The sequence below is a fragment of the Cellvibrio sp. 25HG11W-0 genome (assembly GCF_057815475.1).
This window is the reverse complement of the sequence record NZ_CM174230.1, coordinates 1,787,816-1,845,486: the sequence shown is the minus strand read 5'-3', so window position 1 is coordinate 1,845,486 and position 57,671 is coordinate 1,787,816. Positions and strand designations below refer to the sequence as shown.

Below are 57,671 nucleotides of genomic sequence, written 5' to 3'. Positions count from 1 at the left end.
AATATTGCGCATAACCAACCTGTAAGCCCATGCTTCCGGAAGGCTGCTCTTCAACCGTATACTCAACATCAATTTGATCAGAAGTACCAGGTACTTCTTTGTTTTCAACTTTCACCTCTTTAAAGAACCCAAGACGCTCCAAGCGTACTTTAGAGTTTTCAATTTGCGCAGAGTTGGCCGAGCCACCCTCCATTTGGCGCATTTCACGGCGCAGCACTTCATCAATAGTTTTGGTATTGCCGCGGAAATTAATGCGATTAACATAAGCACGTTTTCCGGGTTCGATGAAAAAGGTGATTTTTACTGTTTTATCTTCATCGTTGCGCTCTGGCATACCTTCAACCTTCGCAAAGGTGTAGCCCTCGTTACCTAAGCGTTTAGTCATGTACTCTTCAGAGGTGGTCATCAGTATTTGCGAGAAAATTTGACCTTCGCGCATCAATATCATGGCGCGAATAATATTTTCATCAATCGCAGGATCGCCCGCCAGCTCAACACCACTTACACGATAAATTTCACCCTCAGTGACATTTACGGTAACGAAAATTTGCGATTTATCAGGGCTGAGCGAAATTTGCGAAGAGTCGAGTTTGAAGTTCAAATAACCGCGATCCATATAATAGGATTCGACACGCTCCAAATCACCTTTCAGTTTTTCTTTAGAGTACTTGTCATTGCCTGAAATCCACGACCAAAAACCTGTGGTTTTTAGTTCAAATAAATCAACCAGCTCTTCATCGGTGAAAACACTATTGCCAACAATATTGATTTGCTTAATACGTGCGACGCTGCCTTCATCAATCTTCACCAACACTTTAATTTGGTTGCGCGGCATATCTTCGGTTTCAATTTTAACGCTGGCGCCATAGCGCCCCTGATTCACATATTCACGCTGTAGTGCTTGAGTAATTCCTTCAAGTGTCGCGCGCTGAAAGATTTGCCCTTCGGATAAATTATTATCCTTAAGACTATCCATCAGATTCTCTGTTTTGATGGCCTTATTGCCTTTCAGCTCAATTTTATTGATGGCGGGACGCTCTTTAATCACGAGCACAAGCACATCGCCATCACGCTTCATGGCAACATCGGCAAAATAACCCGATTTAAACAGCTCGCGCGTCGCATTTTGAATGTCAGATTGGGTGAGCACATCGCCCACGCGAATCGGTAAGGTACTGAATACGGTACCTGCCGAAACGCGCTGTAAGCCTTCAACACGAATATCGCTTACACGGAAGGTCTGTGCGTTAGCAGCAACAGAAAGAAGCAGTACAAACAGGCAACAAAAGAGGCGCATCGAAACTCGTATCATAAAATTGTCTAATCATTAGTGGATTGGTTAGGACTTGAACACCAAGGCCAAGCTCATCAAAGCCGGGTAAGATCGTTATAAAGTGCTAGCAGACTCAAACTGATGACCAAAAACAGCCCCAGCTGATAGCCCAGCATCTGCACTTTGTCGGACACCGGTTTCCCCTTAATTACTTCAAGTAGATAATAAAATAAATGTCCACCATCCAATACCGGTATAGGTAAAAGGTTAAAAACCGCTAAAAAAACACTCAGCAATGCCACAAAACCAATAAAGCTGATCAACCCACTCTCAGCGGAAGAGCCCGCCACCTTAGCAATGCTGATGGGTCCACTCAAGTTTTTCGTGGATATTTCGCCAAGTATCAATTTTTTGACTGATAAAAGTACAAAAGCAGAGGTTTCCCAGGTTTTATTGACCCCTGCTACGAAGGCGCCAAGAAACGAATAGCTGTATTTACTGAGCACTTCATCAGGCTGTGTGTATTCTTTAACCTGCACACCCACTCGCCCAATAACTTTTCCGCCCTCCTCTAGGGATTCAGGCGTTAACTCAAGCATCAAGGGTTGACCTTCACGCTCAATGCTCAGCTGAAGGAGCTCATTCGGACGCTCACGCACATAGGTTACCCACTCGCGCCAACCCTCAATCCGCTGCTCATTTACACCAAGAAGTACATCATTGACTTTAAGGCCCGCGCGTTCTGCAGGGCTGCCAACAACAACATCACCAACTACGGCAGGGATTTTTGGAAACTGTAGGCTTAGCCCTAAGCCCGCAATGGGATCAGGTGCCTCTGCCTCTCGCAGCCACTTGTCTAAGCGGGCCTCAGAGTGATATTGGAAATGTGACTCAGCATAGGCAACCGTGAAGGTGATAGTACCCGATTCACCTAAGCGACTAATAAGCGCTTTATTTAAGGCTTGCACACTAGGCGTGGGCTTATCATCTACTGCAATAATTTGCTGCCCCGCCTCTAAGCCCGCATACGCAGCAATAGAACCCGGCTCTACTTTACCCACTATGGGCGCTATATTGACCTGCTCTAGGAGCATTAGCCCCCAGAATAAAAACACAGCGAGAATAAAATTTGCCAAGGGACCTGCCGCAACAATTGCCATCCGCTGCCACACGGTTTTGTTATTAAACGCACTACCACGCTCTTCGGGTGCGACGTCACCTTCGCGTTCATCAAGCATTTTGACGTAACCACCCAAAGGCAGCGCCGCTAAGGCGAACTCTGTACCCTGCTTATCCTGCCAGCGCCAAAGCACCTTGCCAAAACCAATGGAAAAACGCAGCACCTTTACACCGCAGCGACGCGCCACATAGAAGTGCCCGAACTCGTGAATTGAAACAAGAATAAGTAACGCCACTAGGAAAGACGCCAAGGTGTGTACTAACTGCATTCAAACGACCTCATGATCAATGTTACGAACCCGCAATAAGCTGGCGAGCCAAGGCTCTCGCCTCAAGATCGGCCTCTTGGACTTGCGCAAGCGACTTAGGTTCGCACACGGGTAGTTTTTCCAACACCTCGGCGATAACGCGGGAAATTTGATCAAAGCGTAATTGGGATGCGAGAAATGCAGCCACCGCGACCTCATTGGCAGCATTTAATAATGCTGGCGCTGTTCCGCCTATTTTAGCTGCCGTTTGCGCAAGAGCCAGACAGGGGAAGCGCTCATAGTCTGGCGCACTAAAATCAAGACGCGCCGTGGCGATTAAATCGAGACTAGACACACCAGAGTAGATACGCTCCGGCCAAGCTAAGGCATGGGCTATAGGTGTACGCATATCAGGATTGCCTAGCTGCGCCAATACGGAGCCATCAACGTACTCAACCATCGAGTGAATGACGCTTTGCGGGTGGATTACCACCTCAACTTGCTCAACACGCGCATTAAATAGCCAGCAGGCCTCAATCAGCTCCAAGCCTTTATTGAGCATAGTGGCAGAATCCACCGAAATCTTTTGCCCCATACTCCAATTGGGATGGGCACATGCCTGCTCTGGCGTAACTTTTTGCAGGTCAGCCAAGGGGGTCGTTCGAAATGGGCCGCCAGAAGCGGTTAATAGAATTTTGCGCACGCCGCTTGAAACCAAACCCTGTGCGAGAAAGTCCGCGCGATGATTAGGTAAGCATTGAAAGATCGCATTGTGTTCGCTATCGATGGGCAGCAAAATCGCATTAGACTCTGTCACTGCCTGAGTAAACAAGCCACCCGCCATCACCAAGGCTTCTTTATTGGCCAAGAGCACTTTTTTACCCGCCTTTACCGCGGCAAGTGTAGGCAACAATCCTGCCGCCCCTACAATCGCTGCCATAACAGTATCGACATCATCGTGGCTTGCTACTGATGCGAGAGCTTCATCGCCCAATAATACCTCAGTCACACAACCCCGTTGGCGCAACTCCTGTGCAAGAGAATGAGCCGCATCAGCATCTTTCAACACAGCGTAGCGCGGCTGATGCTCTAAACACTGCAGTGCCAGCAACTGCCATTTACGCTCTGCGGTGAGCGCAAAGACTTTGTAACGATCTGGGTGACGCCCCAAAACATCAAGCGTACTCACGCCTATAGAGCCGGTTGCGCCGAGCACAGTAATCTGCTGAAGGGTTTGTTGCATAGCCTTAACCTACAACCCCATTCAATGCAAACGCATTGCTTAACAAAAGTGCTAATGCAAAAACAGGTGCAGCAGCCGTTATGCCATCTACACGATCCAGAATGCCGCCATGTCCAGGCAAAATACTGCCACTATCTTTTACACCGGCATGACGTTTAACCATACTTTCTAATAAATCACCCAAAACTGAAATCAAACTGGTAGGAACTATTACTAAAAGCACCAACAACCAATTCAATTCAAGAACTAAAGTCAGGATCGACGCAAGCAGCACATTAGCCATGAGACCACCGGCGAAGCCCTCCCAGGTTTTGCCTGGGCTGACAGCGGCTGCCAACTTGTGCTTTCCAAAGCGACGCCCAACAAAATAGCCACCGCTATCTGCCACCGCGACAACCAAGATTAATAGCAGCACCAAATAAGCGCCATTAAGTTGCTGACGCACATAAACCAAGGCAATCCACGTGGGAAGCAATACCATCACACCCATAAGTAAGCGCAAGAGTCTATTACCCCAAAGAATGGCACTGCTCGGATAGCCTTGTACAAGCAACAAACCTAGAGCCCACCAACTGCAACCAATAACCAGTAGATCCTGAATTGCAGCCTGATTCAAACTGGGCGAAGCTTCGCCTTTAAAGCCCAAATAGTAGGCGGCGCCAAACAACAACAATAAAACAAGTCCAGCGTAGGCAATGCGCTGCCAAATCGCCGTAAACCCAGCTAAATTAGCCCACTCCCAAGCACCAATGAGTACCACGGCACCGATAAAGAAGGAGAAATAACCGGAAGGTAAACCAAAGAGTGCAGCCAAAAACACAATAATGAGCACAATGGCGGTATAAACACGCTGTTTAAGCATTAAGAGCACCCGCCTCAACTTGATCACCGGTCAGACCAAAACGGCGCTGACGCTCATAAAAACTGTTAGTGGCGATTTTAAGCTCTGCCCCATCGAAATCTGGCCAGAGCTTATCGCTAAAATAAAGCTCAGCATAAGCGGCCTGCCACAACAAAAAATTGCTGATACGCACTTCGCCGCCGGTACGAATTAATAGATCCAAGGGCGGCAAATCGGCCAAACTGGTGTAATTATGCAGACTATCCTCATTGACATCTTCAGGGCTAAGGCTGCCATCTGCGACTGCCTGTGCCATCTGCTGTGCGGCTTGTGCTATATCCCAGCGGCCGCCGTAATCTGCTGCGATCACAAGGGTAGTTTTACCGCCCAGAGTTGTCGCTTCAGCAGCGGCTATCGCTTTTTGAATAGAAGGAGTGAACCGAGAGCGATTACCAATAACTCGTAAACTTACATCTTTCTTCTTTAGAGCCTTGGCTTCATTGTTGAGGTAGAGATTAAATAGCGACATCAGCGCCTCCACCTCTCTCGGTGGACGCTTCCAGTTTTCGCTGCTAAAGGCAAAAACAGTCAGCACTTCAACACCCAACTCCTGACAGGCCGACATGACATCGCGAATGCGCTCTACGCCTACCTTGTGGCCGGCAACTCCTGCCATTCCCCGCTGTTTGGCCCAGCGATTATTACCATCCATAATAATTGCAACATGGCGAAGGCTGTTGTCAGTCACGCATTGCTCCTACAGGGTCTTAATATAAAAAGAGGATCAGTAAAGGCGCAATCACTTATTATCAGCCTAAACATTGAACACAGGGCTCGTGTTGACACCGAGCCCTGAACTGAACGGATGTAAATTACACCGTCTTAAATCGCCATCAAATCAACTTCTTTAGCGGCTAGCGCCTTATCAATTTCAGCGATGTATTTATCGGTGATTTTTTGGATATCGTCTTGTGCGCGACGATCTTCATCTTCCCCAATGGCCTTATCTTTAAGCAGCGCTTTAACATCGTTAATGACATCGCGGCGTACGTTGCGCACGGCCACACGACCATTCTCTGCCTCAGCGCGCGCCTGCTTGGTGAAGTGTTTACGCGTCTCTTCAGTCAGCATGGGCAAAGGAATACGAATCAAGCCTCCATTGGTAGACGGATTCAGTCCCAAATCAGACTTCATGATGGCCTTTTCGATTTCCGGCACCAAGTTACGCTCCCAAGGGCTAACGGCTAGGGTGCGGGCATCATCAATATTGATATTGGCCACTTGGCTTAAAGGGGTATCAGTGCCGTAATAGTTGACCATAATGCCATCAAGCAAGCTTGGATGTGCACGGCCAGTACGGATCTTATTGAAATTGTTTTCCAGCGCTTCAACCGCTTTTTTCATGCGGTGATCAGCATCACTTTTAATATCACTAATCATTCTTTTTCCTCTTCAATCAATGTACCTTCGTTGCTACCCACAACGATATTTAACAAAGCACCCGCTTTATTCATACGGAAAACACGCACGGGCATAAAGTGTTCACGACACAAACAAATAGCCGTCAAATCCATCACACCCAATTTCTTATTCAGCACTTCATCATAAGAAAGGCGATCGTATTTAGTGGCAGTTGGATCTTTCTTAGGGTCGGCAGTGTAAACACCATCAACCTTGGTTGCTTTCAACACTATATCCGCATTGACTTCTATGCCGCGCAAACAAGCGGCAGAGTCAGTGGTAAAGAAGGGATTGCCCGTGCCTGCAGCAAAAATCACCACCTCACCTGAATTCAAAAAACGGACTGCACGGCGGCGATCATAATGCTCGACCACACCACTCATGGGAATAGCCGACATAACCCGGCAAGAAATATTAGAGCGCTCCAGCGCATCGCGCATCGCCAGCGCATTCATAACGGTGGCCAGCATACCCATGTGATCACCGGTAACGCGATCTAAACCCGCCGCACTCAACGCCGCGCCGCGGAACAAATTCCCACCTCCGATCACCAAGCCAACCTGTACACCTATGCCGACTAACTGACCTATCTCCAAGGCCATTTTGTCGAGCACTTTGGGATCTATGCCGAAGCCCTCGGTCCCCATCAGCTCTTCGCCACTGAGTTTTAACAGTATGCGCTTGTACTTTTTATCTCTCGGACTGGCCATAAATACGCTCCAAAACAATGAGTTAGCCGATAATCTAGGGGGCGAAAAAAATCGCTGCAGTGTAACAGAAAAAAAGCGACTGAGTGTCGCCACTCTTGCCCTTTTTACTCAGAGGAAGCCCACGGAAAACATAACCCAACACTCAAATTGCTCACAAATCACACCCGCAAATGGCGATTATTGCCACGAAAGAACACTGATAGGTTGAAATTCCACTCAACTGTTCGATACTTATAGCGCCCCCATCGCAGAGACTCCAGCCCTCAATGAACGAAAAAAAACTTAGCTCGATCCTGCTAATCGCCATATTCCTTACGCTAGTCGCGATTCTAGGCGCCCAATTACTGCCCCCAAAACACCTTGGACTGGAAAACAACCTACACAAAAATCTTTTTTTACACTCTGAAATCCTGCCCGATGGCACACCTAGCGCCGAATATGACGATACTGGACACACAAAATGGCATTGCAACGTACCCCAAAACTTTACTGGCGATTATTTTGCCTGCAGTTTCGGCATGAACCTTTCGAACTCACCCACTCAAGGCGTAGACCTTTCAAGTTTTTCAAAGCTGAACTTAAAGCTTAACTATCGCGGCCCCGCCAATAAAATCAGAATTGCTATACGCAACTACAATACCAGCTACTCCACCCCCGAAGACGGCAACAGTACAAAATTCAATTCAGTTCAAATCCATGCTCATGAACTCAAGCAAGAAACATATTTTAATCTCACGGCCTTCTCCGTCGGAGAATGGTGGCTAAATCAATACAACATCCCATTAAAAAACGCCCAACCCGACATCAGCAATGCCATGGTCGTCACCATCGATTTTGCTGAAAAATTAAGTCCCGGACGCCACGAGTTTGAGTTAGAAAAATTGGAGTTTGAAGGCGAGTGGGTCAGCACCGAACATTGGTATCTAGTCATACTCATAATTTGGATGCTAGGCATATTTATTTTTGCAATTTACCAATTAATTCAACTGCATCAGCAAACGCAACACGACACACGAATAATCAACGAACTCAACACCAGTAACGAACAACTAAAACTCGAAACCAACAAGTTTCGCAAACTCTCCACCGTTGACCCTCTAACCCAAATATACAATCGTTTCGGCATTGACCAAATTGTCGCCAGCCTAAGCGGTAGAGGCCATATAACAGCAACCACACAGACGGGCTACAGCCTAATGGTGATAGATATTGATCACTTTAAGCGCGTCAATGATCAGCGCGGCCATGACACCGGCGACCAAGTTCTTCAACAAATCGCCAAAGTCATTCAAGAGCACTTACGTGCAGGGGATTATGCGGGGCGGTGGGGCGGCGAAGAGTTTATAGTCATTTTACCTGACACATCTCAAGCAACTGCCATGAAGCTCGCCGAAGTCATGCGCAACGCCATTTTCAATGCCAAATACCAAACAGAAAAACCTTTAACCGTTAGCGCCAGTTTTGGCATAAGCTTACAATTACCGCAAGAAGATTTTGCTAGCTGTTTTAAACGCGCTGACAATGCACTCTACAAAGCAAAACACCAAGGCCGCAATTGCTGTATTTATGCTGAAGCACATATCTAAATGCAGAAAAATAAAACAAAAAAACCACGCAAACTTTCACTTGCGCGGTTTTTTAATTGCATTGGGACCCGGAAATTTAACCAACCCTCAATAATTTATGTGCACACTTAAAAACAACTTCATACCCAATCTAATTTGAGTACAAAAACTGTATTGCTGCACCTTTATTTTAGCCATACAACATACTGGCCAGCATTTCAGAAAGCGGTTTAAATCTCACAAATGACTGCACCGCAGCAAGAATGCATCTCACTTATTCCTGCACAGGACTTTCAGCTAAGGCAATTTTTTCACGCTCAGCCTTTGAAATATACTTAGGCTTATTGCTCACACGCAATTTAGCATTGTGCTTCTTAAGCTTTTTTTCAAATGTATCATTCATTTTTTTCTTACGATTCATGGTGCCTATTTCCACATATTGGACTAAATACTTTAAACATATAATAGCGATAAAAAGTGACCCAGCACCCTTAATCACAGAGCTTAAGCCATAATGGCGCAACTTACCGACAACTTGAATTTAAGAGCCCCTCATAGGGAGGCTGCGACTAAAGTAAACACGCACATAGAATGCCAATAACAATAAGCATCCACATTCTTAATACGTAGTTTTGTGGCCTCATCGATTGCCACACTTTTAAGACGCATTTTCTACACTACAAATAAAAAACCAGCGGGAAAAAACGCAAAACTCAGCAAATAACAACAAAAGAAACATCAAACAATCAATTAAACGTAAACCATAAAAAACCCCGCACAAGCCAGCCCGTGCGGGGTTTTGCCAAGCCAATTAGCTTGAGCTAATTACGCCTTAGTAGCGGCCACCTGTGCAGCAACTTCTGCGGCGAAGTCTACAACTTCTTTCACAATGCCTTGACCCACTTCCAAACGTACGAAGTTGGTTACAACAGCGCCGCCCGCTTTCGCGTATTGAGCAACAGTTTGCTCTGGATTTTTAACAAAAGGTTGATCAACCAAGCTGCTTTCTTTTAAGAACTTGCTGATACGGCCGCCAATCATTTTCTCAACGATTTCAGCAGGCTTGCCAGCCATGTCTGGCTGTGCACGAATGATTTCTTTTTCTTTCTCAATCACTTCTGCTGGCATTTGATCAGAGCTAACCACGGTTGGATTAACGGCTGCAACATGCATTGCGATGTCTTTAGCCACTTCGTCGCTACCGCCATCCAACTGTACCAATACGGCGATACGGCTGTTCAAGTGCAAGTAACCACCTACAACACCACCCTCAACCAAGCTTACACGACGCACGCTGATTTTCTCGCCGATTTTTTGTACCAATGCTTCACGTGCATTTTCCAAATCACCTGCCATCAGTACGGCAACATCAGTTTGCTTAGTGGTGAATGCCGCATCCAATACCAAATTTACAAATGCCAAGAAGCCAGCATCACGTGCTACGAAGTCAGTTTCAGAGTTAACTTCGATCGCTACTGCGTAGCTGTTGTCGTCGGCAACTTTAACAGCAACAACGCCATCAGCAGCAGTACGGCCTTCTTTTTTAGCGGCTTTCAAGCCAGATACTTTGCGCAGATTTTCAATCGCCAATTCAACGTCGCCATCGGCTTCGCCCAAAGCTTTTTTACATTCCATCATGCCCAGACCAGTGCGGTCGCGCAATTCTTTAACCAGCGTAGGAGTAACAGCTGCCATAGTGATGTCCTCTATTTAATATGTTCGAATTCGTGTTTGAAAAAAGGGGGCCTAGCCCCCTCTCTCGACAACTCACTTAAGGCGATAAGCCTACAGGAGCTTTATTGTCATTTGATTACGTCTAACAGAGATTATTCAGCAGCGCCTTCGGCAGCTACGTATTCATCTTTGTTAGGCACTGCTGAAGAAGACTTGTTGCCTTCTAAGCAAGCATCAGCAATTGCACCTACGTACAATTTAATAGCGCGGATCGCATCGTCATTACCCGGAATAACGTAGTCAACACCATCTGGGTTGCTGTTGGTATCTACTACACCGATAACAGGAATGCCAAGCTTGTTAGCTTCTTGAATTGCGATACGCTCGTGATCAACGTCGATAACGAACAATGCATCAGGCAAGCCTGCGATGTTTTTGATACCACCAATTGAGCGCTCAAGTTTCTCCATGTCACGGGTGCGCATAAGAGCTTCTTTCTTGGTCAATTTGGTGAAGGTACCGTCTTGGCTTTGTGCAGTCAGTTCAGCCAAACGGCGGATAGACGCGCGAATGGTTTTGTAGTTAGTGAGCATGCCGCCCAACCAACGATGACTTACGAACGGCTGGCCAGCGCGCTCAGCTTGTTCTTTGATGGTCTTTTGCGCAGCGCGCTTAGTACCAACAAACAGAATTTTTTTCTTTTGAGAAGCCATTTGCTGCACCAAAGCCAAAGCTTCGTTAAATGCAGGAACAGTGTGCTCAAGGTTAATAATGTGAATCTTGTTACGCGCACCGAAGATGTACTTACCCATCTTTGGGTTCCAGTAACGGGTTTGGTGACCAAAGTGGACACCGGCAGACAACATATCGCGCATGCTAACTTGCATAGTAAATTTCCTGTAGATCGGGTTAGGCCTCCATACACCCCGCTAACCAACCAGCATGATTACGCAGTAATCATTAGGCACCCAGGTTTTGCGTGTCGGTATATGTGTGACGTTTGTGGTTTAGTTGTGCCATTTTGGCAATTTTGTTATTAAATCAATAACTTAATAACAGTTCTCTCCTTTACGATTCACCCTTAGGTAAGATCACAGTCAGAAAGAGGCGCGCTTTATACCATATTTTGGCTTTGAGGTGCACCTAAAATTTCATGCTCACCCACCTAGGTAGTCCGCCTCATCCACATTTCCCCTTCATTTTCATCCAAAATCATTCACTCAAAGAACACCTTCGCAAGCAGCAGGTCAAAGCTAAGTACAGCTCAGGCTTTTATTCTGCTCCAAGACTATAAATTAACCTTGCACACTAGTAGTATATATAACCATAAGCACCCCATTTTAATTGCCAAAGAGAATATCCCATGAAAGAAACGTGGCGCTGGTTTGGTCCCAAAGACACCGTAAGCCTGCAAAATATCGCCCAAGCAGGCGCAACAGGCATAGTGACCTCGCTGCACCATATTCCCACTGGCGCTGTTTGGCCGATGGAAGATATTCTGGAGCGCAAAGCCCTTATTGAGGCTCACGGCCTGGAATGGGCGGTGATTGAAAGCATCCCCCTGCACAACGACATCAAAACCCGCACTGGCGATTACGAGCAGCTGATCGCCAATTACCAACAATCTATTCGCAACGTGGCCGCCGCCGGTGTTTTCGACATTTGCTACAACTTTATGCCAGTGGTGGATTGGACGCGCACCAACCTCAGCTATAGCCTGCCCAACAAATCCCAAGCCCTGCGCTTTGAAATGAGCGACTTTGCCGCTTACGACGTTTACATGCTGCAACGCCCAGGTGCCGAGCAATGCTATCAACCGGACGTGCTCACCAAAGCGAAGACCCGCTTGGATGCCATGAGCGAGCAAGAAAAGGCATTACTGGAAAAAAACATTATTGCTGGGCTGCCAGGTGGCGAAGGCTCCTATAACCGCGAAAGTATTCGCGCTGCCATCGACCAATTCATTCAAATGGGTGATGAAGGCATGCGCGCCAATCTCTTCGCCTTCTTGCGCGCCGTAGTGCCCGTGGCCGAAGAAGTCGGTGCACGTCTGGCTATTCACCCCGATGACCCACCTTTTTCACTCTTTGGCTTACCGCGCGTAGTATCCACCGCTGATGATGCGCGCGCGTTACTCAATGCCGCGCCCAGCCCCGCTAACGGTTTAACACTTTGTGCGGGCTCTTACGGCGCACGTTGTGACAATGACCTCGTTGCCATGGCGCGTGAATTTGGCGAGCGCATCTACTTTGTCCACCTGCGCAATATCAAGCGCGAAGAAGACGGCTCTTTCTATGAGTCAGATCATCTCGATGGCGACAACGACATGGTGGGCTTAATCGACGCACTCTTAGATGAAGAAGCCCGCCGCGACAAAGCTGGCAGTAAACTCCCAAAAATATCCATGCGCCCCGACCACGGTCACCTCATGGGCGATGAAGTAGGCAAAACAGGTATTAACCCTGGCTATTCGTTTGCGGGCCGCATGAAAGGTCTCGCTGAATTGCGCGGCGTTATTCACGCGCTCACCCGTATACGGGCGCGCAGCTAATAAGCAGCTAAGTAGTATCCCAGTGTTGGCTTCCTCTGTCTCACGGCGGTGGGAAGCCCTGCCCCGCAAAACACCCGTTCAGCCCCAGATCTCCTTTTTGCTATGACAGCAATTAATATTGACCTTGGTCAAATAGGGTGCAAATCGTTTAGAATGACGCATCTTTTTTATAACGCGAGTTGAAGTCTATTCATGTCTGTCACTATTAAGTCTCCCGAAGATATCGAAAAAATGCGCATTGCCGGCCGTATGGCGGCCGAAGTGCTGGAAATGATTGGCCAATATGTACAGCCTGGCGTCACCACCGCCGAGCTCGACAAGCGCTGTCACGATCATATTGTGGATGTACAAAAAGCGATTCCGGCTTGTTTAGGCTATCGAGGGTTTCCCAAATCCATTTGCACCTCGGTCAACCATGTTGTTTGCCATGGCATACCTTCCGAGAAAAAAGTGCTCAAAAATGGCGATGTTATCAACATCGATGTGACGGTAATTTACGAAGGCTTTCATGGTGACACCAGCGCCATGTATTTTGTAGGCGCACCCGTTGCTCACGCTGAGCGCCTCGTGACAGTAACGCAAGAATGCATGTACAAAGCCATTCAATTAGTAAAACCGGGTTGCCGTTTAGGCGATATAGGTCATGCCATTCAACAGCATGCAGAGGCCAACTATTACTCCGTCGTGCGCGAGTACTGCGGCCATGGCATTGGTAAGGTATTCCACGAAGATCCGCAAATTCTTCACTACGGCCGTCCGAACACCGGGATGGAATTAAAAGAAGGTATGTGCTTCACCATCGAGCCGATGATCAATGCAGGCAAACCCAACACCAAACTGAAATCCGACGGCTGGACGGTAGAAACAAAAGATGGGCGTCTGTCTGCCCAGTGGGAACACACCATGGTCGTTACCGCAACCGGCGTAGAAGTGCTAACCGCTCGCAGCGGTGAAGTGTTCTAAATAGCATCCAACTACTGACTGCATTTTTGCACTTATTGGGATCTACCCCCAAAACAGATCAAGGCAGATATCCCCGCGCCCACTGAATTGAAATAAATTCACTGGGCGCAGTTGTTACTAGACATTCAACTCTTTACAGGACTTATCCGCTCTATGTCGATTTCTACGGCGCCCTATTTTGAACGGCCATTGTTTTTCTTTGATCAAAACCGTTTTCGCCGTGCACTCGACGAAAAACCAAAGATTAAAGTTTTCAAAGATGCCATTAGCGCTGCAAACACCCAATTCAATCGTCGCTTTGAAGAGTGCGAAGACATTCGCAACCTCGTCTATGAACGCGCACTCTTTATCGATTGCGTTTTACATTATGCGTGGTATCACTTTTCATGGACTGGCGCCATAAGCCTTGAAGCCGTTGGCGGCTATGGCCGCGGCGAATTACACCCCTGTTCCGATATAGACCTGCTCATTCTGCATAGCCCCGAGGCACTCGAACCTAACAAAGAAAACATTGGCCAGTTTTTCACCCTGCTGTGGGATATAGGATTGGAGATTGGCAGCAGCGTGCGCACCATCCAACAAACCCTTGATATAGCGCGCGATGACATTACTGTTGCCACCAATATTATGGAATCGCGTACGCTCGTCGGTGATGGTGCGCTACGCCTACAACTGGCTGAAGCAACTGGCGGCGATAAAATTTGGCCTGCCGAGGACTTTTTCCGGGCAAAATTTCAAGAACAAGTAGAGCGTCATAAAAAATACAACGATACCGAATACAATCTCGAGCCCAATATTAAAAATGCGCCCGGCGGCCTGCGCGACATTCAAACGATCAGCTGGGTTACCAAACGCTATTTTGGCGTCCGTACCCTAAAGCAACTTGAAGGCAAGGGCTTTTTTACCGACGAAGAATTTTCGCTCATGTATACCGGCGAAGAATATCTTTGGCGCGTGCGCTACGCACTACATATGATCGCCAAACGCCCCGAAGAGCGACTACTGTTTGATCACCAACGCGAACTTGCCCGCTTTTTTGGTTACACCGACAGCCAAGAAGGCCTAGCAGTCGAATTATTCATGCATCGTTACTATCGCACCGCCTTAGCGCTGCGCGAATTAAACGATGTCGTACTCCAGTTTTTGTCTGAAGTCATATTGAAAAAAGGTAAAACCAAAAGCGTTGTCTCTATAAATGAACGCTTTCAATTGCGTGAAAACTACATTGAAGTTACCCACACTTACGTGTTTGAAGAAAACCCTTCGGCGCTCTTGGAAATATTTGTGCTCATAGCACAAAACCCAGAAATTCAAGGCGTTCGTGCATCCACTATTCGTCTCATTCGTGAAAGCCGCCATCTCATTGATGATGCATTTCGCAACAACGCCAAAAATACCCAGCTCTTTCTCAAACTGCTGCAATACCCTAACGGCCTTGTCGATCAATTAAAACGCATGACGCGCTACGGCCTCTTGGGTTTATATCTGCCTGAATTTGGCCTTGTTACAGGCCAAATGCAACACGACCTATTTCATATCTATACCGTGGATGCACACACCCTCAAAGTTGTGCAGAACATGTGTGATTTCTTACTGCCATCAGCAAAAGATAACTTCCCCGTTGCCACCAATATTATGACGCGTTTGCCTAAGCTGCAGCTGCTCTATATTGCGGGGCTCTACCACGACATCGGTAAAGGCCGCGGCGGTGATCACTCCATGTTAGGCGCAGTTGATGCGGAAGAATTTTGCGTGCGCCACAATATATCACCGCGCGAAACACGCTTAATTTGCTGGCTGGTTGAAAAACACTTGCTCATGTCCACCGTTGCGCAAAAACAAGATATTTCCGACCCGGATGTTATCCATCAATTTGCGCTCACCGTGGGCGATCAAATGCACTTGGATTATCTCTACTGCCTCACGGTTGCCGACATCAACGGCACTAACAAAGAGCTTTGGAATACCTGGCGCGCAAGCCTTATGCGCCAATTGTATATGGACACCCGCCGCGCCCTGCGTCGCGGCTTAGAGAACAATGTCGACAAGCAAGATTTAATCGAAGAAACCCAACAGGCCGCCATTCGCAAATTAGCGCGCAAAGGTATTAGTAAAGAACAAGTGCTTTCGCTCTGGGGCGACATGGGCGAAGACTATTTCCTGCGTGAAAGTTTTTCTGATATTGCTTGGCACACCCAAGCTATAGCCGCGCGCACCAACAATGAACCACTGGTGTTGATCAAAAAAACCACCAGCAAAGAGTTGGCGGGTGCGACGCAAATTTTCATCTACAGCAAAGAACAAAAAAATGCCTTTGTTGCGGCAGCTACCGCACTCAGCCACTTAAATCTAAATATTCAAGATGCAAAAATCTACAGCTCTAACTCTGGCCACACCATAGATACATTTTTCGTGCTCAATCAAGACGGCGAACCACTCGGCAACAACGCGGCATTCCTTAAACAAATTCAGCAAACGCTACTAGAGGAGCTTAAACTCGCCGACAACTATCGCGAGCTAGCTGGGCGCCGCACCCCGCGCCGCCTAAAATATTTTGCCATGCCCACGCGCACTTCACTCAGCACCGACACCATTCGCCACTGCAGTGTACTGGAAGTTATCAGCCCCGATAGACCGGGCTTACTCGCCTGCATTGGCGATGTTTTTATGGAGTTAGATATTCAATTGCTCAACGCTAAAATTGCTACTTTGGGCGAACGAGTTGAGGATATCTTTTTTATTGCCGATACCGAAGGTCAGCCTTTAAGTGATGAAAGTATTTGCCAAACCCTGCAGCAGGAAATTCGCGCACGGCTTGATAAACGCGTCGACAAGATGTAATACCCATAAATACCATTTTGAAAAATATTACATGGCCACGAACAACCTAATGCAAAACATAACTATGAATCCAGATCTCGCACACTTACATCCCTACCCTTTTGAGAAGCTCGCCGCACTCAAGGCGGCAGTCAATGCTCCCGCGCAGCTGAACGACATAATGCTGTCCATCGGCGAACCCAAACATGAACCGCCCGCATTTGTCTTGCAAACTCTCGTGGATAACCTAGCCAAACTTTCAAATTATCCAACCACTAAAGGTTTGCCAGAACTGCGCAACGCAATCGCCACCTGGGCCTGCACGCGCTTCAAACTCAATGCACAAGACTTCACTGCCGACAAGCATGTGCTGCCCGTAAACGGCACCCGCGAAGCGCTCTTTGCTTTTGCGCAGGCCATAGTAGACCGCAGCCAAGCTAACCCGCTGGTGGTCTCGCCCAACCCTTTTTATCAAATTTATGAAGGGGCGGCGATACTCTCAGGCGCCGAGCCCTATTTTTTAAATTGCACGCCCGCGAATAATTTTATTCCCGACTTTGCAGCGGTACCCGCTGAGGTTTGGCAGCGCACGCAATTATTGTTCGTCTGCTCACCCGGCAACCCCACGGGCGCGGTGATGAGCAGTGCGCAGCTGCAAGCGTTAATTCGCCTCGCCGACCAGTATGATTTTGTGATCGCCTCCGACGAGTGCTACTCAGAATTATATTTTGACGAAGCCAATCCGCCGGTGGGTTTATTGCAAGCCTGCGCCGACATGGGCCGTAACGACTTTGCCCGCTGCGTGGTTTTTCACAGTTTATCTAAACGCTCCAACCTGCCCGGTTTACGTTCCGGTTTTGTGGGCGGCGATGCAAAAATCCTAGAAAAGTTTTTGCTCTACCGCACCTACCACGGCTGCGCCATGCCGGTACCCACCCAGCTTGCAAGTACAGCCGCTTGGCAAGATGAAACCCATGTGATTGAAAACCGCCGCACCTACACCGAAAAGTTTGATGCGGTCATAGAAATTTTGGGCGATGTGTTGCCCGTCACCAAGCCCGATGCCAGCTTTTATCTTTGGGTTAAAACTCCCATTGCCGGCGAAGATTTTACCCAGCAATTATTTGCCCAGCAAAAAGTCACCGTGCTGCCCGGCAGTTATTTAGCGCGTTCATCTAACGACCTTAACCCCGGTGAAGACTACGTACGTATGGCGTTAGTCGCGCCTCTGAACGAATGTGTAGAAGCTGCCCAGCGCATTAAGGCGTTTGTACAAAGCCTATGAGCAACAAACCGGCCCTAAACAAAGCGGAGCGGGTAGCGTTTATTTTGCAGCGTTTGCAAAGCCTTTACCCCAACCCGACGATACCGCTTGACCACAGCGATGATTACACGCTGCTGGTGGCGGTATTGCTGTCGGCGCAGTGTACTGACGAGCGCGTCAATACCGTCACCCCCGCGCTCTTTGCGCTGGCTGACAATCCCGCCGATATGGCATTAGTGCCAGTAGAAAAAATTCAGGCGATAATTCGCCCCTGTGGTTTATCGCCACAAAAATCCAAAGCCATTTCAGTATTATCGCAAATGCTGGTTGCTGAACACGGCGGCAAGGTGCCGCAGGATTGGGATGCACTGGAGCGACTGCCCGGCGTAGGCCATAAAACCGCCAGCGTGGTCATGAGCCAAGCCTTCGGCGTGCCCGCCTTCGCGGTGGACACCCACATTCACCGCCTCGCCCAGCGCTGGGGTTTAACCAATGGCAAGAACGTGGTACAAACTGAAAAGGATCTCAAGCGTCTCTTTCCCATAGAGAGCTGGAATGCACTGCACTTACAAATTATTTATTACGGACGCGAATACTGTTCCGCGCGCGGCTGCGATGGACGAGTGTGCGACATCTGCCGCACTTGCTACCCGCACCGAATTAAACCCAAATTAGTCTTAAAACCCTAGATCATCACTATGAATATTTTATACGGCATTAAAAATTGCGACACGGTAAAAAAAGCGCGCGCATGGTTAGAGAGCAACAACATTGAATTTCAGTTTCACGATTTTCGCGTTGATGGCCTCAACGAAGCGCAGGTAAAAATCTGGATTGCTGAACTCGGCTTGGATGCGCTTGTAAACAAACGCAGCACCACATGGAAAGAACTGGACGAAGCAACCAAAGCAGACTTTAACGAAAAAATTGCCGTTCAAACAATTTTGGCAAGCCCTACCTTGATTAAGCGCCCGCTGCTAGATACAGGAACAAGTAAACACTTGGGGTTTAAAGACAGCGATTACGCTAAAACTTTTAAAATACCTACGTTTATTTAACACACTTATTCAACAGACTTTTGAACTCAGCCAGTTGTACATTCTGCAATTTCAGACACGCCGTAAATATGTCCCTATAGGCTCGATGTCAGCATGCTTCTGCTGATCCCGGTGCGAAAGCAAACTTCCTACATCCATGTAGGTCGTCCATGCTTCCAACGGTCTGAAATCACAGAATGTACAACTAGCCACATAGTATTAATTTCAACTCATTCATTAATTGTTAGGAAAACTTATGACCACTCTTTACGCACTCGGCTTAGGCATTGGCACACAAAATTCACAGGGCGAATGGCTGGAAGTATTTTATGCTGCCCCCCTATTAAACCCTTCTGCCGCTACCGCGGCGGCCATTGCCGAAATCGTCGGCTACACAGAAGGCAACCAAGCCATTGAAATTACTTTGGCGCAAGCCGATGACATTGCCCAAGCACTAGACGACGCGGGCGATAAAGAGCAGGCCGCACTCGCCACTCACTTAACCAGCAGCGAGCGCCCTTTAGTCGTTACGCTACTGGCCACCGACACCAACCCTGCGTCTGTACCCGAAGGCTATTTGAAGCTGCACCTGTTATCGCATCGCTTGGTAAAACCCCACAACACGGTACTGGCCGGCATTTTTGGCGTACTGCCGAATGTGGCCTGGACTAATCAAGGCGCTATAGACGTGAACGAATTGCCCGAGCGTCAATTGCAAGCGCGTTTGAATGGCGAAGACTTAGAAGTATCCTGCGTGGATAAATTCCCCAAAATGACCAACTATGTAGTACCTAAAGGTGTGCGTATCGCCCACACAGCGCGCGTGCGTTTGGGTGCTTACTTAGGCGAAGGCACCACCATCATGCACGAAGGTTTTGTGAACTTTAATGCGGGCACCGAAGGCCCAGCGATGATTGAAGGCCGCATTTCTGCCGGCGTATTCGTCGGTGCCGGTTCCGATTTAGGCGGCGGTAGCTCTACCATGGGCACACTATCGGGCGGCGGCAATATCGTCATTTCTATCGGCAAAGAATCTTTAATTGGCGCAAACGCCGGTGTGGGTATTCCCATAGGTGACCGCTGCAAAGTAGAATCCGGCCTCTACATTACCGCAGGCACCAAGGTAGTGGTATTGGACGATGCAGGCGCCGAAGTGAAAACCCTAAAAGCGCGCGACCTTGCGGGCGTGTCAGACTTGGTTTTCCGTCGCAACTCCATCAGCGGTCGCGTTGAAGTTGTCACCAATAAAAGCGCACTGCAACTCAATACCGCACTGCACGCTAATTAATAGACTTTGAAATTAAAATAATGGGGGCAATGCGCCCCTATTCACTTAACAGCTAACAATTAACATCTAATAAAGAGGCACGCTTATGGGCGCTCAATGGAAAGCAAAACACCGCGAAGAAGCGGCCAATGCCAAGGGTAAAATTTTTACCAAGCTCACCAAAGAAATTATGATTGCCGCACGCACCGGCGCCGACCCAGACATGAACCCGCGCCTGCGTCTGGCAATTCACGCCGCCAAAAAAGCCTCAATGACACGCGAGACACTAGAGCGCGCCATTAAAAAAGGTGCCGGCTTATTAGATGGCGGTGCCAGCTTTGAAAAAGTGGTGTACGAAGGTTTTGCACCGCACCAAGTGCCGGTTATCGTTGAATGCCTCACCGACAATGTAAACCGCACTATCTCCAATATTCGCGGTTTATTTCGCAAGGGTCAGTTGGGCTCGTCCGGTTCTGTGTCTTGGGATTTTGACCATGTCGGCATGATCGAAGCATCGCCCACCAGCCCCGACGCCGATCCTGAAATGGCAGCGATTGAAGCAGGCGCACAAGACTTTGAAGCCAATGACGACGGCAGCACTCTGTTCATCACCGATACCACCGACTTGGATTTGGTGAGTAAAGCGCTGCCCGCCCACGGCTTTACCGTAGATGCCGCCAAACTCGGCTACCGCCCCAAAAACCCCGTCACCATTGACGGCGAAGCCCTCGCTGAAGTCGAAGCCTTTTTAGCGGCGATTGATGACGACGATGATGTACATGAAGTGTATGTCGGCCTCTCAGCCGAATAACTACCTCAAGGCCAAACAGATGTTTGGCCTTGTTGTTTTAGGCAGCGTAAAATATTTTCTTGCCGCCTCTTCCCTTTAAAAAGCGACCCCACATGACCCCTTGGACCTTACTCGGCACCGCCAATATTCCCAACAATGGCGGAGAGCTGCGCCTAACCCAGCGCGATCAGGAATTTTCTATTCACCTAAAAGGCGCGCGCGGAGAATTAATGAACAGCCGCGTACACAGCTCCGAGCTGGCCTTGGCGGAACTAGCCTGCGCTCATATTCAAACGGTTGAAAATGCCAAAGTTTTGGTTGGCGGTATGGGCATGGGCTTCACCCTCGCCGCCGCGCTCAAAGTCACAACCGCCAGCGCGCAAGTCGTGGTAGCAGAATTAGTGCCTGAAATTATTGAATGGAATAAAGGCGAGCTAGGCGAATGCGCAGGCAGACCGCTAAATGACCCTAGAGTAGTCGTGCATTTGGGCGATGTTGCCGAGCTATTTAAATCTAAACAAGTGAAACCCAAGCAGGCGACCTATGATGCGGTACTGTTGGATATAGACAACGGCCCCGAAGGCTTCACCCACGCCAACAACTCCAACCTCTACTCAGTAGAAAGTTTGCAGGCCATAAGGCAATCGCTAAAACCCAAGGGCGTCTTAGCCATATGGTCGGCCTGGTACGACCCCAAATTTATTGCGCAACTTAAAAAAGCCCAATTTAACGCCGAAGCCGTTAACGTAAGAGCGCATAAAGGCAAAGGCAGTCGCCATACGATTTATGTGGGTAAGTGACTCTAAACGCGAAGTCAGACTTATTAACCTGTGTACTTTTTTATCTTCTCGCCGCCTATATAAGGTGCTCTAATAGCAATCAGTTAGGGTCAGTAATTGCTGTAAAAGTTTTATTATTTTTAGCTTAATTTTTTACAGTTCACCATCACCTCAGGAAATAGGAAATCTAAATGAACGAAAACATTGCTTCAGGTCAGTGGATTAAAGTTGGGGCAAGTAATATTGATGCCTATGTATTTCAAGTTATATCAAAAACAGAAATTTTCGCTGGTTATTATCAAAATAAATTGAAAGCCATAAAAGAAGAATTTGTATGGGATGGATCCAAATGGAACTTTAAAAACTCTGGGCCATCTGGCAGCTATCTTCGCGGTTCAGATGAAGCACTAATAAAAAGAGGACCAATTAGCTCTAGATAAATGTTACAGCGTTTCGATAGAGGCCAAAGATAACGATAGTTACCCACTAATAATTACTACTTGTCTCAACAATGTGCATCCGAATCCGGAAAAATGGTGTCCTATAATTTGCACAGGATACATTGAGCTTCTCAAACTAACCCAGCACGCCTAATTTTTCACTTTTAATCCCACAGGAATTCCATGAATCAACACGCAACATCGACCCACTCGATTTTTATTGGTTACATCACCTGGATTTTCGGGTTTATGGGTTCGCATCGTTTTTACTTTGGCAAGCCGCTCACCGGTACACTCTGGTTTTTTACCTTGGGGCTATTAGGTATTGGCTGGATTATCGATTTGTTTTTTATTCCGTCTATGGCCAATGAAGCTGACTCGCGCTTTCGCACCGGCGCCGTGGATTATTCTGTGGCCTGGATACTCTTAGTATTTCTGGGGCTGTTCGGCGTGCATCGCATGTATTTGGGCAAATGGCTCACCGGTCTTTTATATTTAGTGACCTTAGGTTTATGTGGGCTGGGCTGGCTCTACGACTTGTGGACGCTCAACACCCAAATCGATGATCGAAATCGTTTATAGCCACCCCAAAAATAAAGAAGCAATTATACTCTGAGGCTTCCTACTGCCAACTATATTCACCTGCGCCAACAACTCGAACCTTTACGCTGTTGATAGTTTACAGACCATAAGACAATCGCTTAAACCCAATGGTGTCTTATCCATATGGTCCGCGTAGTATGATCCTAAATTTATTCAGCAACTTATTAAAGCAGAAGCAGTAAGAGCGCCTAAGGTAGTCCACATACGATTTATTTGAGTAGCTAAAATTGACTCGTCAGTCCCAAAGAATCAATGATTTTACACGACCATTAGCAACCTAGTTAGTGGCTGAAGCTTATAGGTAATTGGCAGGAAGTGAAAGTTGAGGGAAAAGGAAAACAATTAGCCCCTCTCTTTTAAATCCAACTAAAGCTTCAATGCATATTTGATTATATCTCCCACACTCAACCGCTCTTTAGCAATAGGAATTGTAGGCTCCCAGAGGGGGAATTGGGTATGGTATGACTGGCTATCTGAAATCAAGAGGCCAATAATTGTTTCAGCAACTATGCGCCCGCCAACCGGACCCAGCGAAACGGAAATACCATCAATTTCGTCCTCTCGTTTATTTTTCACAGAAAGGCGCCATTGAAAATTTGATTCCGCCAGAATATAAACCCACAAAGGCGCCCTACCATTAAAATATCCACCTTCAATATCGCTCAATAATTTATCGTCAGGATCCCCGTCATCATTTAACTGTGCTTTCCCTATATAGATTTCAGAATCACTTAAAGGGCACAAGCCCATGGCACGAGCAACATCCTGACCACTTGGCAACCCCATACTATTGCCGCGTAATAAATTTCTAATTGCTAAATTACTTGGACTTATTGAATTACTTTCGACGGACTGCAATACATCAATAGTCAAAGCAGTTCCTTTTGGGAGTGTATTTTTTGAAAACTCAGGCAAAAAAGCCAATGGATTTACTAACGAGGTGTCAATTTTATAAGCCGGCTGAACTCTTTCTTTGCCAACTTTATTTGCAGAATCATTAATATCAAAAAACAAACTCCAATCTATCGCCCAACCCTGAGGAAACTCTTTAAATCCATTTAAACCCCTATCTTCAACTCCTGCAAAAATAAAAAACCTTCCAGAAATACTAGCATCTTCGCCATCAACCCTGTCATCATGATTTGTATTCAATCTATAGATCGGCCTAACCATCGAGTGCCCAAAACGATAAGCAGCCACCGAAAACTCGATAGGTATATAAGGAAAGTCATGATAATGATAAAAAAGTAAATTTGGTTTTCCCGCATACCCCCCGTCACTTTCTCTCTTCCAAACATCATCCATCACTTTCATTCCAACAATTTTAGGCAAATAATCATGTAAAACAACATATTGATAATGCCATTGCACCAATTGTTGTATCTCATCAAAACTAAGGTCGGGATTATCATCAGCTAAACGATTATGAAACTGCTGAAACATAGATTGTAACTGAGAGACTATGACATTTTCATCGTTACGCTTATCACCAATTACCGCCCGCTTATTCTCCCCTACTCGCAATAAATCATATGTAGCGATAATTAGACTATCTCCTTGAAACAACTCGCGCCCCAGAAGGAACTTTCTTTGATCAGCATCGTACATATAAGGCTGATCCTCAGGCCCGCGACCATACAAACAATCTAAATCTAGAGCAGGTGTTCTGAAATCAATTAAGCTATCAGGATCATTTTTCTTTTGTATGCTGCTAGCAGGATCAAAAGTCATATCATGATCAATAAATTGTCCAAAATATGTGTAGCCTGCAGGGATTCCAATGTTTTCTTCTCCGTCCTGAATTTTTTTATTTATCTCAGGTGCAGCAGCAGGTTTTTTGTAGTCTTGACTTATAGGATCATCGCTAACACGCTCAGGCTTCGCAGACATTTCTTGAGCGAGAACCTTCAATTTTTGGGGATCGAAATAACTAGAGGGAAGCGTTCGAAACATCCTACCAAATCTACCCTCAAAAACGCGAGACCCACGATTAACAGAGGCACCCCGCAAGCCGGCACCATGGCCACGCCGAACTGCTACAGGTAAAGACTGGCCAGAACAATTATTCATTACGCAACTCCAAACAATTAGAAATCAATTAAATTTAAGAATCTATCCAGCTAAATGTGTTCAACTCACCATAAAATTTAAACCTTTCACACTGATAACATATAATTTTCAACTGCATATCTCCCCCCCCATCTGGGTTGAACTTTTACTAATTTTCAACATAGAATGCTAAAACCATAGAATTACAAGACAGGATGTGCGCCATGGGGGAGTTTGAACTTGGGGAGTATGAGAGTCGGTTGATTGCAACTATTTATGAAGCGGCGCTTGATTCAACAAGGTGGCGCGGAGTTTTAGCAGAGATTTGTCAATTTGTTGATGCCGATGATGCGGCATTAATTTTTTACGATGAACAGCATTGGGAGCGAAGCTTTTGTATTAGTGCACGCCACCAAGCGGTATACCTTCTAGATTCATTTCAATCAGCCGAAGATCTAGGTGCCATTAAATATCATGTGGCGGGCAGCGAAATTGGCCAGCCAGTTTCATTTTTACAAAATTCTGTCGTACCCAAGAAGCTGGTACAAACCAATATTTTAGCCATTAGCGAACTACCTACTGCTATAAATGGATTGCTCCTTCCGCTGCTTCAGGGCGATATGATGGGCGCGGCGCTACAGGTTTTTACCCTACCGGAATCTCAAGTACTTCCACCGAAATCCATTGAGTTCATCCAGCTCCTAAGTCCTCACTTGGTTAGGGCGATGTTTCTACACAACCATATAAGCGTACTTAAAGCAGAAACCAGCTCGCTACTCGACGCCATTAAAAGCACCAGTCTTGCGGTATTTTTATTGGATAAAAATCTACGCGTCGTATTTAGCAGCCCTGAAGCCGAAGCCGTTTTAAACAGCCATCAGGCACTGAGCCTAAGTCGTACGCAACATTTACAAGCACATATTCAGCAGGAGCAAATTGGCTTGGAGGCGCGGTTGATTGAGTTTTTGGATGCTGGTTTTCATGCGCGTCATTTGGCCTCTGAGGGTATAAGCCTACCGCTGTACCATCCGCAAAAATCTCATCCATTAAAACTGTGCTTTTTGCCTATTCAACAAGTCAGTGGTGACCCGAGTGAAGGGCAAGCCTACTTAGCAGTATTTGTGAATGACCCAGAGCGTCAACGTTTTATTTCTCCCCAATATTTAAAGCAAGCCTATAAATTCACCCAGACCGAAACGCAACTGGCACAGCTGTTATTAAAGGGAATGGGTACTGCAGAAATTTCGACAGCGCGCGGCACCTCGGCCGAAACTACGCGCTGGCAACTCAAACAACTCATGCATAAAACCCAGACACACTCACAAGCGGAGCTCACGCGCCTGCTTATTTTGCTCACCAATGATTTCTGCCCCAGCCGGACAACTTTGCCAAAAAAATAACAGTGTCTAGCCATCCGGCTTGCAGATTCGAAAGCTTTAATCCATTAATAGATTTCACTCCCCCCCCATTTGGGTGGTGCTTACAGGACATCCGCCGTACTAGCATAAATAACCAATGCTTATACGCAGGGATTAACTCATGGACAATCATTACCCTCGCTCAAAACCCCAAGCGCTCGCAGCGCACAACCCAATTCTCGCAACCCAAACCCAGTTTCATTTAGCCACATTGATAGATGCTATTTACGCTGCCGCACTAAAGCCTGAATCCTGGCAACCACTATTGGCGCAAATTAGCCAGGCCTGCGACGTCGATCAGTGCACACTGTTTTATTACGATGGGCTCAGTTGTGCACGCAGTTTTGCCACTGCAGCCCGGCCCCAGCCTGATGCTATTGACTTGTATCTTGAAGATTTTATAGAGCAGCAGGCTGCGCAAGTACAGAGCCAATTTGCGCAACTCAGCGTGGGCCAGCTAGTTACTGCGGCAGAAATTCACAGCTATACCGGCAAACACTATAGCGACATAGTGGGCGACCAGTATATGCAGAAACTCTGGCCGAATTTAAGTTTTCAAGCGGGCGTTGTACTCTTGCGCGGCGATCACTCCTGCGCAGGTATGGGGCTGCAAAGTTTTGAAGGCAAAGATCTTATTTCAGCTCGAAGTCTCACGCGCCTACAACAACTCATTCCACATTTGATCGAAGCTATGCGCATCTACCAAGCCAACTGCCAGCAACTGCAGGCAAAAATCGCCGCCGAAACACTCATGGCTTACACCCGCATCGGCTTGGCTTTAGTCAATGATGATTTTAAGATCACCTACGCCAACGCTGAAGCGCTTCGTCTGTTTGAACAATGCGACTTTATGGCTGAACCACAAAGTGGTGAATACCAATTAAAAGAAAGCCAATTGAATTCTCTAGCTACAACACCACACAGCACCAAGCACAACAGCAACCCATCCATTCTGAACCTGCGTAATCCTGAGGCTCCGGTTGCCTCTGTAACAGTCTATTGCCTGCCACTCCAAGAGCACATAAAAATCACCCTGCTTGCACTAACAGCAAAAGGCTCAGGAACAAAAAATCGCTATGTGATGTTGCTGCAGGATGCAAAACGCCACAGCCAACTACCCCTTGATTACTTGCACAAGGCCTACGGACTGACAACGGCTGAGTGTGAATTAATTGCCGGCTTAGTCAATGGCGCTTCGCTAGCCGAAGCCGCTCAGCAGCGTGCCGTCACTAAAGAAACCGCCCGCTGGCAGTTAAAACATATTCTGCAAAAAACCGAAACTCACTCCCAGGCAGCCCTCTGCCGCTTGATGCTGGAATTATGTGATAGCTAACTGGCAGTATGCCTGTCGGGTAAAAACGCCTGCTCCTAGAGACTCGCCCCCTAAACCTGTAGAATCCCGTCATCTTTTTTAGCTGCAATTTGGATGACCTAATGACTTCTGCGCTCAGCCCCACCCTGCAACTCGCTGTTGATTTAATTCGCTGCCGCTCGGTAACACCCGAAGATGACGGCTGCCAAGACATAATGATTAAACGCCTTGAAGCCATAGGTTTTCGTACTGAACGCTTACGCTTTGACGAGGTAGATAATTTTTGGGCGATTCGCGGTACTGAGGGCCCGATTCTCGCGTTTGCCGGCCATACCGATGTAGTACCTACCGGCCCCGAAGCCAATTGGGGCAACCCACCCTTTGAGCCAAAAATTACTGACGGCATGCTGCACGGACGCGGCGCGGCAGATATGAAGGGTTCACTCGCCAGTATGGTAATCGCCTGCGAGAACTTCATTGCCAAGCATCCAGATCACAAGGGCCGCATTGCATTTTTAATTACCAGCGATGAAGAGGGACCATCAGTTAACGGCACCGTCAAAGTGGTGGAATGGCTGGAAGCCAATAACACCAAAATGACTTGGTGCATTGTGGGCGAGCCCTCCAGCAGTAAAGAAGTGGGCGATGTCATTAAAAACGGCCGCCGCGGTTCGCTCGGCTGTGTACTAAAAGTGCAAGGTATTCAGGGCCATGTGGCCTACCCACAACTGGCCGACAACCCCATCCACCGCGCGGCACCTGCGCTGGCAGAGCTGGCGGCGGAACACTGGGACAATGGCAATGAGTTTTTCCCCGCTACCACTTTTCAAGTCTCCAATATCAACGGCGGCACAGGTGCGACCAATGTCATTCCCGGTGAGCTGGAGGTAGTGTTTAACTTCCGCTTCTCGACCGAACTGACCGAGCAAATATTGCGCGAGCGCACTGAAGCTATTTTGAACAAGCACCACTTGAAGTACGAGATTAAATGGACCCTAAGCGGCCACCCCTTCCTTACCCCGCGTGGCGATTTAGTCAATGCAGCGGTGGCGGCGATTAAAACGGAAACAGGTTTAGATGCAGAACTGTCAACCTCTGGCGGCACCTCCGACGGCCGCTTTATAGCGCCCACAGGCGCACAGGTTGTCGAGTTGGGGCCGATAAATGCCACTATTCACAAAGTAAATGAATGTATCAACGCTGAGGATTTGAATAAGTTATCGCGCATTTATGAGGCGACGCTGATTAATTTATTAGCAAACAACAGCTAGAAAGTTGCCAACATCATGAAGTTGATTTTATTGCCAGGCATGGATGGCACAGGAATGTTATTTGCTGAGTTACTTTCACATATTAATATGTCTGTGCCTGATAAATTGCTCCTAGATACTCCTCTAATCATTCCTTTAGCCCGCGACATTAATCAAGACTACGAAAGCCTCGTTGAGGCTATTCTCAAACAGCTCTTGCCATTCGATGAGATCATTCTGCTAGCGGAATCTTTCTCCTGTAGGCTTGCGCTCGATATTTGCGGCCTATCGGACCGGGTAAGAGGTGTTATTTTTGTCGCGGGGTTTCTCGCCCCCGTTAAGCATTGGCTACTCCCTATTGCCCAACTTATTCCAATAACACGAGCCATTCACTGGTTTGGGGCAGATTTTTTCATTCAGCGCTGGTGCTTTAACAAACTTGCCACGCCCGAATTACTGAACAGTTTTAAACGCAGTATTGAGCAAGCGGGCGACAAACAACTTAAAGCCCGGCTAAAAACACTTAGCTCAAGACAATGCCCTGCAAAAACCATAAGTACACGGACCAGCAGTCAATATAAAATTCCAGCACTACTTATTTACCCGCTTGAAGACAAGTTAATTCACGATGATCGCCGTGCAGAGTTTCACGCATTATTTCCTCAGCTCATAGTTGAAAATATTGCTGGACCACATTTTGTTTTACAGACACACGCGCGACCCTGTGCTCAACTCATCACTCACTTCATCCACTCGCTCAAATAGTTTTGTAGACAGAACGTTTCCTACGCCTATCTCAAGCCACCAAATCCCAGCTAAACACCGCATGGAAATTAGTTAAGCACTACGTCTACCCGCCTTCGGTTTATACGTCTCAAACGTCAATTTATTGTCAAACCCCACCCTACAACTCTTATAACCTTTTGATATAAAAAAGGTTTTTAACATTGTCATGTTTCTTGCTGCGCTCGAAGTGAGCCGACAAAGCGCCGATTTTTTGAACAACAGGATGCATCGGTTTACCACAAGCGATTTTTAACTCGTCAATTTATTGAAAGGAACGTGACCATGAGCAACTCTTTTTACAGCGAAATATTAAGTTTAATTGGGGTAAAGCTATTAACGCGTGAAGAAGCTATTCATGCCTACGGCGCTGATACGGGGGCGAGCGAACGCATGCCCAGTGGCGCTATTGTGATTAAAGAAGCAGATGCCGTGAAAGAGGTCATCGCCTTAGCGAATCACTACAAAGTGCCCTTGTGGCCAATTAGCGGCGGCAGAAATTTTGGCTATGGCACTTCGCTACCCGTTAATTCGCAAAGTTTTATTGTGGATCTTTCGCACTTAAAGCGTGTTTATATTGACACTAATTCTGCCACTGCACTTATTGAACCTGGCGTGACCCAAGCTGATCTCCATGCCGCCATTAAAAAAAGCGGTATGAATTTATTAGTACCGACAACCGGTGTTGGCCCCAATGGCAACATCCTTGGCAATGCTTTAGATGGTGGCTATGGTTTAACGCCGATTGCAGATCATTTCAATGCTATTTGTGAACTAGAAGGCTACTGGGGCAATGGCACAGAGTTTCGCCACAGCTACCAAGACTTAGGTTGCCCCGAAATGGCCAAGCGCTGGTCGGCCGGCACAGGGCATTCTTGGGCGGGTCTTTTGCGTCAAGGCAGTTTGGGTATTGTAACCAAGGCGCGCGTGCAGTTAGCGCGTGCACCCGAAGCAACACGCATCTTAGTGTTTGAATGGAAAAGTCACGATGCTTTTATAGAAAGCCAGCCACAGTTAAATATGCTCACGGAAGATATTCCAGGTATTGGTGGCATTATTATGATGAACGACCGCCGTATTCTTTCAACACAAGTTGATACACCCTTAGTATCACCTTTGCGCGGTGAAGCGCGTGCAGAGTTTTTACAACAGCTGGCGACTGAGCGAAAAATTTCTCCTTGGACGGGATTGGGGACACTCTATGGTTCACGTGCCTCTGTCGCAGGTGCTGTGCGCGATATTCGCCGCCGCTTAAAACATTGTCGCGTGTGGAGTTTTAGCCCAGAACAAATTCGCAGCTTACAAAAATTACAGGATTATTTACCCAGTTGGGGCTTTAGTGCTTTGCGTCGTCACTTTGGGGCTTTAGTGAATACCCTCGGTACCGTTGAAGGCTACCCTATTGTGGCTTTTTTAAAAATTGCCTACGCACTCGACCCTACCGCCAAAAAGCTTGATGTGAATTCGCACCCCGCAAAAGATGGCGCGGGTATTTTATGGTATGCGCCCTTAGTGCCATTTACGGCGGGTGAAGTAAATCGCTATGCAGAGGTAATGAGCGAATGCTTGCTCGCACACGGCTTTGACCCTCTGCTAGCCGTCACATCGCGTTCATCGCGCACGCTTTCTGGCACCATTCCTTTGTTATTTAATCGCCAAGACCCTGCCGATGTGGCGCGCGCAAAAACATGCTACAGCGCCCTGGTAAAAGTTGGTTTGGAACATGGCTGGCCACCCTATCGCTTGGGTACTGATTATATGGACTTGATTGCCTGCCCAGCAGATTCACCTAGCGCGCAAGTTCAACGCCTACTTAAAAAAGCGTTGGACGAAAACAACATCATTGCCTCCGGTCGCTATGAGCACGCTAAACCTGTAGAGCAATTAACATCTACTGAAACAATAACGCCAATTGAGGAAGTAGTACCGAGTGAAATAAAACCAGGAATTACTATTGATGCAGAACACTCACTTAGCTTCGATTATGCCAAGCTATTGAATGCTGCTTTTATAGAGCAAAGCCCTGCGCGCATTAAAGGCAACAGCCATGTCGTTAATGCGTTTGATAAACAGAAAGCGTCAACAGCAGCAAACACTCACTCAACCATTAACACTGTGCCTGAAAAAGAAACGCTTTAGCGACTGAGTAATCTAGGTGTTAGGCAAAAGGAATATTAACGTGAAGAACATAAAAAGACAGACATCAAGGACGATGAAAGTCACGTTTTTTTCATCGCACTATTTTTACAAGGCTATGCGACTATTCACCACAATGCTAGATTTACTCACTATCTGGCCTTAACGCCATGCCGATTATGTTTAACTCACTGCACGCACTTTTTTCGCCGCCCAAATTGATAAAACCCCTACCGCACAACTGATATAACCTACCCAATCATAATGCAATAAAATTCCACCCTCGCCTTTCACCATGATCACGCCCGCTAACAACGCTGCCAAACCGGAACCTAAATTTTGCATCGCCGAATTAAAGGCCATAACCCGCCCGCGGAAACGCGGTTCGCAGGATGCTGTGACCAATGCCGAACAGGGGATAAAGCGCCCGCTCACGAAGATAAAAAACACAGCGGCTACCAACAGGTGCCCCCATAAATTAATACTGAGTGCTTGCGTCATTAAAATAATTGGCATAAAGCTGAGCAGCACAATAATACTGAACACTTTTGCATGAGGGTAACGGTCGGTGTAACGCGCGATCATGGGCCGACTAATTAACGTCACAGCACCGCCCACCAAATAAATATAGGGCAGCTCCATATTGCTTAAACCGCCGTTAGCTACCAGCGCCGGTGCAATATAGGGGATCACCATAAAACCACTGAACATCACCAAGGTGGAGGTAATAAAACCCCACCAGTGATTCTTTTCGCGCAACAGCTCGCGATAACTCTGCAACACCGGCAGCGGCTGAATTTCTATATGGCTGCGCACGGGCGGCACAATTTTCCAACTTACCACAAACACAACAGCACAGAGCAATGCCAAAAATATAAAGGGTGTTTGCCAATGAAAGTGGTTGGCAATAAATAACCCTAAGGGCACTCCCACCACTGCCGCTAGAGAAAAGGCGAGCATTACTATGCCCATGGCGTGGCCGCGGCGCTGCGGTGCAATCACATCGCCAACAATGGCCAAGGCCACCGCACTCATTACGCCACCAAATATACCCGCGACTATGCGCGCGGTTAATAAGAGCGCAAAAGAATCGGCAAGCCCGCACGCCAAGGTCGCTATGGTTAAACCGCCGTAACAAAATAGCAGTGCATGACGGCGATCAAAACGGTCTGCAATCGCAGACGCCAATAGCGCTGAAGCGCCCGCCGCCAACGAGTAAGAAGAAACGAGCAAGCCAAACTGTGCCGGCTGAATCCCAAAGGCCTCCATCAATTGCGAGGACAGAGGCATCATGATCATAAAATCCACAATCACGGTGAATTGCAGGGCCATAAGGCAGTAGAGCAACGCGCGTTCACGCGCCGTCGATAGGGTGACTGCGGGGGTATGGGTTATTTCAACAGACATACAACAAAACTCATAAAATTTTAAACAATATTGCGCTCATACAGCAGATAAAAAACACTCAAATAAAAAACCAGCTGCAATGACAGCTGGCTTTTACGGTGGCGTTCTTTACACAGATCCCTAGCAGGCCACCCAGCATAGCTTATTGAGCCTGCGCGCGCTCAAGCACTACGAGGCCATCAATACCCGCGGGCGTGTTGCCATCGCCTTCAATTAATACATTGATCTGGCGACTGCCCTGCCCCGCTGGCAGTGACAGGGAAAAATGAGCCGGTGCAAAAGATGTTTTATTGCCCAACAATTTTCCATCTAACCAGACTTCTGCGCGGCCACTTAGCTGGCGGAAATTCAACAGTGCCGTGCCGTCAGATAAATCTTGGCGCGCGTGAAAGTGGGTGCGATACAAACGCCAATTGCCACCTTGGTTATCACCCTGTGTAGGCGGCACCTCGAGCATGGGAATTTGCCCCCAGCCCCAGGTATTCATATCGTTATCGGCCACCTGTTGATTGGGGTCGGGCCGTACAATACTTGCCGGTGAAATACGCCAGTAGTGCAGCAAACTCACGGGGGCGACTTTTGCTACAAAAGGAATCGCAGTAACAGCGTCAACCGCAATGGTAATGCGTGCAGGTTTTAAACCAGCAGCACGGGCAGTGACGACAAGCTCACCACTTGCGTTTGCGGTAGATTGCACGATCAATTGCGCCAAACCATTGAAGAGTTTACGCGTGCTGCCTTTTTCATCCTCATGAGAATTGGGGTTGCCGTTGCCGTGCCCAATGGATTTGCCCGTACCCGCAATGGAAAAACTCACGTCGTTGTCGGCGATAGGTACAGGGCGACCTTGTGCATCGAGCGCGCGCACAGTAATCGGCATTGCATCCCAACCATCACCTTTCAGTGCGGTGCGATCAGGTACAAGTTCCAAGGCAACAGGCGCACCCGTGGTTTCAACCCGCGTGCGCGCCACTTCTTGCTCATTATTAAATGCAACAGCTTCAAGCACACCTGGTACATAGTTTACTGAGAAGAAGTTCATACGATAGGGATCAACTTTTTGTTCACCCAATTCGCGCCCATTTAACAATAGTTTTACGCGCTCGGCATTGCTCATCACCATCACCCGAATAGGCGCGCCAGCTTTACCTGGCCAATTCCAATGGGGGGCTATATGTACCAATGGGCGATCCTTAATCCACTGAACTTGGTGCATGTAGTAAGCCGTTTTGGCAAAACCATTTAAATCCATGATGCCGAAAAATGAACTGACTGACGGCCACTCGTTGGGTGTCGGTTCGCCGCGATAATCAAAACCCGTCCACACAAAACCACCCGCGACATAATCGCGGCTATCAACCGCTTGCCAAGCATCGCGGTGGCTATTGCCCCAAACAGCAAAATCATCATCGTAGCTGGCAATAATGTTTTTGCTTTTATCGGTGGTAAATTCACCCCGTGTCATAAATGCCGAGGTATCTTCCGAGCTGGTAAAAGGCATTTTGGGGTTAGCGGCATGATAGCGATCGTAATCGGGCACCTGATAATTTGCGCCCAACACATCCACCGCGTGCGATACATTTAATGGCGTAAAGAAACCACCATTCATAGCCGCCGTGACGGGACGAGTGTCATCCAACTGCTTAACGACGGCCACCATACGGCGCACCATTTCATAACCCACTTCACTGCCTTGCACGGGCTCCTCATTAAATACTGACCACAAAATAATACCGGGGTGATGGCGGTCGCGGCGCACCATCCACTCCAATTGTTTCATGTAGTCGGGCGAGGGATTAAAGTTGCGGTTTTCATCCATCACCACAAAGCCCATGCGATCAACCATATCCAATACTTCGGCGGCGGGCGCATTATGGGCAAAGCGAATGGCGTTAACGCCCAATTCTTTTAGGCGGCGCAAGCGGTATTCCCAAATAGAATCTGGCACGGCTACACCCACGCCCGCGTGATCTTGATGGATACAAACGCCTTTTAATTTCACATGCTCATCATTGAGAAAAAAGCCCTGCTGCGCATCGAAACGAATACGTCTAAAGCCGGTATTAAGTGACGCCGCATCAACCGCCTTGCCATTTTGTTCAACGCGAGTCTCGACGCGATACAAATGCCTATTCTCTATCGACCAGAGTTGCGGCTGCTTAATTTTCAGCGCCAACTGCCCGCTGGTTTGCGCAAGCACTGGAACGCGCACCTGGGTTTTCGCCGTCGCCACTTTTTTGCCTGAGGGATCAAACAGTTCAGCGATTATGCTTGCGTTGGCAGCGTCTTTACCGCTGTTGTTGAGGGTGATGTCTAGCGGAATTTCCCAATGATTTTTTTTCGTTTCGCGCGGTGTCGCATGCACACCATCGGTCACTATATGCAGCGGGCTGCGCTTTACCAACCAGGTGTGGCGATAGATACCTGCACCCTCATACCACCAGCCCTCCATAGCATCTGCATCGACGCGAACAGCAATAGTATTAAGTGCATCGCCATAGCGCAGATAGGGAGTGATATCGATATAGCTGGCGTTGTAACCCGACCAATTGCGATGCACGACATTGCCATTCACCCAAACGGTCGCATGAGTCGCAATAGCGTCGAACTGCAGCTCAAGGTGACGGCCGCGTTCGCTTTCCTCCACGCGCAAATAGCGGCGGTACCAACCTATGCCGCGCGGCCTATAGCCCTGAGAGACATTGGCATTGGGATCAAACGGCCCCTCCACCGCCCAATCGTGCGGTAAATCCAACTGGCGCCACGTAGAATCGTCATACTCTAAGGCCGCCGCACCGCCCGCGTTACCGGCCTTAGCGTGGTTGTAGCTCGCACCGTGGCCCTTCACCTCAGGAAAAGGTACATCGCCCAAATGAAACAGCCAACCTTGGTCCAGCGACAAGCGTTCGCGCTGTGTCTCAGTCGCAAAACTTAGGTTACTGATAACTGCAATAAGCAGGATGCAAAATGCCAATAGATAGCGCATAGGCTTAAATACAGAGGAAAACAGCTGACAATTCGCCATAGCAAGACTCCGAGTGATGTAGTTGAATCTTATTGTGATGTATAAAAGGGACGTTTTCTTATGAAATGGGAATAATAAATCATATAAATTGATTATGCAGGTGCTTTATGTTTTCTTTACCTGCTCACAGGCTGCTGACAATATCATCGTGCCGGCTGAAGCCTAGCGCTAGTCATGCTAAGTTAGCGCCTTTCATCACCCACCCATCAATAACGAACCTTAATAGGCTCCCATGAAAGTGATTTCTCGCTACTGTTTTTGGCCTCTATTTTTCACCTGCCAATTGCTCGCTTTGGCGCTACTCAGTTGGCACTTGGCCGCCCAAATACACTTTGCTTACCCCCAAGGCTATAAACTGCTTGGGCTGGAGGCACATATCGCCAAGTTCGCACCACTTAACCACTACAAAAAAGAATTTGAATTTGTCGCGCCTGCAGAGCACTGGCGTTTGTTTGGGGAGATCAGCGATGGGATCCAATCCAGCGGGAAAGGTTTAACCACGATTAGCTATAAGCTCGCGAATGGCGAGTCCACGCCGTTCATGCATGAGGCAGAAATTATTCACCTGCAGGATGTGGCAAATTTAATCGATACATTTTATGCGGTGGGTAGCCTGGGAGCGCTTATCTGGTTGGGCTTAATTGCGCTAGCCTATACACAAAAACGCCGTCTTCCGTCGCTGCCAAAAATTTTACTGGGGTTTGTAGTAGGGCTCGCCAGCCTCGCGGCCATTGTTATGGCCATAGGCGCAAAAGATGTTTTCTATTGGTTTCACGAACAGATATTCCCCGATGGTCATCAATGGTTTTTTTACTATCAAGATTCACTCATGACAACACTGATGAAAGCACCAGATATTTTTGCATTTATAGCCTTGCTGTTACTCGGTTTGCTGATAGCAACCTGGGGCATCAGTCTTTATGGTGTTAATCGAATACTTACGCCGCCTAAAAATAACTAAACAAAAAAACCTAAACCGCAAAAAACCTGAGGGGCGTACCCCCCCTCAAACCTGACGTGAGCTTTTACACTTTATTTGTGATGTTGCAGTAACCAAGTGTAGAGATCATCGCCGCTGTAGACGCGAGTCCAGGTATCGTGCCCCATATCTTCTTCAACACTAAAGCGCAGCTCGCTAATGCCGAGTGTTTCGAGCTTATTAATCCCGGCGTAAAAATATTTTTTCTCAACCGACGTATCGCGCCCACCCGCAAAAACCCATATAGGAATATCTGCTTGGGCAATGGGTGCCATCAAATCTGGATGCCCCCAACCTACAACAGGCGCAATGGCCGCAAACATGTCAGGATGCTTACTCGCCATATACCAAGTACCAAAACCACCGTAACTTAAGCCGGTAAGATAAAGACGTGAGCTATCGGTATGAAACTGTTGCTGCACCTGCTGCATCATACCTAATAAATCCTGCTCTACTTGCTCCCAACCCATAGGCAAAAGTGGCGCGACTGCCTGCATATCTTTTATTTCTTCGCCCGCGCTCATTGCTTGTGGTGTACCAAAACGCGCATTGCGCGGCGGCGTACCTTCGGCTAATCGCAGTGGAATTTGGGTGCGCGTACGATCGGCGATGTAAGGCACCTTGTCCATCCCCAGCATGGCAAGCTGTGGCGAGATAATAATAAAAGGCAGGTCTTTCTTTTGAATCCACGCTTCGTATAGCGGGCCATGGCTGAGCACATAATCCAACTCATCGCGGCCATTACCGCGTTCGCCGTTACCGTGTAAAAACAACATAACAGGCCATTTTTTTGCGGGTTGGTCGCCATAGCCGCGCGGCAAATAGACAAAGTACTCGTGCGCTTCATCATCCAGCACACTGTTATAGGAGAGTCGCAAAAGCTGTTCAGGTGCAGCCGATTTATGTGCATGCTGATTGGCGCAGGCCGTTATCAATAACAGTGAGCAGATCAACAAGTATGAGCTGATAATGTTCCGCATAGATCTACTCTCTTTAGGACTTATATAGGTTTACGGTGGAAATCATTTTGTACGGAGCATGATGCAGCACACTACCGCTTCGCGCCGACTTTTTGCGTTTTTTAACAAAGCGAAAAGAGAACGAGGCAATACACGCTATTGGCGCAGAATTGGCTAGCAGTCACAAGAGGTGAACGGAGGAAGGAAGCCTAGGCAGAGATACATTCGGTGGGAAGTAAAAAGCTCACTGCAGGCAAGGTGCCTGCAGTGAGCTTTCGCTTAGTGCTTAATAGTTTTAGTATCCAAATAACCCATCATAAAAGCTGAAACCACAAAGGTCATGTGGATAATCACAAACCACATCAGCGCTTCTGCAGGAAAGGGATTTTCCTCAGTGTATTTGGTCATATCAAGCGTAATACCCATAAACTGCTTAAGCAGGTGAATGGAAGAAATTGCCACAATACTGGCGGCGATTTTAGCTTTGAGCGAGGAAGAGTCCATCTTGCCCAGCCAACCCAACTTTTCTTCGCTTTCCGGTACATCCAGTTGGGATACGAAGTTCTCATAGCCGCTCATCATCACCATAATCAACAAGCCACCTACCATGGCAATGTCGATTAGCGTCAAAATCGTAAGGATCAAATCTGCTTCACTCACAATAAACACGTGACTGAGCAGATGATAAACCTCCTCAAAAAACTTAATCGCCAAGGCGAATACCGCCAAACTCAACCCCAGATAAATAGGTGCCAAGACCCAGCGCGAACGATAGAGCAACGTTTCAATTAACTTTTCCATTAGAACCTCAATAAGATAAATAAAAACAATAACTTGAACCAGATCTGGGGACAGTATACCGATTTTCAATGACAGCTTTTCGCCGCCGTATCGAATTCATTGCTACGCGGCTGACATTTGTCACAGGCGACTGATTACTTTCAGGGCTGGCATTACACAAGAGAAGACGGCAGACTGGTTAGAAACGAGCATCATGACAACCATTATGAAACCTTCAGATAAATACGCCTGCGATAATAAACTTCACTCTGAAAAATCGTGGATTTGGCTAATTTTTAGCTTTTATTACTTTGTGCCGCTCTATTACATGAGTTTTAGCCTAGAAGGCTATGTACTACTGACATCGGCTTATGCGTTGTTTGTGGCAATTTATCTCTGGGGTACGCGGGTACGGCCACAGGATGCTTGGCGCCCCATCAGCATGATTGTGATTCTTGCGCTGTTGATTACGCCCTACACCCCCGGCTCCAGCACCTTTTTTACTTATTTGGGTTTCTTATTAGGTTACTTTTACAGCACCCGTCGCTACCTGATGTTTTTGGGAATGCTCTTGGGTGTCATTGCGGCGCTGCAGTATTACTACCCCTACCCCATTCCCGCTTTTGTACTACCTGCCGTTACCGGCATAGTGACAATCAGTATTTTTGGCTACATCGAAAGAATGCGTTTGGAGTCGCGCATTAGCTGGATCCAAAGCCGCCAGGAAATAGAGCAGCTTGCCGTTATTGCTGAGCGCGAACGCATTGCACGCGACCTGCACGATATTCTTGGCCACAGCCTATCGAGCATCGCCCTTAAAGCCGAACTAGCCGAAAAACTCCTAAAGCAAGCAAAGCATGAGCAGGCGCAGCAGCACCTGTCCGAGCTGCACCAAATCGCGCGCAATAGCTTGAGCCTCGTGCGCCAAACTGTTTCTGGCTATAAACATCGCGGGCTGTCGGGAGAAGTGATGCAACTGTGCGACCAGCTTCGGCAAAAGGGCTTTGTGGTGGAGCTAAAAGGTGAAATTCCACAACTGTCTGCGCGCGCGGAAACCGCCATTATTCTTGCCCTAACCGAACTCACGACCAATGTGCTGCGCCACAGTAAGGGCAACCACTGCCGCATTATGTTTCGCAAACTCTGCGGCAAATTGGAAGTTTCAATGCACGACAACGGCGAAGTAAAAAGCCTTGTGCCGGGCAACGGTTTATCGGGTATTCAAGAGCGCTTGCATGCACTGGCGGGCGACATTCAAAGCTCAATTAATAAAGGCTGTGAATTTACGATTTCACTGCCGCTTAAAGAACAGCATCAGGCTTAACTTATGAAAATACTTCTCGCAGAAGATCAATCCATGGTACGCGGTGCACTTGCCGCCTTGCTTAGTATGGAAGATGGTTTTGAAATCACCCAAGCCGAAGACGGCGACCGCGCATGGCTGCTGATGAAACAGAACAGCTACGACATTTTACTTACCGATATAGAAATGCCAGGCCGCTCAGGTTTAGAATTGGCGCAGTGGGTGCTGAATCAAAAGATTCCCACCAAGACCATTATCATTACCACTTTTGGCCGCGCTGGTTACATTCGCCGCGCTATAGACATGGGTGTGGCAGGCTTTCTGCTGAAGGATGCACCGTCGGATCAGTTAGTTGAAGCAATTCACCGAGTCATGGACGGCAAGCGAGTCATAGATGGCGAACTGGCGATGATGGCCTTAGGTGAAACCGATCCACTCAATGACAAAGAACGCCGCGCCCTGCGCTTAGCCGCTGAAGGCAAGACCACCGCCGAAATTGCGCTGGTGCTGTGCCTTTCTGAAGGTACCGTGCGCAATTATTTGTCGGAGACTATCTCCAAGCTTAATGCCGCTAACCGTGTAGATGCAGCGCGTATTGCCCGCCAAAAAGGTTGGATTTAACAGCCGCCACATCAAATGGTGCCGGATAATCTAGCTGCTCCTATCCAAACGCATACAGCCCGCAAAACAACAAAAGCACTCGGCGCCCAGCCGAGTAGCTCACACCGCTCATCCCCCTCTAGATTACCACCCAAGACTAACGTCGAAGACAGCACCAAATCGAACAACTTATAGTCAGCTTGTCTTTATGTATGATATTAATGTTTCTATGCTATTGCCTAAGTTGTTAGAATCAAATGCCCTAGCCCAGTCGCCAAAGAGCAAGACGCAGGGTAAGGCCTCAACAACGGCTAATTACACACAATAAAAAGATAAAATCACCAACCATAACAAATAAAGGAAAAAACCATGCCCAACGTTGCTGCCATTCGGCAAATGCCTGAATACATAGCGCTCACCCGCGCCCGCAAACGCATTATTTGGCCCTTAGCGAGTATTGTTATTGGCGTCTATTTTGCCCTAATCCTGACCATTGCCTTTGCGCCCGCCGCGTTGGGCACACCTATAGGCGCTGGCGTTACTTCGCTGGGTATGATTATTGGCCTGAGTGTAATTTTGCTCTGTTTGGTCGTGACTGGCATTTATGTCTACTACGCCAACCGTGTCATTGAACCGCTCACCCGTGCTGTAGCCGCAAAAGCAGGAGCACTGGAATGAACCTAGCAAACCGCAAACTAACCGCGCTCTGCGGCTTTGTTGCCGCACTCTTCGCGGGCTCTGCTTGGGCCATTAGCAGCCAGCAGGCAGCTAGCACTAATACCGCCCTCATGATGTTTATCAGCTTTGTACTTATTACCTTAGCGATTACCATTTGGGCTTCCAAGCGCACTAAAACCGCCAGTGACTTTTACGCTGCTGGCGGCGGCATTACCGGCTTTCAAAATGGCTTAGCCATCGCTGGCGACTATATGTCTGCAGCTTCTTTCTTGGGGATTGCCGGCTTGGTTTACACCTCAGGTTTCGATGGTTTGATTTACGCCATTGGCTTTTTAGTCGGCTGGCCGATTGTGTTACTGCTTATCGCCGAACCCCTGCGCAATCTTGGTAAATATACCTTTGCCGATGTTGCGTCGTTCCGCCTACAGCAAAAACCCATTCGAATTCTGGCGGCGAGCGGTTCGCTGATCACTGTTATCTTTTATTTGATTGCGCAAATGGTGGGCGCGGGCAAGCTGATTGAATTGCTGTTCGGCCTACCCTACACCACCGCCGTGGTTATCATCGGCGTGTTGATGACCTTTTATGTCACCGCTGGCGGCATGCTCGCCACCACCTGGGTGCAGTTAATTAAGGCAGTGTTATTACTCGCCGGTGCCACACTTATGGCAATTTTAGTCATGGCGCACTTTGGCTTCAGTTTTGAAACCATGTTTGGCGAAGCGATTAAAGTGCACGCCAACGGCAATAAGATCATGCAGCCTGGCAGCCTTGTCTCCGACCCAATTTCCGCCATTTCACTCGGCATTGCCTTGATGTTCGGCACCGCTGGCCTGCCGCATATTTTGATGCGTTTCTTCACGGTAAAAGATGCAGTACAGGCGCGCCGCTCGGTGTTTTATGCCACGGGCTTTATCGGCTACTTCTATATTCTGACCTTTATTATCGGCTTCGGCGCCATTGTGATGCTGCTCAGCAACGACAGCTACTTTGCCGATGGCGCGCTTATCGGCGGCGCTAACATGGCCGCAATTCACCTCTCTCACGCCTTGGGTGGCGACATGTTACTCGGCTTTATTTCAGCCGTAGCTTTTGCCACTATTTTGGCCGTAGTATCGGGCTTAACCCTCGCAGGTTCCAGCGCGATTTCTCATGATCTCTATGCAACTTTGGTATTAAAAGGCGCGCGCGATGAAGTAAAAGAAATTCGCGCCTCACGCATTGCTACTGTTTGTTTGGGGGCCATCGCGGTATTGCTCGGTATAGTGTTCGAAAAGCAAAACGTCGCCTTTATGGTGGGCTTGGCATTCTGTGTTGCGGCGAGCGCCAACTTTCCGATTTTGGTGCTCTCTATGTACTGGCGCAGGCTCACTACCCGCGGTGCAGTTATGGGCGGCGCAACCGGCCTGCTCACGGCGGTAATTTTGGTGGTGATCGGGCCTACAGTCTGGGTTGATGCATTGGGTTTTGAGAAGGCGATTTTCCCCCTGAAATACCCCGCCATCTTTTCAGTGACAGCGGCCTTTGTCGGCATTTGGTTTTTCTCAATTACCGATAAGTCTGCCAATGCCAAAACAGAACAAGCCGCATTTGATGCGCAGTTCTTGCGTTCACAAACCGGTATTGGCGCAGCTGAAGCGACGGAGCATTAATTCTCTCGTGTACTAACAAGCCCGTTAAAAAAAATCCCCAAGCTAAAAAGCGTGGGGATTTTTTTATGTCGCAGATGTAACTTTTTAAAGCGAAAAACCAATCACCTTTTTTTACAAGCTTGATTTGAGCCCGTTCGTTTTTCACACCTCGCGCTTTACGCTCAACTCGCAACGCAATACGACCGTTTATATCCCTGCCAATTACAACTTAAACTGCTGAATAAGCTGCTGTAGCTGCTGGCCAATTTGTTTTACTTCGCCACCTAAACTATTAGATTGCGCTGCGCTTTGGCTAGCAGACTCTGTGGCATCCGCTATTTGATGCATACTGACATTAATCGATTCAATCACTTGGGTTTGCTCTTCTGCCGCTGTAGCGATTTGCAGACCGCGCTGATTAATGGTGCTAACTTGCTGGCTAATTTCACGCAAAACATCTGCCGTTGCGGCGACGAGTTCTACCGAAGTATCACCTTTCACCAAACTGCGTTTAATCGAGTCGCTGGCATTGGAGGTGCTGTTCTGCAAACGTTGAATCATGGCATGAATTTCTTGAGTAGAACTCGCCGTGCGCGCCGCCAGTGCGCGCACTTCATCAGCTACTACTGCAAACCCACGGCCCTGCTCGCCTGCTCGCGCCGCTTCAATAGACGCATTGAGCGCTAACAAATTGGTCTGCTCCGCAATACCGCGAATCACATCCAATACCTTGCCAATACCTTCCACATCATTTTGTAGCTGCGCCAAACCTTCCGTATTCAAGCGCACTTCTGACGAGAGCTCGTGAATTTGTTTAATCGACTGGCCTGCAGTTGTTTCTGCTTTCTGCGTGGACTGCTCGGCAGATTCTGCGGCGCTTGCAGCCTCTTGCGTGCTATTGGCAACTTCTTGCGCCGAGGCCGCCATTTCATTTATGGCGCTGGCAACCTGCAAGGTTTGGCCGCGCTGAAGATCGAGAATTTGAAAGGTGTTGGTCGTGTTAGTCGCTACAGATTCACTGACCTTGGCGAGATCTTGCGTCAAGCCGTGAACGCGCCCAACCAATTGGTGAATACTGCCCACAAACACGTTGAATGCCTTGATAACCTCACCCAACTCATCATCCTGTGTGTGCACTAAGCGACGAGTTAAATCCCCGCCACCGCTGGCGATATCTTGCAGGCTCTCTGCTAGCGCACGTATAGGCGCAAGAATTTTTTGTGCCATTAGTAGCGCAATAGCAAAAACAATCACCAAAATAATCGCAGTAATTATAAAAATTTGCAGTAACGTTTGCTGTATATGGTCGCGACTAATGGCCTCTGCCTTGGCGACCGCTTCATCGATATTATCGATATAAAAACCGGTACCGAGCATGAGATCCCATTTACTCAACCAAGTCGCAATACTCAACTTAGGATAGGCTTGGGTATCGTTTCCCAAACGGGGAAAATGATAGGTAACATAGCCACCACCCGCCTGCCCTTGCTTGACCAGTTCGTTGATAAGATACACGCCATTAACATCTTTATAACTGCTAAAACTTTCACCAATCTTGGCGCTATCGCGGCCAGAAAACACGCGCACTGACTTGCCGTCATACCCAAAAAAGTAACCGTCTTTACCATAGTTCAAGCTCTGTAAAGCCACCACTGCTTTAGCTTTAGCATCGCTATCGCCAGAGTCGTAGTAGGGCTTAATAACTGAGAGCGCTATATCAAGTGAGTGTTGTAACTCAGTTTTTTTGGCTTCTAGCAGGGTATCGCGCAATACCATCATGTCGTCTTGCGCCACTTTCTCCATGCGCCAACTAACAAGACTAAGCAATGACAGAACCAGAATAATGCAGGGAATAAGGCCAAGGAGGATTAACTTGTGTTTCATTTTTATTGTCATAGAGAACCAGTGCAGTCGAAAGTGGGAAATGGCGAATCTCCGGCAGCTCCATGTCCGAGAAATAAAATATCAATACTCCGTGGAGTATAGACGGCAGGCTCGATCCGACAACCCCAAAGTTGCATACAAGTATACTGCGCTAGAATTCAGGCGCGCAGCTGTACTCCTGCGCGGCTTGTGTGTACGGGTGGTAAAATGACAGCTGCGTTGCATGCAATAGAAGCCGTGCTGATTGCCCCAACGCAATTGAATCAGCGTAGAACTCACAACCCAAAATCGGGTGGCCCAACGCCTGCAGGTGCAGGCGCAATTGATGTGAGCGCCCAGTGATGGGGTGCAGCAAGAGGCGGCTGGTGCAGGCCGCAGTATCCCGTGTGACCACGGTGTATTCGGTCACCGAGGGTTTGCCTGTTTCGTGGCAAATTTTGTATTTGGGGCGATTTTCCATATCCGCCACTATGGGCAGGTCTATCACTCCCTCATCTGCCGCCACCAAACCGGCTACGACAGCGGTGTAGGTTTTACGAATAGTGCGCGCTTGAAATTGCTTACTAATATGTGAAAGTGCGGGTTTATTGAGCGGAATGACCATCAGCCCCGAGGTGTCGAAATCCAACCTATGCACTATGGCAGCGGAGGGAAACTCACCCAGCAGGCGACTAATCACAGAATCATGATTTTGCGGGTGGCGCCCGGGCACACTCAATAGCCGCGGCGGCTTGTTGATAATCAAAAAATCCGCATCGCGCTGCAGAATTTTCAACTCTTCGGTGCAGGGAGGCAGTATGTGTAAATCATCGATAGCGGTAGACACGTGCTTTTCTCACTCAATATGTCACTTTAAAAAGCCGCCTAGCTGGGCGGTTATGCATGAAACACCAGCAGTTTACCTGTCTATTTCATTAAGTCTCGGTATAAGTCATTGTTTAGCACTTAGTAGTAAGTCACTTACTGTAGTGATTAATGACGCAACGCCATGGCCGCAAAGCAGCTACAGGCAGGCATTCTACCCCGCTATAACTAAATGGAAGAATCTTAGGCTTATTGGTTCGTTCCCTTGATGGATTATTACTGTTATTTTGCGCTCCGTTTGCTGACTTTAGCCAAGCATCATCGGCTAAGAAACCTGTGTTTAGCTCGCAGTCACGGGGCAATTCCTGTATTCTGCGCGCCTCAATTTCCCCTCCTAAGACTGCTGGTAGCGCCGCTAAGCGCAGGTTTTAGGGGCACTTCTGGCTTTGTGTGTACTGACTTCTAGCATTGCGTGTACTGAAAGACTTCTTATTCACTTAAAGATGAGTATCTAGCTCCATGTATATTTACGACGAGTACGATCACAGCATTTTGCGCCAACGCGTGGCGCAGTTTCGCGATCAAACTGAGCGCTTTTTAACGGGCGATTTAAAACCCGAAGAGTTCCTGCCACTGCGCCTGCAAAACGGCCTTTACGTACAACGTTTAGCGCCCATGCTGCGCATTAACGTTCCCTACGGCATGCTTAACACCACCCAGTTGCGCCGCTTGGCACACATTGCCCGTCACTACGACAAGGGCTACTGCCATGTGAGTACTCGTCAAAACATCCAATACAACTGGCCCGACTTGACCGAAGTGCCAGACATTTTGGCAGAACTGGCTGAAGTGCAAATGCACGGCACCCAGTCCAGCGGTAACTGCATACGCAACACCACCTCGGACCAATTCGCCGGTGTAGCCGAAGACGAAATCGTGGACCCGCGCCCCTACTGCGAAATTATTCGCCAGTGGTCGAGCTTCCACCCGGAATTTGCGTTTTTACCGCGCAAATTCAAAATCGCCGTAACTGGCTCGCAGAAAGACCGCGCCGCCGTGCAAGTGCACGACATTGGCCTGCAAATTAAGCTAAACGATAAGGGCGAAGTCGGCTTCCAAGTTTATGTGGGCGGCGGCCTTGGCCGCACCCCGGTGATTGGCAGCACCATTCGCGACTTCTTGCCCGAAGCCGATTTGCTCAGCTACCTAGAAGCCATACTGCGCGTGTACAACCTGTCCGGCCGCCGCGACAACAAATACAAAGCCCGTATCAAAATTCTGGTGCGCGCCCTCACCCCTGAAGTTTTCGCGCAAAAAGTGGAAGCCGAGTGGGAACATTTAAAAGATGGCAGCAACCAGCTGACTCAAGCAGAAATCGAACGCGCTAAAGGCTTCTTTACCGCGCCCGCTTACGCAACTATCGACAACGCCGCTGCACAAGCTGCAGTAGATACGCTAGCCGCAGGCAACATCGCCTTTGGCAAATGGCTGAGCCGCAATGTGCGCGGCCACAAAATTGCCGGTTACGCCGCTGTGACCCTCTCGCTCAAGCCCACCGGTGTAGCGCCCGGGGATATTACCGACAAGCAGTTGGAAATCATCGCCGACCTCGCGGACCAATACAGTTTTAGCGAAGCGCGCACCACCCACGAACAAAATATCGTATTGGCGGACGTTAAAAAGTCGGACCTGTTCGACTTGTGGCAGGCCTGTAAAACCGCTGGTTTTGCAACGCCCAACATCGGCACCATCACCGACATTATTTGCTGCCCCGGCGGCGACTTCTGCTCGCTGGCCAATGCCAAGTCCATCCCCATCGCCGAGGCGATTCAACGTCAGTTTGACGATTTGGATTATGTGTACGACTTGGGCGATATCGACCTGAATATTTCCGGCTGCATGAACGCCTGTGGTCATCACCATGTGGGGCACATAGGTATTTTGGGCGTGGATAAATCCGGCAAAGAATTCTACCAAGTGCAACTGGGCGGTAGCGCCAGTAACGACGCTTCACTCGCCGCGGTGCTTGGCCCATCGTTCGGCGCCGACGACATGCCTGTTGTGATTCAAAAGCTGGTGGATGTGTTTGTAGAAAACCGTACCCCCGAAGAACTGTTTATAGACACCTATCGCCGCATTGGCGCAGCACCCTTTAAGGAGCGCGTATATGTCAAAAACTAATATGATTAAAGACGGCGCCATAGTCGCCAACACCTGGGAATTGCTCGCCAAACCCGAAGGCGATGCGGCAGAAGTTGCGGTGCCCGCCGGTCAAGTGATTGTGCCCCTAAGTGTGTGGCTCGCACAAAAAGCCCAACTGCAAACGCGCACTGATATAGGCGTGTGGCTAGACAGCGACGAAACCGCCGAGCAGCTAGGCGCAGACGCCCAAGCCCTGCCGGTAGTTGGCGTAAACTTCCCCGGCTTTATGGATGGCCGCGCTTTCTCCACCGCGCGCCTGCTGCGCGAGCGCTATGGCTTTAAAGGCGAACTGCGCGCGGTCGGCAACTTTATTCGCGACCAACTCTGCTACTTGCGCCGCTGCGGTGTAAACGCCTTTGCCTTCGCCAACAGCGAAATCGATTTGGACGTGGCGGTTAAATCCCTAGAAGATTTTAACGAATACTACCAAGCCTCCGTTGACCAGCCGCTGCCGCTGTTTAGACGTAGAGCTTAATCGCCATGCAGAATCAAAAAAGCCGCTTTCATTAGCGGCTTTTTTTTGCGATAAAACATCTAAACTTGCACAACTGCCAAGGTCTCCCCTGAGCAAAGCCAAAAAGGACGCCAACTCATGATCAATAACTACAACGAACTTGCACCCAAGTTTCGCTCGCGCAAAGCCTTTATAAAGGCCATGGAAAAAGGTCGTAATTCAAAACTGGCGCGAGGCGATGACCTAAATGCTACTGAGCGAGTTAATATATTTTTAACTAGCCAAGAAGGTGCGATTGAAGAATTTATACGTGCATTAGTTAGCTTTGGTGATTTATCGCACCCCAATAAATATTTTTTAGTTGCTGAAGCCTTACAAGCAGGTGCCTGGTGTTTGCCCGCCTATCGCAATACCTGGTTGAGGCTTTTTATTCTTCGTCAGATAGATTTTTTTAATTTTGAGCGAATTCATTTGGAGCGCCCAAGCGCTTCTGGTGGCAAAGGCACAATTACTTTGCCGGATGGTATGGGTGACTTGGTGGCTATGATGGCGATTTTTGGTAATCGCGATTTATTTGAAAATGCCCTTAAGTTCAGTTTAGATGCCTTTGATGGTGGGTTTATCGGCGGCAATATTACTTACTTAACCCAATTGTTTATCTTGCAGTTAAGCGAACACTTTTTAGGCCTAACCCCCAGAGCTTGGCTGAATGATAAACACTGGGGAATAGACCCACGCGTAAAAGAACCCTTGTTTGCTGAACTCTGGCAGCACTGGGACGATGAAACCACAGAAGTGCTTGAACCGCTCCTGATTCAACTGCTCAACCGCCACAGCTTTCAAGCCAGCCGTAATAACAAAGATGGCGGGCGCGATTTTGAAGACCACTCGGAACAGTTTGCTATAGAGGTTCATTTTATTTTTCGCTTGCGTCAATGGCGCGGCTTGAGTAACCCAGTACTTAAACATCGCATCATGGAACCGCCCTTCGATGTTTTGCCTGAGCCAATGGAAGACGTAGTATTTGACGAGCAAAGCATTCTGTTCGTAAAAAAAGTTCGCCAAGTTTTTTCAGACTTTGATACTACGGTGAATGGTGCTCGCATTCGCGATTGGAAAATGTTGTTGTGACCTATAAGTTTGGCGAGCAATAAGGGTAGGCTGGAATAGCGCAGCGACTTCGGACAGCGCTTTACATATTTCAGCAGATCTGTCGGAAGTCGCTGCGCTCTTCCAACCTACGCAAAGATTATTCTTCGGCAAAAAACGTTAAAATCGACTCGGCTTCTGCTATGGTATCGCTGCGCCCCAATGCTATAAGCTCACTGATAAACTCTTTGGAAAACAACAGATAACTCGCCGCTGTGGCGCCGCCGCCCTTGGCCGTTGCGCCTATAGTGCGCAAGAAAAAGCGCATGCTTTTAGGGAGATAACGCACATTGCGCCCCGCGATACCATCGAGTGGATAACTTGGCGAAATCACCATATTTTCTACGGCGCGCAGGTGTAAGTCGGAAGCTTCGAGCCGATCTTCAGGGATCATTTTTAAGAGCGCATTCATTCGTTCTAAATGCTCTAAGTCGCCCTCTAAAGCATCAACAAATGCGCTGTTAAATAGATGCCCTACAATTTGCCCCATGGAGGGCGAATGGCGATGGGGAACACGTTTTTTGGCTTTGGGAGAGCGACGGTTTCCGCTGACCCCTATCACGAATAGCTTATCGGCTCCCAAGTGTAACGCGGGGCTTATAGGTGCCAACTGACGCAGCGCACCATCACCAAAATACTCGCGATTAATTCGCACAGCGGGGAATATAGCGGGAATGGCTGAAGAGGCGAGCAAATGCTCTAGGCGCAGTTGCGTTGCGACACCACCACGCCGATAGCGATTCCAACCCTCGAGCTCAGGGTGACCCTGAAAAAAACTCACGGAATGCCCCGAGGTATAACCCATGGCGGAAATACTCACCGCATGTAACCGCCCATTGGCAATGCGCTGGTCTATATTTTCAAAAGGAATTTTAGAGCCGAGCAAATTCCAGAGCGGCGTGTTATCCAACAGCGAAAGGGGGCGGTTCTGCCCGACCCCTTGGTTAAACAGCGATAGCCCCAGCTCGGATATGCCTTTAAACAAATCAAACCAGCCATGCCGATAAATATCGCCCACGTTCAAGCTTTGCCACATACCCGCTAAATTATTCGCCGCAGATCTGAAGCTGCCCTTGTGCGCCGCTAAGGCTATGGCATTAATCGCGCCGGCCGAGGTACCGCAAATAATCGGGAATGGATTATCAATTTCGGGCGGCAAGATATCCGCCAGTGCTTGCAACACCCCGACTTGATAAGCAGCGCGCGCACCGCCGCCAGATAAAACCAATGCTGTTTTCATAGATACTTATTAATATGCATGACGGCCCCAAAAAGAAGCGCCAAGTGAACGAATATAACCTATCGCTACCTTCAAGCCGTTAAAACGGGAGATGTAGCGCGAGATAAAAATAGTGGCTTCGCTGCCCGAATGGCGCGCAAACTCACTCTTACACTGAATACTAGCATCTGAACCGCTACTCACCAAAAGCTGCAACAAAAAAGGCACCTGTAAGCGATTTTTTGCCAACAGGTGCCAGTTTATGAAGCCTTGAATACAGTGAGAGCTGAAGTGAAGGACTAATTCGCTTTGACCAATAACCGCGAGCCATCCACCGCCACTACCTGCGCATGTGCACCCTCAGGGATTACATCACTCTGGCCTTCGGCAAGGCGTGCTTGCCACTCAATGCCTGAATAACTCACGCGACCTTGATCACGACTGATCGCAACGCTAACCGGCAAGCTTCTGCCGACCATATCACTGCTGGTATCAGGCTCAATCTTGGCATTTTGAAAGCGCTTCAAGGGCTTCCACAATAGCGCCGCACTAATGACGGTGATAATACCCACGGCCACCATTTCAATTTCCCAGCCACTTACAATACCGAGTGAAACCAATACGCCCGTAAGCGCACTGCCAATAGCGATAAATAACAGTGGGCCGCTCATACCGAGCGCGCCCAACTCTAACACCAAGCACAGCCCTGCAATGGCATAGAGCAACTGATCGTGGTGCTGTGCAAAATGTTCGATTAATCCGCCCATAATCTGCCCTTTCCTAATTAACGTGTGAGATTAACAGCAGAAGAAACTGCCATTGCCTGAGCAACGGTATTGGCGATATTTTCGCTGGTTTTACCATCGGTTAACACCACGGTACTCTCATGCGCTATGGCTTTATGCGCATCAATAGCACCCTGAGCCAGATTGAGAATAACGGCTTTTTGCCCCTCTTCTGTCGCCGCTGATTTACCAATCGTTGTTAAGGCTTCTGCCTCAGCAATGGCGACCAAGCGAATGGCTTCAGCCTTACCCGTTGCTTCCAAAATTTGTGCTTCACGGCTCGCTTCTGCTTCTAATACCTGCTCAGCCTTAGCCGCTTCAGCATCTAGTACCCGCGCTTGCTTCTGCCCTTCAGCTGTGGTGATAGCCGCAACTTTCACACCTTCTGCGGTGAGAATAGCGGAGCGCTTTTGACGCTCAGCGGTCATTTGTTTTTCCATATCTTCTTTAATAGAAGGAGGAATCGCAATTTCTAGCAATTCAAAACGCATCACCACTAAGCCCCAAGGCTGAGTCGCATCCTGCATAGCTTCGTGAATTTTTGCATTAATTGCCGCGCGATTTTGAAAGCAGTCATCCAGCTCCATAGAGCCAATTGCATTACGCATAGAGGTCATGGCCAACTGCGTACAGGCAAGTTTGTAATCGGTAATATTGTTGGTCGCCGCAGCGGCATCAATAACCTTAATAAACAGTACGCCATCAATCATGAGCGCGATGTTGTCTTTGGTGATGGCAGACTGCTGCGGAATAACTAAGGTCTGTTCTTTCAAGTTGCGGTCTGCCTCTACTGATTCCACAAAGGGAACAATAAAATTCAAACCTGAGCTAAGTGTTTTGGTGTATTTTCCAAAACGATAGATCACAAAGCCACGGTTTTGCGGCACAAAGTGAATGCCCTTTTTCAAGGTGTAGATCAACACCAATACAATCCAAAACGCGGGGCTTGCTGCTAGACCAAACAAAAATTCCATAATAATTCCCTGATGATTTTTACATTAAATAAATTGTATGTATTAAACAGTCACTCAGATAGCCTTATCAAAAAGACTATTATGTAGCTGCTTTCATGTAGTTGCTTTTATGTAGTTGCTTTTATGTAGTTGCTTTCTGACACTTTTGTATATCACGATCACGCAATTCACGGCGTAAAATTTTGCCTACATTCGATTTAGGCAAGTCTTTACAGAATTCAACTTGATGCGGCACTTTATAGGCCGTTAGTTTTTCACGGGCATAGGCACGCACGGTTTCAAAGCTCAACTCAGGACCTGAGCAAACGATAAACGCTTTTACAATTTCACTGCCTTCCCCATCGGGAATACCCACAACGGCCGCCTCAAGAATATCCGGATGCGCGCTCAACACATCCTCTACCTCGTTGGGGAATACCTTAAAGCCTGAAACATTGATCATATCTTTTTTACGATCGACAATTTTGATATAGCCCTCGGCGTCTATAGTGGCTATATCTCCGGTTTGAAACCAGCCTTCGTCATCGATGACTTCTGCGGTAGCTTCTGGGCGCAGCCAATAGCCGCGCATAACCTGAGGGCCGCGCACACATAGCTCCCCTGCCTCACCCAGCGGTAAGCTCGCACCATGCTCATCGATAACTCTTACTTCCGTATTTTCCAATGCAATGCCTACAGAGCCTTCACGACAATCAGAAACGGGGTTGATAGATACGACCGGAGAAGTCTCCGTTAAACCATATCCCTCACTTAATGGAGCTTTAGTCAGCTCAACCCATTTTCTTGCGGTCTCCGAGGTCAGCGCCATACCCCCTGATGATGTAAGACGCAAATGGCTAAAATCCAATTTCACAAAATCAGCATCGCGCATCAAGGCATTAAACAAGGTATTTAAGCCCACAAAAAAAGTGAATGGCTGGCCCTGCAGCGTTTTTACAAAACCAGAAATATCGCGCGGATTGGGTATCAACAAATTGTGATTACCAATCGAGAGTGCTGAGGTGCAGTGAATCGTGAATGAGTAAATATGGTAGAGCGGAAGTGGCGCAACATAATATTCTTGCCCAGGTCGGAATATATCGCGCATGTAATGGTTCACCTGCAACATATTCGCCACCAAGTTGCGATGGGTTAGCATCGCGCCCTTGGCCACGCCAGTTGTGCCGCCGGTATATTGCAGCACGGCAACATCTTCTGGCTTCACCACAACTGGCACATAATGTTTAGGTGCAGTTTTTAAGGCCTTACAGAGGCTAATTTGGCGCGGAAAATGAAAAGCAGGCACCATTTTTTTAATATATTTCACCGCAAAATTGAGCAGTAGGCGCTTAACTGGCGGATGTAAGTCCCCAAGTTCAGTGACGATTACCTGTTCAACTTGCGTTTCAGCGATTACTTCAGCAGCATTTTTTGCGATATTGGCGAGCACAATAAGCGCTTTTGCACCAGAGTCGTTGAGCTGATGTTTAATTTCAGTCGGGGTATACAGGGGATTGGTGTTGACCACAATCAGCCCCGCGCGCAACGCACCAAATACTACCACCGGATATTGCAAAATATTGGGTAGCTGCACCGCAATACGATCACCCGGCTGCAGGCGAGTGTGCGCCTGGAGGTAAGCGGCAAAGCGCGCCGAAAGACGATCTAAGTCGGCATAGCTAAGAGTGTGATTCATACAGGTAAACGCGGGTTTTTGCGCGTATTGACTACAGGCCTGAGCAAACACTTCTACTAACGTCTTGTTATAGTTCAACGACATGAGTTCATCTCCAGTCTTGTTATTTTTGACATCATCTAAAAATACTCATCGGGTAGGCTCATCAGATTATCTGCACCAGAGCGAATCGTTTCAGACAGCGCCTGAGTACGTGGGAGTATGCGGGCGAAATAGAAATCCGCAGTCGCCAGCTTAGCTTTATAAAACTTTGAATCTATATGACCGTGTTCCAATTTGGCGTAAGCAATCTTGCGCCCGCGCGCCCATAAGTACGCGAGTAACACATAACCTGAATACATTAAAAAATCTACCGCAGCCGCGCCGACTTCATCAGGGTTTTGACGCGCCTTTTGAGCAATTTCTGCGGTCAGCTCCTGCCATTCTTGATTGAGTTTAGCCAATTGCGTGATATGTGCATTTAAATGCAGCAGATCTTCGCTTTGCTGGCAAAAAAACTCTATCTCGTCCGTTAACAATGCTAAGGCATGGCCGCCATCACCCAACAGCTTGCGCCCGAGTAAATCTAACGCCTGAATACCTGTGGTGCCTTCATACAAAGTGGCGATTCGGCAGTCGCGCAGATTTTGTTCCAAGCCCCAATCGCGAATATAACCATGGCCACCGAAACACTGTAGCGCTAGGTTCGCTGACTCAAAACCCGTTTCAGTGCTAAAGGCTTTGGCAATAGGCGTAAGCACGCCCAAGATCTGGCTTGCCACCTTGCTCGCCTCGTCATTATCCAGGTGTGCGCTAATATCCAGTTTTTGGCTGGCGTAATAAATCAGCATACGCTGACCTTCTAACAAGGCCTTTTGGGTAAGCAACATACGCCTAACGTCTGGATGCACTATGATAGGGTCGGCAGCACCTTTAGGATTTTTAACACCACTTAGTGAGCGCATTTGTAAGCGTTCTCGAGCGTAATCCCGCGCTTTTTGATAACCCACTTCGGCGTGCGCAAGCCCTTGTAAAGCAGAACCCAAGCGCGCTAAGTTCATGAATGTAAACATATACGGCAGGCCTTTATGCTGGTCGCCCAACAGCCAGCCTTGCGCATCATCAAAATCTATACTGCAGGTAGCATTCCCGTGAATGCCCATTTTATGTTCGAGTGAACTGCAGCTTACACCATTTGGCTCGGTCACCTGCCCTTGGGCGTCGCTAAGCATTTTGGGTACGACGAAGAGCGATATACCCTTAGTGCCTTCAGGTGCATCCGGTAGGCGAGCCAGTACTATATGCACAATATTGTGCGCAAAGTCATGCTCGCCCGCGGAGATAAAAATTTTATTCCCACTAATTTTGTAACTGCCATCGGGCTGAGGCACAGCCTTAGTGCGCAATAACCCCAGGTCACTGCCCGCATGAGCTTCAGTAAGGCACATGGTGCCGGTCCAATCACCAGAGATAAGGTGTGGTAAATACTGGCTTTTTTGTTCAGCAGTTCCGTGCACTTCGAGCGTGTACATAGCGCCTTGAGACAGAGCAGCATACATTCCCCAAGCCCAGTTGGGCGTGCCTATAACTTCACTGATCACTATACTTAAAGACTGCGGCAAACCTTGACCGCCGTACTGAATTTGACGCGTCAACCCAGGCCATCCAGCAGCACAGTAGTTTACATAAGCCTCTTTAAAGCCCGTGGGCGTAGTGACCTGTCCCGCCTTGAGCTGACAGCCTTGAAGATCGCCAATATCATTGAGCGGCGCTATTTCTTTTTCGGCGAAACGTGCGGCTTCCGCAAGAAACGCGCTCACCAATTCGCGGTCAAGCGTCGGCTGAGCGATTTGCGCACAATGAGACTCATAACCCAGCAGCTCATAGAGCACGAAATCTATGTCGCGCAGTGAAGTTTGATAGTTGTTCATCCCTAATTGCCTTATATAAAAAGATGTCTTATAGAAAGAGATGTTTAGGTTAAATTTCTTGTGTAATCACTTTGTAACGCCTGCTTTATGAGCAAACTTCAGCCAAAAGTGCCATACAAATAATGGATTTCTAACTAACAAAGAGAGCTATACAAATGACCAAAGCACCAATCTTATAACTTTATAGTGGTGTTCATCTTGGCAGATGCTGTGCTTATGTCAAATAGTTACGAGGGAGACGAATTAAAAAACCTAAAATGCTTTAGGGAGTGACTAAAAAGCACGCTAGATGGAGTGAGCACGCTTTAAAAAATCAGAGGATTTCTTTAATCAATTTGAGCAATCGAGCTGTTATAGCTGCTGTAAAACCCCAAATCTCATAGGATTCATAATGATAAACTGGGACGCGGTAAAGCTTGCCCTCTCGCTCAAAACAATCTTCACGCACTTGAATGCCCTGTAAAAAATCCTTCAGCGGCACACTGAAAATACTCTCTAGCTCAACTGCACAGGCATTCAGAGGATAGCGCGCAGAGTAAACACCGACAAAAGGCGTTACTGCGGTAGCGGCACGGGTGAAGGTTTGATTCATGCGCCCTAAAAGACGAATCTCACTGGCAGGCAAGCCGATTTCTTCATGGGTTTCACGCAAGGCTGTCGCCAGTAAATTGCCATCTTGCGGCTCCCACATACCACCAGGAAAGCAGACTTCACCGGGATGGCGGCGCAGGTGTTGCGCACGCCGTGTAAATAAAATACTCGGCGCTGCATCATCACTGAGGAGGATTAATACTGCGGCTTGATGTTTGTAGCCCATCGGCGACGGTTGAGGTTCATATAGAGGGTGAAGTTGAGAGACTAGGTCATTCAGCAGCACAGACACAGCTCACCTCAATATTCACTCAGACGCCAAAGATCAAACCCTGGCATTTCATAGGGATGCGCAGCTTTTAAAGCCGCTACACTTTGTTCAACACACTCATCGGCGCATACCATTTCCACACGGTATTCTGCCACAGTGCTTAGTCTATCGAGTTCACCAATAAAGGGCGCTGCTGCTGCCAAGGGGCGAAACTGCCCTTCTCCCAGCGTTTGCCAACAACATAAATCATAGCTACCTATACGGCCAGCACCCGCTGCAAATACTGCGGATTTAACAAGATCTAAGTGGGACTCAGGAACGAAAAAAACAAGTTTATAGATGTTATTCACTCCCGAGTTATTTGCGTATTAATTGAAATAGCGGAAACAAACACTGTATTGAGACTATTTGAAAAGCTGACATCCATGTCCCTACAAATACCTATAACAGCAAAAAATAGGCACCGTTTTAAGTAGTGATTAAATTACGCGTACCGCAATAACATGACCCACTTTGCCGATAGCTTCAACCACCGCTGCACTAGGTGCAACTTCTAAATCGATAATGTTGTAAGCCACATCGCCGCGACTTTTATTGACCATATCGACGACGTTAACCTTGTGATCCGCTAACACGGAAAGCACATGCCCCAATACACCCGAGACATTTTCATTCACAAAGGTCACGCGCGCGCCAATTCCAGGATTGCGCTCCATGGATACTGTGGGGAAATTC

Annotated in this window: 51 protein-coding genes (2 of these 51 running past the window's edge); 25 read left to right on the top strand and 26 right to left on the bottom strand. The window is 48.1% G+C overall.

The genetic code is table 11. From position 1 onward, the window contains the following. The 7 genes from bamA to pyrH form a co-directional block, all read right to left on the bottom strand. Positions 1–1,297 carry the 5' end (the start) of an outer membrane protein assembly factor BamA gene (gene bamA / locus AC0KUT_RS07575; protein ID WP_488835672.1) on the bottom strand. It extends 1,349 nt beyond the left edge of the window, so 1,297 of the gene's 2,646 nt are visible here — the first part of the coding sequence; it begins with the start codon at positions 1,295–1,297; its stop codon lies off the left edge, out of view. A 71-nt stretch (positions 1,298–1,368) separates the two neighbouring features. Beyond that, complete coding sequence (gene rseP / locus AC0KUT_RS07570) at positions 1,369–2,721, bottom strand: RIP metalloprotease RseP (RefSeq protein WP_488834818.1); 1,353 nt, start codon at positions 2,719–2,721, stop codon at positions 1,369–1,371. 22 nt (positions 2,722–2,743) lie between these two features. After that, the gene (gene ispC, locus AC0KUT_RS07565; RefSeq protein WP_488834816.1) at positions 2,744–3,943 is read right to left on the bottom strand and encodes a 1-deoxy-D-xylulose-5-phosphate reductoisomerase; all 1,200 of its coding nucleotides are present in this window, start codon (positions 3,941–3,943) and stop codon (positions 2,744–2,746) included. A 4-nt stretch (positions 3,944–3,947) separates the two neighbouring features. Next, the gene (locus AC0KUT_RS07560; RefSeq protein WP_488834814.1) at positions 3,948–4,805 is read right to left on the bottom strand and encodes a phosphatidate cytidylyltransferase; all 858 of its coding nucleotides are present in this window, start codon (positions 4,803–4,805) and stop codon (positions 3,948–3,950) included. Further along, positions 4,798–5,496: a polyprenyl diphosphate synthase gene (gene uppS / locus AC0KUT_RS07555; protein WP_488835670.1), complete on the bottom strand. Its 699-nt coding sequence runs from the start codon at positions 5,494–5,496 to the stop codon at positions 4,798–4,800. Before uppS ends, AC0KUT_RS07560 begins: the two co-directional genes overlap by 8 nt. 170 nt (positions 5,497–5,666) lie before the next feature. Then, the gene (gene frr / locus AC0KUT_RS07550; RefSeq protein WP_488834811.1) at positions 5,667–6,224 is read right to left on the bottom strand and encodes a ribosome recycling factor; all 558 of its coding nucleotides are present in this window, start codon (positions 6,222–6,224) and stop codon (positions 5,667–5,669) included. Then, positions 6,221–6,955, bottom strand: coding sequence for a UMP kinase (gene pyrH, locus AC0KUT_RS07545; protein ID WP_488834809.1), 735 nt, complete (start codon positions 6,953–6,955; stop codon positions 6,221–6,223). Before pyrH ends, frr begins: the two co-directional genes overlap by 4 nt. A 266-nt stretch (positions 6,956–7,221) precedes the next feature. Between pyrH and AC0KUT_RS07540 the strand changes: the two genes are divergently transcribed. After that, positions 7,222–8,541: a GGDEF domain-containing protein gene (locus AC0KUT_RS07540; protein WP_488834808.1), complete on the top strand. Its 1,320-nt coding sequence runs from the start codon at positions 7,222–7,224 to the stop codon at positions 8,539–8,541. Positions 8,542–8,794: 253 nt separating this feature from the next. Here the strand turns inward: AC0KUT_RS07540 and AC0KUT_RS07535 are convergent, their stop codons facing one another. The 3 genes from AC0KUT_RS07535 to rpsB form a co-directional block, all read right to left on the bottom strand. Then, on the bottom strand, positions 8,795–8,941 hold the full coding sequence (locus tag AC0KUT_RS07535; protein ID WP_488834806.1) for a DUF2986 domain-containing protein: 147 nt from the start codon (positions 8,939–8,941) through the stop codon (positions 8,795–8,797). Positions 8,942–9,345: 404 nt separating this feature from the next. Further along, the gene (gene tsf, locus AC0KUT_RS07530) at positions 9,346–10,215 is read right to left on the bottom strand and encodes a translation elongation factor Ts (RefSeq protein WP_488834804.1); all 870 of its coding nucleotides are present in this window, start codon (positions 10,213–10,215) and stop codon (positions 9,346–9,348) included. 131 nt (positions 10,216–10,346) lie between these two features. Further along, positions 10,347–11,081 carry a 30S ribosomal protein S2 gene (gene rpsB / locus AC0KUT_RS07525; protein ID WP_488834803.1) on the bottom strand — a complete coding sequence of 245 codons (735 nt, stop codon included), beginning with the start codon at positions 11,079–11,081 and terminating at the stop codon, positions 10,347–10,349. A gap of 476 nt (positions 11,082–11,557) precedes the next feature. On the opposite strand from rpsB, the gene uxuA reads away from it, so the two are divergent. From uxuA to AC0KUT_RS07470, 11 genes are all read left to right on the top strand, one after another. Further along, positions 11,558–12,745, top strand: coding sequence for a mannonate dehydratase (gene uxuA / locus AC0KUT_RS07520; protein ID WP_488834801.1), 1,188 nt, complete (start codon positions 11,558–11,560; stop codon positions 12,743–12,745). Between the two features lie 192 nt (positions 12,746–12,937). After that, positions 12,938–13,708 (top strand): type I methionyl aminopeptidase, encoded by a 771-nt coding sequence (gene map, locus AC0KUT_RS07515; RefSeq protein WP_488834800.1) that lies wholly within the window; start codon positions 12,938–12,940, stop codon positions 13,706–13,708. A gap of 153 nt (positions 13,709–13,861) precedes the next feature. Next, the gene (locus AC0KUT_RS07510) at positions 13,862–16,549 is read left to right on the top strand and encodes a [protein-PII] uridylyltransferase (RefSeq protein WP_488834798.1); all 2,688 of its coding nucleotides are present in this window, start codon (positions 13,862–13,864) and stop codon (positions 16,547–16,549) included. Between the two features lie 64 nt (positions 16,550–16,613). Beyond that, the gene (gene dapC / locus AC0KUT_RS07505; RefSeq protein ID WP_488835668.1) at positions 16,614–17,813 is read left to right on the top strand and encodes a succinyldiaminopimelate transaminase; all 1,200 of its coding nucleotides are present in this window, start codon (positions 16,614–16,616) and stop codon (positions 17,811–17,813) included. Continuing rightward, complete coding sequence (gene nth / locus AC0KUT_RS07500) at positions 17,810–18,481, top strand: endonuclease III (protein ID WP_488834795.1); 672 nt, start codon at positions 17,810–17,812, stop codon at positions 18,479–18,481. Before dapC ends, nth begins: the two co-directional genes overlap by 4 nt. A gap of 9 nt (positions 18,482–18,490) precedes the next feature. Beyond that, positions 18,491–18,850, top strand: coding sequence for an ArsC family reductase (locus AC0KUT_RS07495; protein WP_488834793.1), 360 nt, complete (start codon positions 18,491–18,493; stop codon positions 18,848–18,850). 235 nt (positions 18,851–19,085) lie between these two features. Continuing rightward, positions 19,086–20,117, top strand: coding sequence for a 2,3,4,5-tetrahydropyridine-2,6-dicarboxylate N-succinyltransferase (gene dapD, locus AC0KUT_RS07490; RefSeq protein ID WP_488834792.1), 1,032 nt, complete (start codon positions 19,086–19,088; stop codon positions 20,115–20,117). 85 nt (positions 20,118–20,202) lie between these two features. Beyond that, the gene (locus AC0KUT_RS07485) at positions 20,203–20,907 is read left to right on the top strand and encodes a YebC/PmpR family DNA-binding transcriptional regulator (protein WP_488834790.1); all 705 of its coding nucleotides are present in this window, start codon (positions 20,203–20,205) and stop codon (positions 20,905–20,907) included. A gap of 92 nt (positions 20,908–20,999) precedes the next feature. Next, complete coding sequence (locus tag AC0KUT_RS07480) at positions 21,000–21,686, top strand: spermine/spermidine synthase domain-containing protein (protein ID WP_488834788.1); 687 nt, start codon at positions 21,000–21,002, stop codon at positions 21,684–21,686. Between the two features lie 170 nt (positions 21,687–21,856). Beyond that, positions 21,857–22,105, top strand: a complete 249-nt coding sequence (locus tag AC0KUT_RS07475) for a hypothetical protein (protein ID WP_488834787.1) — start codon at positions 21,857–21,859, stop codon at positions 22,103–22,105. A gap of 183 nt (positions 22,106–22,288) precedes the next feature. Next, on the top strand, positions 22,289–22,687 hold the full coding sequence (locus AC0KUT_RS07470) for an NINE protein (RefSeq protein ID WP_488834786.1): 399 nt from the start codon (positions 22,289–22,291) through the stop codon (positions 22,685–22,687). A gap of 387 nt (positions 22,688–23,074) precedes the next feature. Here the strand turns inward: AC0KUT_RS07470 and AC0KUT_RS07465 are convergent, their stop codons facing one another. Then, entirely contained in the window at positions 23,075–24,778 is a 1,704-nt protein-coding gene (locus tag AC0KUT_RS07465; RefSeq protein ID WP_488834784.1) for a peroxidase family protein, read from the bottom strand. A 203-nt stretch (positions 24,779–24,981) separates the two neighbouring features. Between AC0KUT_RS07465 and AC0KUT_RS07460 the strand changes: the two genes are divergently transcribed. From AC0KUT_RS07460 to AC0KUT_RS07440, 5 genes are all read left to right on the top strand, one after another. After that, positions 24,982–26,157, top strand: a complete 1,176-nt coding sequence (locus AC0KUT_RS07460) for a helix-turn-helix transcriptional regulator (protein ID WP_488834782.1) — start codon at positions 24,982–24,984, stop codon at positions 26,155–26,157. Between the two features lie 139 nt (positions 26,158–26,296). After that, positions 26,297–27,508 (top strand): helix-turn-helix transcriptional regulator, encoded by a 1,212-nt coding sequence (locus tag AC0KUT_RS07455; protein ID WP_488834781.1) that lies wholly within the window; start codon positions 26,297–26,299, stop codon positions 27,506–27,508. Between the two features lie 101 nt (positions 27,509–27,609). Continuing rightward, complete coding sequence (gene dapE, locus AC0KUT_RS07450; RefSeq protein WP_488834780.1) at positions 27,610–28,758, top strand: succinyl-diaminopimelate desuccinylase; 1,149 nt, start codon at positions 27,610–27,612, stop codon at positions 28,756–28,758. A 15-nt stretch (positions 28,759–28,773) separates the two neighbouring features. Next, positions 28,774–29,502: an alpha/beta hydrolase family protein gene (locus AC0KUT_RS07445; protein ID WP_488834778.1), complete on the top strand. Its 729-nt coding sequence runs from the start codon at positions 28,774–28,776 to the stop codon at positions 29,500–29,502. A 303-nt stretch (positions 29,503–29,805) separates the two neighbouring features. Continuing rightward, the gene (locus tag AC0KUT_RS07440; protein WP_488834777.1) at positions 29,806–31,659 is read left to right on the top strand and encodes an FAD-binding oxidoreductase; all 1,854 of its coding nucleotides are present in this window, start codon (positions 29,806–29,808) and stop codon (positions 31,657–31,659) included. Positions 31,660–31,839: 180 nt separating this feature from the next. Here AC0KUT_RS07440 and AC0KUT_RS07435 read toward each other — a convergent pair whose 3' ends face one another. After that, a complete protein-coding gene (locus AC0KUT_RS07435; RefSeq protein WP_488834775.1) occupies positions 31,840–33,063 on the bottom strand; it encodes an MFS transporter in 1,224 nt (407 codons plus the stop codon). 142 nt (positions 33,064–33,205) lie between these two features. Further along, the gene (gene galA / locus AC0KUT_RS07430; protein WP_488834773.1) at positions 33,206–36,088 is read right to left on the bottom strand and encodes a beta-galactosidase GalA; all 2,883 of its coding nucleotides are present in this window, start codon (positions 36,086–36,088) and stop codon (positions 33,206–33,208) included. A gap of 232 nt (positions 36,089–36,320) precedes the next feature. Between galA and AC0KUT_RS07425 the strand changes: the two genes are divergently transcribed. Then, the gene (locus AC0KUT_RS07425; RefSeq protein ID WP_488834770.1) at positions 36,321–37,049 is read left to right on the top strand and encodes a lipoprotein intramolecular transacylase Lit; all 729 of its coding nucleotides are present in this window, start codon (positions 36,321–36,323) and stop codon (positions 37,047–37,049) included. 71 nt (positions 37,050–37,120) lie between these two features. Here AC0KUT_RS07425 and AC0KUT_RS07420 read toward each other — a convergent pair whose 3' ends face one another. Continuing rightward, positions 37,121–38,047, bottom strand: coding sequence for a carboxylesterase family protein (locus AC0KUT_RS07420; protein ID WP_488834769.1), 927 nt, complete (start codon positions 38,045–38,047; stop codon positions 37,121–37,123). 258 nt (positions 38,048–38,305) lie between these two features. Then, positions 38,306–38,827 carry a TIGR00645 family protein gene (locus tag AC0KUT_RS07415; RefSeq protein WP_488834768.1) on the bottom strand — a complete coding sequence of 174 codons (522 nt, stop codon included), beginning with the start codon at positions 38,825–38,827 and terminating at the stop codon, positions 38,306–38,308. 193 nt (positions 38,828–39,020) lie between these two features. Here AC0KUT_RS07415 and AC0KUT_RS07410 point away from each other — a divergent pair, with 193 nt between their 5' ends. The 4 genes from AC0KUT_RS07410 (at position 39,021) to AC0KUT_RS07395 (ending at position 43,039) form a co-directional block, all read left to right on the top strand. Next, positions 39,021–40,130 carry a sensor histidine kinase gene (locus AC0KUT_RS07410; RefSeq protein ID WP_488834766.1) on the top strand — a complete coding sequence of 370 codons (1,110 nt, stop codon included), beginning with the start codon at positions 39,021–39,023 and terminating at the stop codon, positions 40,128–40,130. A gap of 3 nt (positions 40,131–40,133) precedes the next feature. Next, a complete protein-coding gene (locus AC0KUT_RS07405; protein ID WP_488834763.1) occupies positions 40,134–40,730 on the top strand; it encodes a response regulator transcription factor in 597 nt (198 codons plus the stop codon). A gap of 348 nt (positions 40,731–41,078) precedes the next feature. Continuing rightward, positions 41,079–41,387, top strand: coding sequence for a DUF485 domain-containing protein (locus tag AC0KUT_RS07400; RefSeq protein WP_488834762.1), 309 nt, complete (start codon positions 41,079–41,081; stop codon positions 41,385–41,387). Continuing rightward, on the top strand, positions 41,384–43,039 hold the full coding sequence (locus AC0KUT_RS07395; RefSeq protein ID WP_488834761.1) for a cation acetate symporter: 1,656 nt from the start codon (positions 41,384–41,386) through the stop codon (positions 43,037–43,039). The genes AC0KUT_RS07400 and AC0KUT_RS07395 overlap by 4 nt, the downstream gene beginning before the upstream one ends. Positions 43,040–43,240: 201 nt before the next feature. On the opposite strand, the gene AC0KUT_RS07390 is transcribed toward AC0KUT_RS07395, so the two are convergent. Together AC0KUT_RS07390 and AC0KUT_RS07385 are read right to left on the bottom strand one after the other, a co-directional pair. Further along, the gene (locus AC0KUT_RS07390; protein ID WP_488834760.1) at positions 43,241–44,914 is read right to left on the bottom strand and encodes a methyl-accepting chemotaxis protein; all 1,674 of its coding nucleotides are present in this window, start codon (positions 44,912–44,914) and stop codon (positions 43,241–43,243) included. Between the two features lie 139 nt (positions 44,915–45,053). After that, complete coding sequence (locus AC0KUT_RS07385) at positions 45,054–45,728, bottom strand: pseudouridine synthase (protein WP_488834759.1); 675 nt, start codon at positions 45,726–45,728, stop codon at positions 45,054–45,056. A 497-nt stretch (positions 45,729–46,225) separates the two neighbouring features. Between AC0KUT_RS07385 and AC0KUT_RS07380 the strand changes: the two genes are divergently transcribed. The 3 genes from AC0KUT_RS07380 (at position 46,226) to AC0KUT_RS07370 (ending at position 49,493) form a co-directional block, all read left to right on the top strand. Next, a complete protein-coding gene (locus AC0KUT_RS07380; RefSeq protein WP_488834757.1) occupies positions 46,226–47,887 on the top strand; it encodes a nitrite/sulfite reductase in 1,662 nt (553 codons plus the stop codon). Then, positions 47,874–48,383: a DUF934 domain-containing protein gene (locus AC0KUT_RS07375; RefSeq protein ID WP_488834755.1), complete on the top strand. Its 510-nt coding sequence runs from the start codon at positions 47,874–47,876 to the stop codon at positions 48,381–48,383. The genes AC0KUT_RS07380 and AC0KUT_RS07375 overlap by 14 nt, the downstream gene beginning before the upstream one ends. A 117-nt stretch (positions 48,384–48,500) precedes the next feature. Beyond that, positions 48,501–49,493 carry a hypothetical protein gene (locus AC0KUT_RS07370; protein WP_488834753.1) on the top strand — a complete coding sequence of 331 codons (993 nt, stop codon included), beginning with the start codon at positions 48,501–48,503 and terminating at the stop codon, positions 49,491–49,493. Positions 49,494–49,611: 118 nt separating this feature from the next. Here the strand turns inward: AC0KUT_RS07370 and AC0KUT_RS07365 are convergent, their stop codons facing one another. The 9 genes from AC0KUT_RS07365 to AC0KUT_RS07325 form a co-directional block, all read right to left on the bottom strand. Then, positions 49,612–50,751 (bottom strand): patatin-like phospholipase family protein, encoded by a 1,140-nt coding sequence (locus tag AC0KUT_RS07365; RefSeq protein WP_488834751.1) that lies wholly within the window; start codon positions 50,749–50,751, stop codon positions 49,612–49,614. 9 nt (positions 50,752–50,760) lie between these two features. Further along, positions 50,761–50,979: a hypothetical protein gene (locus AC0KUT_RS07360; protein WP_488834750.1), complete on the bottom strand. Its 219-nt coding sequence runs from the start codon at positions 50,977–50,979 to the stop codon at positions 50,761–50,763. Between the two features lie 50 nt (positions 50,980–51,029). Beyond that, entirely contained in the window at positions 51,030–51,497 is a 468-nt protein-coding gene (locus AC0KUT_RS07355) for an NfeD family protein (RefSeq protein WP_488834748.1), read from the bottom strand. A gap of 17 nt (positions 51,498–51,514) precedes the next feature. Then, a complete protein-coding gene (locus tag AC0KUT_RS07350) occupies positions 51,515–52,489 on the bottom strand; it encodes an SPFH domain-containing protein (protein ID WP_488834747.1) in 975 nt (324 codons plus the stop codon). A gap of 121 nt (positions 52,490–52,610) precedes the next feature. Continuing rightward, on the bottom strand, positions 52,611–54,248 hold the full coding sequence (locus AC0KUT_RS07345) for an AMP-binding protein (protein ID WP_488834745.1): 1,638 nt from the start codon (positions 54,246–54,248) through the stop codon (positions 52,611–52,613). 35 nt (positions 54,249–54,283) lie between these two features. Further along, positions 54,284–56,074, bottom strand: coding sequence for an acyl-CoA dehydrogenase C-terminal domain-containing protein (locus AC0KUT_RS07340; RefSeq protein ID WP_488834743.1), 1,791 nt, complete (start codon positions 56,072–56,074; stop codon positions 54,284–54,286). Between the two features lie 313 nt (positions 56,075–56,387). Then, positions 56,388–56,957, bottom strand: a complete 570-nt coding sequence (locus tag AC0KUT_RS07335) for a CoA pyrophosphatase (protein ID WP_488834742.1) — start codon at positions 56,955–56,957, stop codon at positions 56,388–56,390. A gap of 8 nt (positions 56,958–56,965) precedes the next feature. Beyond that, positions 56,966–57,286, bottom strand: coding sequence for a YqfO family protein (locus tag AC0KUT_RS07330; protein ID WP_488834740.1), 321 nt, complete (start codon positions 57,284–57,286; stop codon positions 56,966–56,968). A gap of 129 nt (positions 57,287–57,415) precedes the next feature. After that, positions 57,416–57,671, bottom strand: the 3' portion of a protein-coding gene (locus tag AC0KUT_RS07325; RefSeq protein ID WP_488834739.1) for a phosphoglycerate dehydrogenase. Its footprint extends 920 nt past the window's final position; 256 of the gene's 1,176 nt are visible here — the last part of the coding sequence; its start codon lies off the right edge, out of view; its stop codon occupies positions 57,416–57,418.

Excerpts from the sequence above, each read along its gene's own strand:
- rseP (WP_488834818.1), bottom strand. The coding sequence starts at position 2,721 with ATGCAGTTAGTACACACCTTGGCGTCTTTCCTAGTGGCGTTACTTATT.
- ispC (WP_488834816.1), bottom strand. The coding sequence starts at position 3,943 with ATGCAACAAACCCTTCAGCAGATTACTGTGCTCGGCGCAACCGGCTCT.
- AC0KUT_RS07560 (WP_488834814.1), bottom strand. The coding sequence starts at position 4,805 with ATGCTTAAACAGCGTGTTTATACCGCCATTGTGCTCATTATTGTGTTT.
- uppS (WP_488835670.1), bottom strand. The coding sequence starts at position 5,496 with ATGGATGGTAATAATCGCTGGGCCAAACAGCGGGGAATGGCAGGAGTT.
- frr (WP_488834811.1), bottom strand. The coding sequence starts at position 6,224 with ATGATTAGTGATATTAAAAGTGATGCTGATCACCGCATGAAAAAAGCG.
- pyrH (WP_488834809.1), bottom strand. The coding sequence starts at position 6,955 with ATGGCCAGTCCGAGAGATAAAAAGTACAAGCGCATACTGTTAAAACTC.
- AC0KUT_RS07540 (WP_488834808.1), top strand. The coding sequence starts at position 7,222 with ATGAACGAAAAAAAACTTAGCTCGATCCTGCTAATCGCCATATTCCTT.
- AC0KUT_RS07535 (WP_488834806.1), bottom strand. The coding sequence starts at position 8,941 with ATGAATCGTAAGAAAAAAATGAATGATACATTTGAAAAAAAGCTTAAG.
- tsf (WP_488834804.1), bottom strand. The coding sequence starts at position 10,215 with ATGGCAGCTGTTACTCCTACGCTGGTTAAAGAATTGCGCGACCGCACT.
- rpsB (WP_488834803.1), bottom strand. The coding sequence starts at position 11,081 with ATGCAAGTTAGCATGCGCGATATGTTGTCTGCCGGTGTCCACTTTGGT.
- uxuA (WP_488834801.1), top strand. The coding sequence starts at position 11,558 with ATGAAAGAAACGTGGCGCTGGTTTGGTCCCAAAGACACCGTAAGCCTG.
- map (WP_488834800.1), top strand. The coding sequence starts at position 12,938 with ATGTCTGTCACTATTAAGTCTCCCGAAGATATCGAAAAAATGCGCATT.
- AC0KUT_RS07510 (WP_488834798.1), top strand. The coding sequence starts at position 13,862 with ATGTCGATTTCTACGGCGCCCTATTTTGAACGGCCATTGTTTTTCTTT.
- dapC (WP_488835668.1), top strand. The coding sequence starts at position 16,614 with ATGAATCCAGATCTCGCACACTTACATCCCTACCCTTTTGAGAAGCTC.
- nth (WP_488834795.1), top strand. The coding sequence starts at position 17,810 with ATGAGCAACAAACCGGCCCTAAACAAAGCGGAGCGGGTAGCGTTTATT.
- AC0KUT_RS07495 (WP_488834793.1), top strand. The coding sequence starts at position 18,491 with ATGAATATTTTATACGGCATTAAAAATTGCGACACGGTAAAAAAAGCG.
- dapD (WP_488834792.1), top strand. The coding sequence starts at position 19,086 with ATGACCACTCTTTACGCACTCGGCTTAGGCATTGGCACACAAAATTCA.
- AC0KUT_RS07485 (WP_488834790.1), top strand. The coding sequence starts at position 20,203 with ATGGGCGCTCAATGGAAAGCAAAACACCGCGAAGAAGCGGCCAATGCC.
- AC0KUT_RS07480 (WP_488834788.1), top strand. The coding sequence starts at position 21,000 with ATGACCCCTTGGACCTTACTCGGCACCGCCAATATTCCCAACAATGGC.
- AC0KUT_RS07475 (WP_488834787.1), top strand. The coding sequence starts at position 21,857 with ATGAACGAAAACATTGCTTCAGGTCAGTGGATTAAAGTTGGGGCAAGT.
- AC0KUT_RS07470 (WP_488834786.1), top strand. The coding sequence starts at position 22,289 with ATGAATCAACACGCAACATCGACCCACTCGATTTTTATTGGTTACATC.
- AC0KUT_RS07465 (WP_488834784.1), bottom strand. The coding sequence starts at position 24,778 with ATGAATAATTGTTCTGGCCAGTCTTTACCTGTAGCAGTTCGGCGTGGC.
- AC0KUT_RS07460 (WP_488834782.1), top strand. The coding sequence starts at position 24,982 with ATGGGGGAGTTTGAACTTGGGGAGTATGAGAGTCGGTTGATTGCAACT.
- AC0KUT_RS07455 (WP_488834781.1), top strand. The coding sequence starts at position 26,297 with ATGGACAATCATTACCCTCGCTCAAAACCCCAAGCGCTCGCAGCGCAC.
- dapE (WP_488834780.1), top strand. The coding sequence starts at position 27,610 with ATGACTTCTGCGCTCAGCCCCACCCTGCAACTCGCTGTTGATTTAATT.
- AC0KUT_RS07445 (WP_488834778.1), top strand. The coding sequence starts at position 28,774 with ATGAAGTTGATTTTATTGCCAGGCATGGATGGCACAGGAATGTTATTT.
- AC0KUT_RS07440 (WP_488834777.1), top strand. The coding sequence starts at position 29,806 with ATGAGCAACTCTTTTTACAGCGAAATATTAAGTTTAATTGGGGTAAAG.
- AC0KUT_RS07435 (WP_488834775.1), bottom strand. The coding sequence starts at position 33,063 with ATGTCTGTTGAAATAACCCATACCCCCGCAGTCACCCTATCGACGGCG.
- galA (WP_488834773.1), bottom strand. The coding sequence starts at position 36,088 with ATGGCGAATTGTCAGCTGTTTTCCTCTGTATTTAAGCCTATGCGCTAT.
- AC0KUT_RS07425 (WP_488834770.1), top strand. The coding sequence starts at position 36,321 with ATGAAAGTGATTTCTCGCTACTGTTTTTGGCCTCTATTTTTCACCTGC.
- AC0KUT_RS07420 (WP_488834769.1), bottom strand. The coding sequence starts at position 38,047 with ATGCGGAACATTATCAGCTCATACTTGTTGATCTGCTCACTGTTATTG.
- AC0KUT_RS07415 (WP_488834768.1), bottom strand. The coding sequence starts at position 38,827 with ATGGAAAAGTTAATTGAAACGTTGCTCTATCGTTCGCGCTGGGTCTTG.
- AC0KUT_RS07410 (WP_488834766.1), top strand. The coding sequence starts at position 39,021 with ATGACAACCATTATGAAACCTTCAGATAAATACGCCTGCGATAATAAA.
- AC0KUT_RS07405 (WP_488834763.1), top strand. The coding sequence starts at position 40,134 with ATGAAAATACTTCTCGCAGAAGATCAATCCATGGTACGCGGTGCACTT.
- AC0KUT_RS07400 (WP_488834762.1), top strand. The coding sequence starts at position 41,079 with ATGCCCAACGTTGCTGCCATTCGGCAAATGCCTGAATACATAGCGCTC.
- AC0KUT_RS07395 (WP_488834761.1), top strand. The coding sequence starts at position 41,384 with ATGAACCTAGCAAACCGCAAACTAACCGCGCTCTGCGGCTTTGTTGCC.
- AC0KUT_RS07390 (WP_488834760.1), bottom strand. The coding sequence starts at position 44,914 with ATGACAATAAAAATGAAACACAAGTTAATCCTCCTTGGCCTTATTCCC.
- AC0KUT_RS07380 (WP_488834757.1), top strand. The coding sequence starts at position 46,226 with ATGTATATTTACGACGAGTACGATCACAGCATTTTGCGCCAACGCGTG.
- AC0KUT_RS07375 (WP_488834755.1), top strand. The coding sequence starts at position 47,874 with ATGTCAAAAACTAATATGATTAAAGACGGCGCCATAGTCGCCAACACC.
- AC0KUT_RS07370 (WP_488834753.1), top strand. The coding sequence starts at position 48,501 with ATGATCAATAACTACAACGAACTTGCACCCAAGTTTCGCTCGCGCAAA.
- AC0KUT_RS07365 (WP_488834751.1), bottom strand. The coding sequence starts at position 50,751 with ATGAAAACAGCATTGGTTTTATCTGGCGGCGGTGCGCGCGCTGCTTAT.
- AC0KUT_RS07355 (WP_488834748.1), bottom strand. The coding sequence starts at position 51,497 with ATGGGCGGATTAATCGAACATTTTGCACAGCACCACGATCAGTTGCTC.
- AC0KUT_RS07350 (WP_488834747.1), bottom strand. The coding sequence starts at position 52,489 with ATGGAATTTTTGTTTGGTCTAGCAGCAAGCCCCGCGTTTTGGATTGTA.
- AC0KUT_RS07345 (WP_488834745.1), bottom strand. The coding sequence starts at position 54,248 with ATGTCGTTGAACTATAACAAGACGTTAGTAGAAGTGTTTGCTCAGGCC.
- AC0KUT_RS07340 (WP_488834743.1), bottom strand. The coding sequence starts at position 56,074 with ATGAACAACTATCAAACTTCACTGCGCGACATAGATTTCGTGCTCTAT.